Source organism: Novimethylophilus sp. (assembly GCF_036504375.1).
Taxonomy (GTDB): domain Bacteria; phylum Pseudomonadota; class Gammaproteobacteria; order Burkholderiales; family Methylophilaceae; genus Novimethylophilus.
The window spans coordinates 1-54,934 of sequence record NZ_DASXVH010000045.1 but is presented as its reverse complement, the minus strand read 5'-3'; the positions used below and the strand labels follow the sequence as shown (position 1 = coordinate 54,934).

62 protein-coding genes and 1 CRISPR repeat array (1 of these 63 cut by a window edge) are annotated in these 54,934 nt (G+C 60.0%); of the genes, 43 read left to right on the top strand and 19 right to left on the bottom strand.

Annotated features, from left to right (window positions below):
- From VGK14_RS06795 to VGK14_RS06780, 4 genes are all read right to left on the bottom strand, one after another.
- Positions 1 to 172 carry the 5' portion of a cysteine desulfurase family protein gene (locus VGK14_RS06795; RefSeq protein WP_331508206.1) on the bottom strand. The gene continues 962 nt to the left of window position 1, outside the view, so only the first 172 of its 1,134 coding nucleotides appear in the window; the start codon lies at positions 170 to 172; the stop codon falls past the left edge of the window.
- Positions 172 to 636 (bottom strand): Fe-S cluster assembly transcriptional regulator IscR, encoded by a 465-nt coding sequence (gene iscR / locus VGK14_RS06790; RefSeq protein WP_331508205.1) that lies wholly within the window; start codon positions 634 to 636, stop codon positions 172 to 174. Before iscR ends, VGK14_RS06795 begins: the two co-directional genes overlap by 1 nt.
- 61 nt (positions 637 to 697) lie before the next feature.
- Positions 698 to 1,450: a serine O-acetyltransferase gene (gene cysE / locus VGK14_RS06785; RefSeq protein WP_331508204.1), complete on the bottom strand. Its 753-nt coding sequence runs from the start codon at positions 1,448 to 1,450 to the stop codon at positions 698 to 700.
- A gap of 120 nt (positions 1,451 to 1,570) precedes the next feature.
- Complete coding sequence (locus VGK14_RS06780; RefSeq protein ID WP_331508203.1) at positions 1,571 to 2,284, bottom strand: RNA methyltransferase; 714 nt, start codon at positions 2,282 to 2,284, stop codon at positions 1,571 to 1,573.
- Between the two features lie 58 nt (positions 2,285 to 2,342).
- Here VGK14_RS06780 and VGK14_RS06775 point away from each other — a divergent pair, with 58 nt between their 5' ends.
- The 5 genes from VGK14_RS06775 (at position 2,343) to VGK14_RS06755 (ending at position 8,792) form a co-directional block, all read left to right on the top strand.
- Positions 2,343 to 3,164: an inositol monophosphatase family protein gene (locus tag VGK14_RS06775; RefSeq protein WP_331508202.1), complete on the top strand. Its 822-nt coding sequence runs from the start codon at positions 2,343 to 2,345 to the stop codon at positions 3,162 to 3,164.
- Entirely contained in the window at positions 3,161 to 3,283 is a 123-nt protein-coding gene (locus VGK14_RS06770; RefSeq protein WP_331508201.1) for a hypothetical protein, read from the top strand. The genes VGK14_RS06775 and VGK14_RS06770 overlap by 4 nt, the downstream gene beginning before the upstream one ends.
- An 11-nt stretch (positions 3,284 to 3,294) precedes the next feature.
- Complete coding sequence (locus VGK14_RS06765) at positions 3,295 to 5,832, top strand: cation-translocating P-type ATPase (protein ID WP_331508200.1); 2,538 nt, start codon at positions 3,295 to 3,297, stop codon at positions 5,830 to 5,832.
- A 138-nt stretch (positions 5,833 to 5,970) separates the two neighbouring features.
- Positions 5,971 to 8,487, top strand: coding sequence for a DNA mismatch repair protein MutS (gene mutS / locus VGK14_RS06760; protein ID WP_331508237.1), 2,517 nt, complete (start codon positions 5,971 to 5,973; stop codon positions 8,485 to 8,487).
- Positions 8,484 to 8,792, top strand: a complete 309-nt coding sequence (locus VGK14_RS06755) for a cupin domain-containing protein (RefSeq protein WP_331508199.1) — start codon at positions 8,484 to 8,486, stop codon at positions 8,790 to 8,792. Before mutS ends, VGK14_RS06755 begins: the two co-directional genes overlap by 4 nt.
- Before the next feature lie 38 nt (positions 8,793 to 8,830).
- Here VGK14_RS06755 and VGK14_RS06750 read toward each other — a convergent pair whose 3' ends face one another.
- Positions 8,831 to 9,313 (bottom strand): peptidylprolyl isomerase, encoded by a 483-nt coding sequence (locus VGK14_RS06750; RefSeq protein ID WP_331508198.1) that lies wholly within the window; start codon positions 9,311 to 9,313, stop codon positions 8,831 to 8,833.
- Positions 9,313 to 9,774 (bottom strand): peroxiredoxin, encoded by a 462-nt coding sequence (locus tag VGK14_RS06745; protein WP_331508197.1) that lies wholly within the window; start codon positions 9,772 to 9,774, stop codon positions 9,313 to 9,315. The genes VGK14_RS06750 and VGK14_RS06745 overlap by 1 nt, the downstream gene beginning before the upstream one ends.
- A gap of 77 nt (positions 9,775 to 9,851) precedes the next feature.
- Between VGK14_RS06745 and VGK14_RS06740 the strand changes: the two genes are divergently transcribed.
- From VGK14_RS06740 to VGK14_RS06730, 3 genes are all read left to right on the top strand, one after another.
- The gene (locus VGK14_RS06740) at positions 9,852 to 10,979 is read left to right on the top strand and encodes a cupin domain-containing protein (protein ID WP_331508196.1); all 1,128 of its coding nucleotides are present in this window, start codon (positions 9,852 to 9,854) and stop codon (positions 10,977 to 10,979) included.
- A 12-nt stretch (positions 10,980 to 10,991) separates the two neighbouring features.
- Positions 10,992 to 11,486 carry a hypothetical protein gene (locus VGK14_RS06735; protein WP_331508195.1) on the top strand — a complete coding sequence of 165 codons (495 nt, stop codon included), beginning with the start codon at positions 10,992 to 10,994 and terminating at the stop codon, positions 11,484 to 11,486.
- A 168-nt stretch (positions 11,487 to 11,654) separates the two neighbouring features.
- Entirely contained in the window at positions 11,655 to 11,888 is a 234-nt protein-coding gene (locus VGK14_RS06730; RefSeq protein ID WP_331508194.1) for a hypothetical protein, read from the top strand.
- 93 nt (positions 11,889 to 11,981) lie between these two features.
- Here VGK14_RS06730 and VGK14_RS06725 read toward each other — a convergent pair whose 3' ends face one another.
- The 3 genes from VGK14_RS06725 to dapA form a co-directional block, all read right to left on the bottom strand.
- Positions 11,982 to 12,749, bottom strand: a complete 768-nt coding sequence (locus tag VGK14_RS06725) for an MBL fold metallo-hydrolase (protein ID WP_331508193.1) — start codon at positions 12,747 to 12,749, stop codon at positions 11,982 to 11,984.
- A gap of 75 nt (positions 12,750 to 12,824) precedes the next feature.
- Entirely contained in the window at positions 12,825 to 14,093 is a 1,269-nt protein-coding gene (gene bamC / locus VGK14_RS06720; protein WP_331508191.1) for an outer membrane protein assembly factor BamC, read from the bottom strand.
- Between the two features lie 8 nt (positions 14,094 to 14,101).
- Positions 14,102 to 14,977: a 4-hydroxy-tetrahydrodipicolinate synthase gene (gene dapA / locus VGK14_RS06715; protein ID WP_331508190.1), complete on the bottom strand. Its 876-nt coding sequence runs from the start codon at positions 14,975 to 14,977 to the stop codon at positions 14,102 to 14,104.
- Between the two features lie 234 nt (positions 14,978 to 15,211).
- On the opposite strand from dapA, the gene rsxA reads away from it, so the two are divergent.
- The 10 genes from rsxA to fliD all read left to right on the top strand — a co-directional run bounded on the left by rsxA (position 15,212) and on the right by fliD (position 23,395).
- The gene (gene rsxA, locus VGK14_RS06710) at positions 15,212 to 15,787 is read left to right on the top strand and encodes an electron transport complex subunit RsxA (RefSeq protein WP_331508236.1); all 576 of its coding nucleotides are present in this window, start codon (positions 15,212 to 15,214) and stop codon (positions 15,785 to 15,787) included.
- Entirely contained in the window at positions 15,787 to 16,338 is a 552-nt protein-coding gene (gene rsxB, locus VGK14_RS06705; RefSeq protein ID WP_331508189.1) for an electron transport complex subunit RsxB, read from the top strand. The genes rsxA and rsxB overlap by 1 nt, the downstream gene beginning before the upstream one ends.
- Positions 16,335 to 17,972, top strand: coding sequence for an electron transport complex subunit RsxC (gene rsxC / locus VGK14_RS06700; protein WP_331508188.1), 1,638 nt, complete (start codon positions 16,335 to 16,337; stop codon positions 17,970 to 17,972). Before rsxB ends, rsxC begins: the two co-directional genes overlap by 4 nt.
- Positions 17,973 to 17,974: 2 nt before the next feature.
- Entirely contained in the window at positions 17,975 to 18,994 is a 1,020-nt protein-coding gene (gene rsxD, locus VGK14_RS06695) for an electron transport complex subunit RsxD (RefSeq protein WP_331508186.1), read from the top strand.
- Entirely contained in the window at positions 18,991 to 19,641 is a 651-nt protein-coding gene (rsxG, locus tag VGK14_RS06690; protein ID WP_331508185.1) for an electron transport complex subunit RsxG, read from the top strand. Before rsxD ends, rsxG begins: the two co-directional genes overlap by 4 nt.
- Positions 19,638 to 20,330 (top strand): electron transport complex subunit E, encoded by a 693-nt coding sequence (locus VGK14_RS06685; RefSeq protein WP_331508184.1) that lies wholly within the window; start codon positions 19,638 to 19,640, stop codon positions 20,328 to 20,330. The genes rsxG and VGK14_RS06685 overlap by 4 nt, the downstream gene beginning before the upstream one ends.
- 13 nt (positions 20,331 to 20,343) lie before the next feature.
- Positions 20,344 to 20,973, top strand: a complete 630-nt coding sequence (nth, locus tag VGK14_RS06680) for an endonuclease III (protein ID WP_331508182.1) — start codon at positions 20,344 to 20,346, stop codon at positions 20,971 to 20,973.
- Positions 20,970 to 22,043: an FIST C-terminal domain-containing protein gene (locus VGK14_RS06675; protein ID WP_331508181.1), complete on the top strand. Its 1,074-nt coding sequence runs from the start codon at positions 20,970 to 20,972 to the stop codon at positions 22,041 to 22,043. Before nth ends, VGK14_RS06675 begins: the two co-directional genes overlap by 4 nt.
- Complete coding sequence (locus tag VGK14_RS06670; protein WP_331508180.1) at positions 22,030 to 22,476, top strand: DUF1841 family protein; 447 nt, start codon at positions 22,030 to 22,032, stop codon at positions 22,474 to 22,476. Before VGK14_RS06675 ends, VGK14_RS06670 begins: the two co-directional genes overlap by 14 nt.
- Before the next feature lie 124 nt (positions 22,477 to 22,600).
- Positions 22,601 to 23,395 (top strand): flagellar filament capping protein FliD, encoded by a 795-nt coding sequence (gene fliD / locus VGK14_RS06665; RefSeq protein WP_331508179.1) that lies wholly within the window; start codon positions 22,601 to 22,603, stop codon positions 23,393 to 23,395.
- Between the two features lie 46 nt (positions 23,396 to 23,441).
- Here fliD and VGK14_RS06660 read toward each other — a convergent pair whose 3' ends face one another.
- Positions 23,442 to 23,624 carry an alkylphosphonate utilization protein gene (locus VGK14_RS06660; RefSeq protein ID WP_331508178.1) on the bottom strand — a complete coding sequence of 61 codons (183 nt, stop codon included), beginning with the start codon at positions 23,622 to 23,624 and terminating at the stop codon, positions 23,442 to 23,444.
- Positions 23,625 to 23,786: 162 nt separating this feature from the next.
- Here VGK14_RS06660 and VGK14_RS06655 point away from each other — a divergent pair, with 162 nt between their 5' ends.
- From VGK14_RS06655 to motD, 7 genes are all read left to right on the top strand, one after another.
- Entirely contained in the window at positions 23,787 to 24,368 is a 582-nt protein-coding gene (locus VGK14_RS06655; RefSeq protein WP_331508177.1) for a sigma-70 family RNA polymerase sigma factor, read from the top strand.
- Positions 24,361 to 24,609, top strand: coding sequence for a zf-HC2 domain-containing protein (locus VGK14_RS06650; protein WP_331508176.1), 249 nt, complete (start codon positions 24,361 to 24,363; stop codon positions 24,607 to 24,609). The genes VGK14_RS06655 and VGK14_RS06650 overlap by 8 nt, the downstream gene beginning before the upstream one ends.
- A gap of 379 nt (positions 24,610 to 24,988) precedes the next feature.
- Positions 24,989 to 26,470 carry a flagellar biosynthesis protein FlhF gene (gene flhF, locus VGK14_RS06645; protein ID WP_331508175.1) on the top strand — a complete coding sequence of 494 codons (1,482 nt, stop codon included), beginning with the start codon at positions 24,989 to 24,991 and terminating at the stop codon, positions 26,468 to 26,470.
- Entirely contained in the window at positions 26,463 to 27,269 is an 807-nt protein-coding gene (locus VGK14_RS06640) for a hypothetical protein (RefSeq protein ID WP_331508173.1), read from the top strand. Before flhF ends, VGK14_RS06640 begins: the two co-directional genes overlap by 8 nt.
- A 2-nt stretch (positions 27,270 to 27,271) precedes the next feature.
- Positions 27,272 to 27,976, top strand: coding sequence for an RNA polymerase sigma factor FliA (locus VGK14_RS06635; RefSeq protein ID WP_331508172.1), 705 nt, complete (start codon positions 27,272 to 27,274; stop codon positions 27,974 to 27,976).
- Positions 27,977 to 27,988: 12 nt separating this feature from the next.
- The gene (locus tag VGK14_RS06630; RefSeq protein ID WP_331508171.1) at positions 27,989 to 28,744 is read left to right on the top strand and encodes a flagellar motor protein; all 756 of its coding nucleotides are present in this window, start codon (positions 27,989 to 27,991) and stop codon (positions 28,742 to 28,744) included.
- Between the two features lie 16 nt (positions 28,745 to 28,760).
- Positions 28,761 to 29,609 (top strand): flagellar motor protein MotD, encoded by an 849-nt coding sequence (gene motD / locus VGK14_RS06625; RefSeq protein WP_331508170.1) that lies wholly within the window; start codon positions 28,761 to 28,763, stop codon positions 29,607 to 29,609.
- Between the two features lie 17 nt (positions 29,610 to 29,626).
- Here the strand turns inward: motD and VGK14_RS06620 are convergent, their stop codons facing one another.
- The 6 genes from VGK14_RS06620 to aceE form a co-directional block, all read right to left on the bottom strand.
- Positions 29,627 to 30,121: a flagellar protein FlgN gene (locus VGK14_RS06620; RefSeq protein ID WP_331508169.1), complete on the bottom strand. Its 495-nt coding sequence runs from the start codon at positions 30,119 to 30,121 to the stop codon at positions 29,627 to 29,629.
- A 27-nt stretch (positions 30,122 to 30,148) separates the two neighbouring features.
- Positions 30,149 to 30,448 (bottom strand): flagellar biosynthesis anti-sigma factor FlgM, encoded by a 300-nt coding sequence (gene flgM, locus VGK14_RS06615; RefSeq protein WP_331508167.1) that lies wholly within the window; start codon positions 30,446 to 30,448, stop codon positions 30,149 to 30,151.
- A gap of 62 nt (positions 30,449 to 30,510) precedes the next feature.
- On the bottom strand, positions 30,511 to 31,896 hold the full coding sequence (locus VGK14_RS06610) for an FAD-binding oxidoreductase (protein WP_331508166.1): 1,386 nt from the start codon (positions 31,894 to 31,896) through the stop codon (positions 30,511 to 30,513).
- 9 nt (positions 31,897 to 31,905) lie between these two features.
- A complete protein-coding gene (lpdA, locus tag VGK14_RS06605) occupies positions 31,906 to 33,648 on the bottom strand; it encodes a dihydrolipoyl dehydrogenase (RefSeq protein WP_331508165.1) in 1,743 nt (580 codons plus the stop codon).
- A 76-nt stretch (positions 33,649 to 33,724) separates the two neighbouring features.
- Positions 33,725 to 35,056 carry a dihydrolipoyllysine-residue acetyltransferase gene (gene aceF, locus VGK14_RS06600; RefSeq protein ID WP_331508164.1) on the bottom strand — a complete coding sequence of 444 codons (1,332 nt, stop codon included), beginning with the start codon at positions 35,054 to 35,056 and terminating at the stop codon, positions 33,725 to 33,727.
- Between the two features lie 14 nt (positions 35,057 to 35,070).
- Entirely contained in the window at positions 35,071 to 37,734 is a 2,664-nt protein-coding gene (gene aceE / locus VGK14_RS06595) for a pyruvate dehydrogenase (acetyl-transferring), homodimeric type (protein ID WP_331508163.1), read from the bottom strand.
- A gap of 155 nt (positions 37,735 to 37,889) precedes the next feature.
- On the opposite strand from aceE, the gene VGK14_RS06590 reads away from it, so the two are divergent.
- The 4 genes from VGK14_RS06590 to VGK14_RS06575 all read left to right on the top strand — a co-directional run bounded on the left by VGK14_RS06590 (position 37,890) and on the right by VGK14_RS06575 (position 41,229).
- Positions 37,890 to 39,335, top strand: a complete 1,446-nt coding sequence (locus tag VGK14_RS06590) for a leucyl aminopeptidase family protein (protein WP_331508161.1) — start codon at positions 37,890 to 37,892, stop codon at positions 39,333 to 39,335.
- 21 nt (positions 39,336 to 39,356) lie between these two features.
- Positions 39,357 to 39,881: a M48 family metallopeptidase gene (locus VGK14_RS06585; RefSeq protein WP_331508159.1), complete on the top strand. Its 525-nt coding sequence runs from the start codon at positions 39,357 to 39,359 to the stop codon at positions 39,879 to 39,881.
- Between the two features lie 93 nt (positions 39,882 to 39,974).
- Positions 39,975 to 40,664, top strand: coding sequence for an aquaporin Z (gene aqpZ, locus VGK14_RS06580; protein ID WP_331508158.1), 690 nt, complete (start codon positions 39,975 to 39,977; stop codon positions 40,662 to 40,664).
- 115 nt (positions 40,665 to 40,779) lie between these two features.
- On the top strand, positions 40,780 to 41,229 hold the full coding sequence (locus VGK14_RS06575; protein ID WP_331508157.1) for a YhcH/YjgK/YiaL family protein: 450 nt from the start codon (positions 40,780 to 40,782) through the stop codon (positions 41,227 to 41,229).
- 4 nt (positions 41,230 to 41,233) lie between these two features.
- Here the strand turns inward: VGK14_RS06575 and VGK14_RS06570 are convergent, their stop codons facing one another.
- Complete coding sequence (locus tag VGK14_RS06570; RefSeq protein WP_331508156.1) at positions 41,234 to 42,187, bottom strand: pentapeptide repeat-containing protein; 954 nt, start codon at positions 42,185 to 42,187, stop codon at positions 41,234 to 41,236.
- 193 nt (positions 42,188 to 42,380) lie between these two features.
- Between VGK14_RS06570 and VGK14_RS06565 the strand changes: the two genes are divergently transcribed.
- From VGK14_RS06565 to cas4, 12 genes are all read left to right on the top strand, one after another.
- The gene (locus VGK14_RS06565; RefSeq protein WP_331508155.1) at positions 42,381 to 42,989 is read left to right on the top strand and encodes a glycine zipper 2TM domain-containing protein; all 609 of its coding nucleotides are present in this window, start codon (positions 42,381 to 42,383) and stop codon (positions 42,987 to 42,989) included.
- Positions 42,990 to 43,189: 200 nt separating this feature from the next.
- Positions 43,190 to 44,071 carry a helix-turn-helix transcriptional regulator gene (locus tag VGK14_RS06560; protein WP_414691706.1) on the top strand — a complete coding sequence of 294 codons (882 nt, stop codon included), beginning with the start codon at positions 43,190 to 43,192 and terminating at the stop codon, positions 44,069 to 44,071.
- A 195-nt stretch (positions 44,072 to 44,266) separates the two neighbouring features.
- The gene (locus VGK14_RS06555; protein WP_331508153.1) at positions 44,267 to 44,629 is read left to right on the top strand and encodes an HIRAN domain-containing protein; all 363 of its coding nucleotides are present in this window, start codon (positions 44,267 to 44,269) and stop codon (positions 44,627 to 44,629) included.
- Positions 44,617 to 46,881 (top strand): CRISPR-associated helicase Cas3', encoded by a 2,265-nt coding sequence (gene cas3, locus VGK14_RS06550; protein WP_331508152.1) that lies wholly within the window; start codon positions 44,617 to 44,619, stop codon positions 46,879 to 46,881. The genes VGK14_RS06555 and cas3 overlap by 13 nt, the downstream gene beginning before the upstream one ends.
- Positions 46,882 to 46,926: 45 nt before the next feature.
- A complete protein-coding gene (locus tag VGK14_RS06545) occupies positions 46,927 to 47,169 on the top strand; it encodes a type II toxin-antitoxin system prevent-host-death family antitoxin (RefSeq protein WP_331508151.1) in 243 nt (80 codons plus the stop codon).
- Complete coding sequence (locus tag VGK14_RS06540) at positions 47,166 to 47,597, top strand: type II toxin-antitoxin system VapC family toxin (RefSeq protein WP_331508149.1); 432 nt, start codon at positions 47,166 to 47,168, stop codon at positions 47,595 to 47,597. The genes VGK14_RS06545 and VGK14_RS06540 overlap by 4 nt, the downstream gene beginning before the upstream one ends.
- Before the next feature lie 314 nt (positions 47,598 to 47,911).
- Positions 47,912 to 48,577 carry a type I-C CRISPR-associated protein Cas5c gene (cas5c, locus tag VGK14_RS06535; RefSeq protein ID WP_331508148.1) on the top strand — a complete coding sequence of 222 codons (666 nt, stop codon included), beginning with the start codon at positions 47,912 to 47,914 and terminating at the stop codon, positions 48,575 to 48,577.
- A complete protein-coding gene (cas8c, locus tag VGK14_RS06530; protein ID WP_331508147.1) occupies positions 48,574 to 50,310 on the top strand; it encodes a type I-C CRISPR-associated protein Cas8c/Csd1 in 1,737 nt (578 codons plus the stop codon). Before cas5c ends, cas8c begins: the two co-directional genes overlap by 4 nt.
- Before the next feature lie 4 nt (positions 50,311 to 50,314).
- Entirely contained in the window at positions 50,315 to 51,196 is an 882-nt protein-coding gene (gene cas7c / locus VGK14_RS06525) for a type I-C CRISPR-associated protein Cas7/Csd2 (RefSeq protein ID WP_414691705.1), read from the top strand.
- A gap of 1 nt (position 51,197) precedes the next feature.
- On the top strand, positions 51,198 to 51,404 hold the full coding sequence (locus VGK14_RS06520) for a hypothetical protein (protein ID WP_331508146.1): 207 nt from the start codon (positions 51,198 to 51,200) through the stop codon (positions 51,402 to 51,404).
- Positions 51,401 to 51,643 (top strand): type II toxin-antitoxin system HicA family toxin, encoded by a 243-nt coding sequence (locus tag VGK14_RS06515; protein WP_331508143.1) that lies wholly within the window; start codon positions 51,401 to 51,403, stop codon positions 51,641 to 51,643. Before VGK14_RS06520 ends, VGK14_RS06515 begins: the two co-directional genes overlap by 4 nt.
- Positions 51,644 to 51,678: 35 nt before the next feature.
- Entirely contained in the window at positions 51,679 to 52,278 is a 600-nt protein-coding gene (cas4, locus tag VGK14_RS06510) for a CRISPR-associated protein Cas4 (protein ID WP_331508141.1), read from the top strand.
- Between the two features lie 4 nt (positions 52,279 to 52,282).
- Here cas4 and VGK14_RS06505 read toward each other — a convergent pair whose 3' ends face one another.
- Positions 52,283 to 52,684, bottom strand: a complete 402-nt coding sequence (locus VGK14_RS06505) for a putative toxin-antitoxin system toxin component, PIN family (RefSeq protein ID WP_331508140.1) — start codon at positions 52,682 to 52,684, stop codon at positions 52,283 to 52,285.
- Positions 52,668 to 52,973, bottom strand: a complete 306-nt coding sequence (locus tag VGK14_RS06500; RefSeq protein ID WP_331508139.1) for a hypothetical protein — start codon at positions 52,971 to 52,973, stop codon at positions 52,668 to 52,670. Before VGK14_RS06500 ends, VGK14_RS06505 begins: the two co-directional genes overlap by 17 nt.
- A gap of 41 nt (positions 52,974 to 53,014) precedes the next feature.
- Between VGK14_RS06500 and cas1c the strand changes: the two genes are divergently transcribed.
- Both cas1c and cas2 read left to right on the top strand, forming a co-directional pair.
- A complete protein-coding gene (cas1c, locus tag VGK14_RS06495) occupies positions 53,015 to 54,049 on the top strand; it encodes a type I-C CRISPR-associated endonuclease Cas1c (RefSeq protein WP_331508138.1) in 1,035 nt (344 codons plus the stop codon).
- 8 nt (positions 54,050 to 54,057) lie between these two features.
- Complete coding sequence (gene cas2 / locus VGK14_RS06490; protein ID WP_331508137.1) at positions 54,058 to 54,348, top strand: CRISPR-associated endonuclease Cas2; 291 nt, start codon at positions 54,058 to 54,060, stop codon at positions 54,346 to 54,348.
- 178 nt (positions 54,349 to 54,526) lie between these two features.
- A CRISPR array of direct repeats spans positions 54,527 to 54,922; the repeat unit is 37 nt; unit sequence GTAGCGCCTGCCCTCCGGGGCAGGCGAGGATTGAAAC.
- Positions 54,923 to 54,934 lie beyond the last annotated feature (12 nt).

The following is a 54,934-nucleotide window of genomic DNA, read 5'->3' as shown; positions in this document are numbered from 1 at the left end:
CCGCGGCAGCGACCTGTTCTCTCGCCTGTTCCAATGCATGGCGGGCCGAGCGTCCGAATTGATGTCTGCTGGAAGCGTTGGCCGGAATTCCGAGCCACGGCAACATCGCCTCACGCACGACAGGATCTAACGGCGTGGTGGCGTTGTGGTCGAAATAAACGTTCCGGGTCATCAAGCTGCCTGGGCGGTATTCCTGATGCGTCTGGGTTCCGCAATCACCACTTTTTTCCCGCCCTTTTGCGAGGCAACCAGTTGCGCCAGGGTTACGCCTTCCAGATATTCCAGAATTTTGTGGTTCAGCGCGGCCCATAATTCGTGGGTCATGCAGCGGTGATCATCCAGGCAATTTTCATTGCCGCCGCATTGCGTGGCGTCGATTTGTTCATCCACTGCGCGGATGATGTCTGACACCGAGATGGATTTCGGGTCGAGCGCCATGCGGTAACCGCCGCCGGGGCCGCGCACGCTTTTAACCAGCCCGTTCCTGCGCAGGCGGCTGAATAATTGTTCAAGATAGGACAGGGAAATATCCTGCCGTTCGCTGATGGTGGTCAGCGTGACCGGGCGCCCGGTTTCGTTGAGTGCAATGTCGAGCATCGCGGTGACGGCGAAACGCCCTTTGGTGGTTAGTCGCATAATTTAGTTTGCTTTCACGTTAAGTTCAATAACAGTTGTTATTTTCTAATACCTTAGCGTTTTAGTCAACTATCTTGTTAAGGTAATTGACATCGAAAGCATCCCCGACCTTTTCGTCCACCTCAAGATCGGCACCCAGCTTGGCCAATTGCTCGGCCAATTCCTGCAGACGCTTGTCTTGTTGTGCGGCATGGTCGAGCAGGGCGTGCACCGCTTTAGTCATTGGATCGTTGCTGTCATCGCCAACAGCGTAGGCGGAGAAGCCCATTTTTTGCGCTGTGGCATCGCGCAGCTTGGCCTTTTCCTGGTCCAGGATGCGCGCAGGAATGCCGACGGCAGTGGCGCCGGCGGGAACATCCTTTACCACAACGGCATTTGATCCGATTTTGGCGCCTGCGCCGACCGTGATTGGCCCGAGCACTTTGGCGCCCGCTCCGATGACTACGCCTTCAAGCAAGGTGGGGTGGCGCTTGCCTTTGTTCCATGAGGTGCCTCCAAGAGTTACGCCATGATAAAGCGTGCAATCGTCATGGATGACCGCGGTTTCGCCGATTACCACGCCCATGCCGTGATCGATGAATACTCTGCGGCCTATGGTCGCGCCGGGATGAATTTCTATGCCGGTCAGCCAGCGGCCGAGATGGGAGATGAAGCGTGCCAGCCAGCGCAAGCCGATATTCCACAGCCAATGCGAAACGCGGTGGAAAATGAGCGCATGCACGCCGGGGTAGGTGGTCAGCACCTCCCATGTGTTGCGAGCGGCGGGGTCGCGCTCAAAAACGACGGCGATATCTTCGCGCAAATGGTTGAGCATGAGTGTAAATATTATGTCTGGATACGTAAGGTTTAATTTGGTATTTTGCCACAAACGATGGTAGGCCGCGACTGATCCCGGTTCAATCCCACATTAATGGCTTAACACCCGGTTCTGACATTATTTTTCTGCAATGGATTTCAAAATTCCACGCAAAATATTCACTTCTTCCTTTTGCAGTCCTGCCCGGGTGAATAGTCTGCGCAGCCGTAGCATCAGGCGCTTGGGCAGCGCGGGATCAAGAAAGCCGATAGCAATCAGCGTTTGTTCCAGATGGATATAAAATCCCTCAACCTCATCATGGGTTGCTGGTTGTAAACGTTTTCCGCCCGCCTGCGGCGCTTCTTCCGAGGCAACCCGCAACTCATAAGCCAGTACTTGCACCGCTGCCGCCAGATTGAGCGATGAATAATCGGGATTGGCGGGAATATGCGCCAGGCGCTGGCAGCGGATCAACTCCTCATTCGACAATCCGCTGGTTTCGCCGCCGAACACCAGCGCCACTTCAAGATCGGCGGCGATCGCCAGAGCTTCGGCCGCAGCGGCGCGCGGCGAGATTGCGGCATGCGACAATTCACGCTGGCGTGCGGTCAATCCGATCACTAGCGCGCAACCGGCAAGCGCGTCATCCAGCGTGTCAAAAATTTGCGCGTTTTCCAGCACGTCCGTCGCGCCGGAGGCCATCGCAACGGCTTCCGCATGGGGAAACTTGCGCGGCTTGATCAGGTGGAGGCGCGACAGGCCCATGGTTTTCATGGCGCGCGCGGCGGAACCGATGTTGCCGGGATGGCTGGTCTGGCAGAGTACGATGCGGATGTTGTTGAGTTTATTCACGGGGTGGTGGACGGTAGGTTAAAATGTCGCCTTATTTTAATTGCTCTTTAGCCAAACTATGCATCCCATGCTGAATACGGCGGTAAAAGCCGCCCGCCGCGCAGGTTCCATCATTACCCGCGCTTCGCAAAATCTCGACATTCTCCAGGTGCGCAACAAGACGCACAACGATTATGTCAGCGAGGTCGATCACGCTGCCGAGCAGGCCATTATCGAAACCCTGCATGAGGCTTATCCCAGCCATGCAGTCCTGGGCGAGGAATCGGGAGCGGTGGGAGAGCACGGCGACTTTCTGTGGATTATCGATCCGCTCGACGGCACCACCAATTTTCTGCATGGGTTTCCGCAATACTGCATTTCCATTGCCTTGCAGCATCGCGGCGTGCTGGAGCAGGCGGTGATCTACGACCCCAACCGCAACGATCTTTATACCGCTACCAAAGGCCGCGGCGCTTTCCTCAACGACCGCCGCATCCGCGTCAGCAAGCGTACCAGGCTGCAGGAGTCGCTGATCGGCACCGGTTTGCCGTTCCGCGATTTTGCCCATATCGATACCTATCTGGCGATGTTCAAGGACATGATGCTGAAGACTTCCGGACTGCGCCGTCCGGGTTCCGCTGCGCTCGATCTCGCCTATGTCGCTACCGGCTGGTATGACGGCTTCTGGGAGATCGGCCTGTCCAAATGGGATATCGCCGCCGGCGGGCTTTTGGTCGCCGAGGCCGGCGGGCTGGTGGGCGATTTCGAGGGTAACGAAAGCTGGCTCGCAACCGGCAACATCGTCGCCGGAACTCCCAAGGTGTTCGGCCAGATGCTGCAAGTGTTGGCGCCGCACCTGACCGTGGATCTCAAGACTGTGGAACTCAAAACCAAAGCTTGACGTCCATGCACGCGTTCGAGGCCATTGTCGAGCAACGGATCAGCGGGGCCGCCGCGCGCGGCGCCGGCCTGCAATTCGAGACCGGCTACCATGACAAGCTGGTGCGACGCCTGGCATAGGTTGCCAACTCGTGGCCATCGATATCCGGCACGGACTTTCGCATCAGGCGGCATCTGTGCGGCTGGCGCGGGAGGGCTACAACCAGCTTCCGTCGGCAGAGCCGCGCAGCCCGTTCGGCATCGCGCTGGATGTGCTGAAAGAGCCGATGTTCCTGCTGCTGATCGCCTGCGGTTCGCTGTACCTGATGTTGGGAGACAAGGGCGAGGCGATGATGCTGCTCGGATTTGTCTTCGTCATCATCGCCATCAGCTTCTTTCAGAAACGCAAGACCGAGCGGGCGCTGCAGGCCTTGTGCGATCTTTCCAGCCCGCGTGCGGTGGTGATTCGCGACGGCGCGCAACACCGCATTCCCGGTCGCGAGGTGGTGCGCGACGACCTGCTGGTGTTAAGCGAGGGCGACCGGGTTCCTGCCGATGCCGTGCTGCTGTCCGGCACTAACGTCTCCATCGACGAATCCTTATTGACCGGCGAATCGGCCCCGGTGCGCAAAACGGCGGCGGAAGCAAGGCCTGCGCAGATGAGCCGGCCGGGTGGCGACAATCTGTCTTATCTGTTTTCAGGTACGCTGCTTGTCCAGGGCCGGGGCATTGCGCAGGTTCTGGCGGTCGGCCAGCAGACCGCGCTTGGCGCCATCGGCAAGAGCCTGGCAGGCGTGGCGCCGGAGCCGACGCGCATCCAGCGCGAAACCAGGATGATAGTCACGCGCGCCGCCTGGGTCGGCATGATACTGGCCGTGGCGGCAGGGGCCCTCTACGGGGCGACGCGCAGCGATTGGCTCAATGGCTTTCTGGTCGGCATTACGCTGGCGATGGCGCTGCTGCCGGAAGAGCTGCCGGTCGTGCTGACGTTGTTCCTGGGGCTGGGCGCCTGGCGCATGGCGCAAAAGCAGGTGCTGACGCGGCATATCCCCGCGATCGAGATGCTGGGGGCGGCAACCGTGCTGTGCGTGGACAAGACCGGCACTTTGACGCAAAACCGCATGGCATTGGCCAAGTTGTATGCGCACGCCGAGCGCTTCGATTTTGCCCAGCATGGACAGCTGCCGGAAACGTTTCATGAAGTGCTGGAATTCGGCATGCTGGCCAGCCATCGCGATCCTTTCGATCCGATGGAGCGGGCGATCAACCGGGCCACGCGCGAGGCGCTGCAGGGCACCGAACACATCCATCAGGATTGGACCCTGGTCGAGGAGTATCCGCTATCCTCCGGGCTGCTGGCAATGTCGCGCGTATGGCAGTCCCCCGACCGCGAACACTACGTGATCGCCGCCAAAGGTTCGCCCGAGGCTATTATCGACCTGTGCCACCTGGACCATGACCGCGGCGCGGTGCTGGCCACAGAGGCGACGGCCATGGCGGAACAGGGACTGCGGGTGCTGGGCGTGGCCCGCGCGTCTTTTCGCAAGGCCGATCTGCCGGCGATTCAGCACGATTTCGAGTTCGAATTCCTCGGCCTGCTCGGGCTGGCCGACCCGATCCGTCCCGCGGTGCCGGCTGCGATCGAGGAAAGCCATGCAGCCGGCATGCGGGTCATCATGATCACCGGCGATTATCCTGCGACCGCGCTCAGCATCGCGCGTCAGGTTGGGCTCAGGGCCGAGGGCGGCATGATGTCCGGGGACGAACTGGACAGCCTGAATGATGCCGAACTGCAAGCACGGGTGAAGCACGTGCATGTATTCTGCCGCACCATGCCGGAACAGAAACTCAGGCTGGTCAATGCGCTCAAGGCGGGCGGCGAGATCGTGGCGATGACGGGCGATGGCGTGAACGATGCGCCGGCGCTGAAAGCTGCGCATATCGGCATCGCCATGGGGGCGCACGGCACCGATGTGGCGCGGGAATCGGCCGACCTGGTGCTGCTGGACGATGATTTTTCCTCGATTGTCGCTGCCGTCAGGATGGGGCGGCGCATTTTCGATAATCTGCGCAAAGCGATTACCTTCCTGGTCGGTGCCCATGTGCCCATTGTCGGCATATCGGTACTGCCGGTTGCGCTTGGGTGGCCTCTGTTATTGCTGCCGGTGCATATTTTGTTTCTGCAGCTGATCATCGATCCGGCCTGCTCCATCGTGTTCGAGGCGGAACCGGATGAGGCCGACATCATGAGGCGTCCGCCGCGTTCACCCGCGGCATCGCTATTCGACCGCCATATCATGCTGTTGGGTCTGCTGCAGGGGATGGCCCTGCTGGCGACATTGCTGGCTGTTTACATCGGCGCCCGGCATTTCGGCCGCAGTGCAGACGCGGCGCGCGCACTCACTTTCAGCACCATGGTGATCGCCAACCTCGGGCTGATTTTCGCCAGCCGTTCGCGTTCCCGCAGTATTCTGGCAACGCTGGGCACGCGCAATCGTGCGTTGTGGTGGGTCATCGGTGGTGCGGTATTATTCATGACCTTGGTGCTGGTCGTTCCCGGCTTGCGCGCATTGTTTTATTTCGGTGCATTGCAGCCGGCCGATCTGGCCATTATGGGGATTGCCGGCGCTGTCTGCATTGCCGCGTTTGAAACTGCCCGGCGTTTCGGCGGTTTCGGGAGCGATGCATAACCGGCGTTATCCGATGGCACGCCGAAAGTCTCCGGGCTACACTTCCGGCGCGAGTTAAACCTTTAAAAGCAGGATCAAAAGTTGAACCAGATCAATACTCAAATCACGGCTGCTCAGGGGTTGCAAAAACATACGCCGATGATGCAGCAGTATTTGAGCATCAAGGCGGAGCACCCCGACATGCTGCTGTTCTACCGCATGGGGGATTTCTACGAGCTGTTTTTCGAGGATGCGGAAAAAGCCGCGCGCTTGCTGGATATCACGCTGACCCGGCGCGGCGCCAGCAACGGCGAGCCGATCAAGATGGCCGGGGTGCCTTATCACGCGGTGGAGCAGTATCTGGCGAAGCTGGTGAAGCTGGGCGAGGCGGTGGCCATCTGCGAACAGGTGGGCGACCCCGCCCTGAGTAAAGGCCCGGTGGAGCGCAAGGTGGCGCGCATCATCACGCCCGGCACGCTCACCGACAGTGCCTTGCTGGACGACGCGCGCGACAACGTGCTGCTGGCCTTGTGCGTGCATGAAGGGCAGCTGGGGCTGGCGCGCATCAATCTGGCTTCCGGCGCTTTCGTGCTGTGCGAAGCGGCGGAGCATGCGCTGGCGCACGAGCTGGAGCGCATCGCCCCGGCGGAATTGCTGCTGCCGGACGATCTGCGCCATCCGCTGCTGGAAACCCTGAAATGCGCGCGCAAGCGCCTGGCGCCCTGGCAGTTCGACCTCGACAGTGCGCTGCAGACCCTGACCCGCCAGTTCGGCACCCATGATCTCTCCGGTTTCGGCGTCGACGGCATGCACGCCGCGATCGCCGCCGCCGGGGCGCTGCTGGACTATGTGCACAACACCCAGCGCGGCGCGCTGCCGCACATCCTCGGGCTTTCTGCCGAGCAGCAGAGCGCATTCATCCAGCTTGACGCCGCGACAAGGCGCAACCTGGAAATCGACCAGACCCTGCGCGGCGAGCCGGCGCCCACCCTGCATTCACTGCTCGATACCAGCTGCACCGCGATGGGCACGCGGCTGCTGCGCTACTGGCTGCACCATCCGCTGCGCGATCGGGTCGCGATTGCCGCACGCCATGCCGCGATCGAGGAATTGCGCGGCAGCGGCCTGCATGAGCGCTTGCGGCCCGTATTGAGACAGATCGGCGATGTCGAGCGCATCACCGCCCGCGTGGCGTTGCGCACGGCCCGGCCGCGCGACCTTTCCGCGTTGCGCGAAAGCCTGAAACTGCTGCCTGCGCTGGCAGCTCCGCTAGCCGGAAGCCAGGGACGGCTGCTGCAATTGGCCGGGTACTTAACCGCGCCGCCCGACGCCAGCCAAGTGCTGGAGCGTGCGATTCGCCCGGAACCCGCCGCGGTATTGCGCGAGGGCGGCGTGATCGCCGACGGTTTCGACGCCGAACTGGACGAGCTGCGCGCGCTGCAAGCCAATTGCGGGGATTACCTGCTGCAATACGAGGCGCAGGAGCGCGAGCGCACCGGCATCGCCGCGCTCAAGGTCGAGTACAACAGCGTGCACGGCTTCTACATCGAACTCTCCCGCGCGCAGGCGGAGAATGCCCCGCCGGAATACCGCCGGCGCCAGACGCTGAAGAACGCCGAGCGCTATATCACGCCGGAACTCAAGGCATTCGAGGACAAGGTGCTGTCGGCCAACGAGCGCGCGCTGGCGCGGGAAAAGGCCTTGTACGAGGAGGTGCTGGATAGTCTCGCGCCGCATATCGCCCGGTTGCAGCAAAATGCCGCCGCGGTGGCCGAACTGGACGTGCTGGCCTGTTTCACCGAACGCGCCGAGGCGCTCAATTACGTTTGCCCGCAGTTCAGCGGCGAGCCCGGCATCAACATCCGCGGCGGGCGCCATCCGGTGGTGGAGCAACTGGCGCAGCCTTTCATCGCCAACGACACGACGCTATCGCCATTCCGCCAGCTACTCTTGATCACCGGCCCCAACATGGGCGGCAAGTCCACTTACATGCGCCAGACCGCGCTGATCGTGCTGCTGGCGCATTGCGGCTGTTTCGTGCCGGCGCAATCGGCCCAAATAGGCCCGGTGGACCGCATCTTCACCCGCATCGGCGCCTCCGACGATCTGGCCGGGGGGCGATCCACCTTTATGGTGGAAATGACCGAAACCGCCAATATTCTGCATAACGCCGGCGAGCATAGCCTGGTGCTGTTAGACGAGATCGGCCGCGGCACGTCCACTTTCGACGGGCTGGCGCTGGCGTGGGCCTGCGCCAGGCATTTATTGGAACGCAACCGCAGTTATACCTTGTTTGCGACCCACTATTTCGAATTGACGCGCCTCACCGAAGACTACAAGCAGGTCGCCAACGTGCATCTGGATGCGGTCGAACACGGCGACGGCATCGTGTTCCTGCACAGCGTCGAGGAAGGCCCGGCGAGCCAGAGCTACGGCTTGCAGGTGGCGCAGCTGGCGGGCATCCCCAAATCCGTCATCGCGGCGGCCAGACGCCGGCTGGTGCAACTGGAACAGCAAAGCATCCAGGCCGGGCCGCAACCCGATCTGTTCGCTGCTCCCGCAGCCGCCGAGCCCGCACCCGCGCCGGCGTTGGAGGCGCTGCTGGATATCGACCCGGACGACCTCAGTCCGAAAGAAGCCTTGGAGGCCTTGTATCGCTTGAAAGGATTGCTATGAAGCCGATGCACTGGGATGCAAGCCGAGACGGCCCGCTGACCGAGGCGGCAATGCGCAGCAAGCTGGAAGCCATGGGGTATGGCGTCAGCCGCTATGTCTATCCGCCGGGCACGTATTTTCCGCCACATACGCATGGCGTCGACAAAATCGACGGCGTGCTCGCCGGGCGTTTCCGCATGGGCATGGAAGGCGCGACGGTAATGCTGGAAGCGGGCGATTTGCTGGAAGTGCCGCGCGGCGTTGTGCACAGCGCGGAAGTGGTGAGCAACGAGGCGGTAATCAGCCTCGATGCGGTGCGCAGGTAGGAGCGCCGTTGACCCAGGCGCTCCCGTGCTAGCGCAACTTAGTGATGGTGCCCGCCTTCGCCATGCGTGTGGCCGTGGTTGATTTCCTCTTTGGTGGCGGGGCGCACGCCGGTCACCGTGCACTTGAACTGCAGGCGCTCGCCGGCCCATGGATGATTGCCGTCGACCACCACTTTGCCGTCGGCGATGTCGGTGACGGTATAGAGAATGACGTCGCCATGCTGGTCTTCGCCTTCGAACTGCATGCCGACTTCCAGTTGTTCGGAGGGAAAAGCCGAAGCCGGTTCGATCTGTACCAGTTCCTCGTCATAATCGCCGAAAGCATCCGTCGGTTCCAGTGTCAGTTCCAGCGTATCCCCTATGCTTTTTTCGTGCAGTTCTTCTTCCACCTTGGGGAAAATGCCGTCATAGCCGCCATGCAGGTAGCTGACCGGATGGTCGGCGGAGGAGTCCAGCAGTGCGCCATCGCCGTCGCGCAGCTCGTAGGAAATGGAAACAACGGTGTTCATTGCGATCTTCATTACAATTCCTTGATGAGATTTAATATTTCCGCCGCGTGCCCTTTGGCGGTGACGCCATAAAATGCGTGGCGCAGCATGCCCTGTTTGTCGATGATGAAAGTGGAACGGACGATGCCCATCTTGCGCACGCCATCTTTTTCCTTTTCCCGCCATACGCCATATTTTTCGCACACCTTGCCGTCCACGTCGGCGAGCAATTGCACCGCCAGGCCGTGCTTGTCGCGAAAATCCGCATGGCTGATGCAGTCGTCGCGCGAAATGCCGAGGATCACGGTGTCATACCCGGCGAACTCTTCTTCCATGTCGCTGAACTCGATAGCTTCCATGGTGCAGCCCGGAGTGTCGTCTTTGGGATAGAAATAAAGAACGACATTTTTGCCTTTGTAGCGGGAGAGTTTCACCAGTCCCATGTCGGCATCGGGCAACGTGAAATCTGGAGCGTGGGAACCGGGATGCGGCATAGTTTCTCGTGAGGGAGGCGTCGAGAACCATTTTAAACCATTTCCAGCGATGAGACGCAAGCGCTATCATGCGTCTCATGAAACTTGCGCATCTGGGCGGTCTTACCGCACAACAATTTTTAACGGAATATTGGCAGAAAAAGCCGTTGCTGATCCGTCAGGCATTCCCCGGCTTCGGCGACTGGCTGACCCCGGATGAACTGGCCGGGCTGGCGTGCGAGGAGGAGGCGCAATCGCGGCTGGTATTGCAGAACCGGGGCGGCTGGCGGCTGGAGCATGGCCCGTTCGCGGAAGAGCGTTTTGCCGGGTTGCCAAAAAAGAACTGGAGCCTGCTGGTGCAGGGGGTCAACCATTTCCTGAGGGAGGGGGAGGAACTGCTGCAGTGTTTCGATTTCATCCCCACTGCGCGGCTGGACGACCTGATGGTAAGCTTTGCACCGGATGGTGGGGGAGTCGGCCCGCATTTCGATTCCTACGATGTGTTCCTGCTGCAAGGGCAGGGACAGCGCTTGTGGCGCATCAGCCAGCAGCAGGATATGGAACTGGTGGAGGGCGCGCCGCTGCGCATACTTAAAAATTTCCATACCGAGCAGGAATGGCTGCTGGAACAGGGCGATATGCTTTACCTGCCGCCGCGCTGCGCGCACTGGGGCATTGCGGTGGGGGATTGCATGACCTGGTCGGTCGGCTTCCGTGCGCCGTCCGCGCAGGAACTGGGCGCCCAGTTCCTGGCTCATCTGCAGGAACACATCCGGCTCGAAGGCATGTATGCCGATCCCGACCTCGACTTGCAGGCGCATCCTGCCGAAATTTCCGGGCGGATGATCGACAAAGTCGAAAGACTGTTGCAGTCCATCCGCTGGAACAAGAGCGACGTTTCGGGCTTTCTGGGCGAGTATCTGACCGAACCCAAGCCGCATATCGTTTTCGCTCCGCCGCGGCGCATGGCTGCGCCGAGGTTTCTGCAGCGGCTCGCCGACAAAGGCATTCGGCTGGATCTGAAAAGCCTGATGTTGACGCACGGCTGTAAGGTGTTCATCAATGGGGAAGCGCTCGAGGTCGAGAAACAAGTGGTGCCGATGCTGCGACAATTGGCCGATCGGCGCGTATTGCCGCCTTTGCCGCCGGCTTATCTGCAAATGCCGCAGTTGACGGATTTGTTGTGCCAGTGGTATCACGCCGGATATTTGCAATTTTCCAGCTAGGAGGCGCGCATCATGGTTGCAGAAACGGAAAAACAGCACCGTATGCTCAATGGCGAGGCCGAGTATTCGGAAGCCATTGATGCGGTGATTGAAAAGGCCGAGCATACGCTGCATGTTTTTGACGTCGATCTTGCTTCCGGGAGTTACGACACGGTGTCGCGTTTTGAAGCCTTGCGGCATTTTCTGGCGAAGGATCGCATTAATCGGCTGGTGATTATTTTGCATGAAACGGAACGCCTGGTTCGGCGCTGCCCGCGTTTGATGAATTTGCTGAAGCCCTACGGCCATGCCATATCCATTCTCAAAACCCACGAGCATGGACGCATGGCCAATGATCCTTTCGTAATCGCGGATGAGGCGCATTATGTACACCGTTTTCATGCGGACAGTGCCCGTGCCTTGCTGGCGTTTTACGATCATGCCGGCGCGCGGTTGCTCGAGGAAAAGTTCGGACAATTGCAAGAAGCGTCTACGCCGGCAGTTGCTGCTACGACGCTCGGTTTATGATGCATGGCGGATTCGGTATATTTTTATGGCTGACTTGAAAAACCTTTAAAAATAAAAAGCACTGGTATTTTTATAAGCGCGTGTATAAAATATCGCGCTTCGGAAGACTCCTTTGAGAATAAGGAGGCCGACAATGTTTTCTGTGACTACTTTCATAAGGGAAATAAAATGATCCGTTCCGCTCTGCTCGCTACCTTGCTGGCCCTGGCTCTGACCGCTTGCGGCAAAAAAGAAGAAGCTCCTGCTCCTGAAGCTGCTCCTGCTGCTGCTCCGGCCGCTCCTGCTGCTGCTCCGGCCGAAGCTGCCAAGCCGGCTGAAGCTGCTCCGGCCGCTCCTGCTGCTGAAGCTGCCAAGCCGGCTGAAGCTGCTCCGGCCGCTCCTGCTGCTCCGGAAAAGAAGTAAATCCAATTACTTCGGCTTCACAAAAAAGCCGGCTTCGTGCCGGCTTTTTTATTGCTTCGTATTGGCTAGTCGGATTGTATCGAGCCATCTCGTTTAGTTAATATCCAGCCAGTCTACGCCCTCTGTTTGACTGGCTATCTTAATCCATTTCTCTTCGCAATCGAGTGCGCTACGCAACGCGGCGCGCGCCAGTTCCGGACGATTATTCTTTTTACTTAAATGGGCTGCGATAATATGCTGCAATGAGCGTGTGTCGAGCTTCGCCAGCAATTCTGCCGCCGTAGCATTATCCAGATGGCCATAAGCGCCGCTGATGCGTTGCTTGAGCGAGTGCGGATAGCGCCGGTTGTTCATTAGCAAGTCCAGATCGTGATTGCATTCCAGTACCAGCGCATGACAGCCGGAAAGCATGGACTCGATATGCGGGGTGCTGGTGCCGGTGTCTGTGAGTACGCCCAGGCGCCGCATGCCGTCGCTGAGCACATACTGGACCGGCTCGCGTGCATCGTGGGGTACGGGGTAGGGGTGGATTTCCATATCGTCGATAGCGAATGCATCATGGCTGTTGATGATGCGGATATCGATATCGGTTGGCGTATCGCCTAGCATCATGAAGGTGCCATGCGTCAGGAACAGGGGCAACCTGAAGTCGGCCGCAAGGCGGAATGCGCCGCGGGCATGGTCCTCATGTTCATGGGTCAGAAGTATTCCGGCCAGATGATGCGGCTCGAGATTCAGGCGGGCCAGGCGAAAGGTTGTTTCGCGCAGGCTGAAGCCGCAATCGAGCAATACCTTGGTATTGCCGGCTTGCGCTACCAGGCCATTGCCGGCACTACCGCTGCCAAGTAAGGCAAAGCGCATGAAGCTTACCCCAAGGCTGGGGAATCGGGACAAAACGGGATGTTTCCTTTTTGCCCCGATTCCCGGCTGAACCAATTACTTCAACTGTTCATAAAGCATGCCGAGAATGCGGCCTGCAGTGGAGGACTTGTCGCGTTTGCCGTCCTTGTCCACCACGGTGACTTCGGTGCCTTCTCCGGCACGGTCCAGCTTGACGCGATACTGCAGCTCGGCGGCGGCCTTGTCCTTGTCGTTTTCCCAGAACTTGAGCTTGTCCACCACGCCCTTTTCTTCTTTCTTGGGTTCGGGCTTGGGTTCTGCTTTTTTGTCGTCATCGCCCCAGAACTTGAGTTTGTCGAGCAGGCCCTTCTTTTTCTCGTCCGAAGGCGCATCTATTTCCAGATCGGAGTAGCGCACATAGAACAGTCCTTGCGAGCGGTTGCGATCTTCCACCAGGAAGCCTACGCGATCCAGAGCCAGACCAACCCGGCGCCAGGCCCGGTCGAACTGGTCGTTCAGCGCCAGAGTAACCGAGCCGTCAGTCGCTTTGTTGATGGCGGCGCGTTTTTCCTGAGACGGATTGGCGATGATGGCGCGCGATTGTTTTTCGGCAACTCCCAGTTTGACCATCAGACGGCGCAACAACTCGGCGTCGATGTCTTCGGAGGCGGCGCGGGCATCTTTGCTTTTGTTCTTGGCGAAATCTTCATTCTTGTAGCCAGTGTCAATATCGCCATAGACGGTGCGCACGCGCACCCGGCCGTCGTCCGGCGCATTGCTGATGGAGCGGTGGCTCATGTAGATTTCGGTGATGCCTTCTTCTTCGCCGCGGTCGAGGCGGGTGCGGAATTTTTGCCGGTTGTTCAGGCCCTCCAGTTTGTCCAGCCAGCCCTGAAACTTGTCGAGATAGTTGCCTTTCTCATCCTTGGCGAGATCGGCAGGATCGATCCATTCGGTTTCCATGACGCCGGTTTTCGAATCCTCGACCCGCACAGCGAAGCCGAGATCGGTCCAGAATTCACGCACCACCGGCCACACCTTCTCGGGCGGGGCTTTTACTACCAGCCAGCGTTGCGAGCCGGCACGTTCGAATTTGACGCTGTCCGCCTCCGGAAGCAATACCTCCGCCTGCTCCTGCTTGCCGCCCTGATCCTGGTTATAGGCGGAATAGGTAGTGCTGCCCGGCACCGCATAGGCATCGTCGGTGGAAAGTGCGGTCAGGTCCGGCGGCACCTCGAGCGGTTTGCCGCGGCTGGCGCCTTTGTAATCGGACGAGTTGTCTATGAACGGGATGGAGTCGCAACCGGCAAGCGCAGCCAAGGCCAGCGCGAGCAGGACGGCTTTGAAATAATTGCTTTTAAACATGTAAGTCCTTACAGAATATTTGCAGCCCGCATAGCAGCTCGCAATGTCTCATGGTGTACGGCCGACAGCGGAGTCAGCGGCAGGCGGATGCCTTGGCCGATGCGCCCCATTTCCTGCAGTACCCACTTGACGGGAATCGGATTGGCTTCGATAAAAAGTTTTTTATGCAATGGGAACAGCGTCTGATTGATGGCGCGGGCGCGAACAAGTTCCCCGGCAAACGCGGCCGCGCACATCTCATGCATGGCCTGCGGTGCGACGTTGGCCGTGACCGAGATCACGCCGTGGCCGCCTTGCAGCATGCAGGCCAGGGCAGTGGCATCGTCGCCGGTGTAAACGGCGAAGCCGGCCGGCGCGCGCAGAATCAGGTCGGTATTGCGCTCCAGGCTGCCGGTCGCATCCTTGATGCCGGCGATATTGGGGATTTCCGCCAGGCGCAATGTCGTGTCGTTGGTCAAATCACAGCCGGTGCGGCCGGGCACGTTGTAAAGTATTTGCGGAATGTCTACTGCCTCTGCAATCGACTTGAAGTGCTGGTACAGCCCCTCCTGTGTGGGCTTGTTGTAATAAGGGGTGACCAGCAGGCAGGCATCGGCGCCCAGTTCCTTGGCGCGCGCCGTCAGTTCGATGGCTTCCCGGGTGCTGTTGGCGCCGGTGCCGGCAATGACGGGAGCGCGGCCGCCTATCTGCTGCACCGCGACGCGGATCAATTCGCAGTGTTCGTCGAAATCGACCGTAGGCGATTCGCCGGTGGTGCCGACAATGACGATACCATCCGAGCCTTGCTCAATATGCCAATCAATCAATGAACGCAGCGCCGCAAAATCCAGCGTGCCATCGCTGTGCATGGGAGTGACGATGGCAACGAGACTACCTTTGAGCATGAAAGCACCCAAGCTGTTGAAATCCGGTCATTTTACCTGAAAGCGCAACGCGGCGCGCATGCGTGTGACATTCATATAATGGAAGGGCATAAATCATAACGATTTATTCTTTTTTAAAACAATCTTATCCTGATATATTGCGTCGCGTTCCTTCCAGTCGAAGCGTTAAAGTTGCGCAGCGGACCGGGGAAGGGGGATAATTTCATCTTCATTTGACGTCGCTTAAGCGTAATGCTGGAAAACTACCTGTTGATACTTTTCGGTACGGTGTTCGTCAACAACATCGTGCTGGTCAAAATTCTTGGCCTGTGCCCGTTCATGGGCGTTTCCAAGAAGCTTGAGGCATCCATCGCGATGGGCGCCGCGACTGCGTTCGTGCTGACGATAGGTTCGGGCACCAGTTACCTGATCAATGAGTATTTGCTCGGCGCCGATCTGTTCTACCTGCGCACCTTGTCGTTCATCGTCGTCATCGCCGGCGTGGTGCAGTTTACCGAGATGGTGATGGAAAAAACCAGCCCGGTGCTGCATCAGGTGCTGGGCATCTATCTGCCGCTGATTACCACCAACTGCGCGGTGCTGGGCATCCCTCTGCTCAACGTGCAGGCCAAGCATGGCTTTGCGGAATCGCTGCTGTTCGGTTTCGGCGGCGCGGTCGGATTTTCGCTGGTGCTGGTGCTGTTCGCTTCGATGCGCGAGCGTATGGAGGCTGCCGATATTCCCGCGCCGTTCCAGGGGGCGGCGATTGCTTTTGTTACGGCGGGGTTGATGAGCCTGGCATTCATGGGTTTTGCCGGGCTGGTGCGCTGATGCTGGCCGCTCTTCTGGTGATGGCAGGGCTGGCGTTCGCCTTGGGCGCGGTGCTGGGCTACTCCGCGCTCAAGTTCAAGGTCGAGGGCGACCCGCTGGTCGACAGGATCGACGCCATCCTGCCGCAAACGCAATGCGGACAATGCGGCTATCCCGGCTGCAAGCCCTATGCCCAGGCCATTGCCAGCGGCGAGGCCGATATCAACCAGTGCCCGCCGGGAGGCGAGCCCGGAGTCAAGGCTTTGGCTGATCTGCTGGGCGTTGAGCCCAAGCCGCTGAATGCCGAGCACGGTGCGCCCAAGCCGAAATCGGTCGCGGTCATAGATGAGAACGTTTGTATCGGCTGCACGCTGTGCATCCAGGCCTGCCCGGTGGACGCTATCCTGGGTTCGGCCAAGCACATGCATACCGTGATCGCTTCCGAATGCACCGGCTGTGAATTGTGCGTGGCGCCTTGTCCGGTGGACTGCATCAGCATGCAGCCGATCGGCGAGCACGTCGATAACTGGAAATGGCGTTACCCCGTCTTCGAAATCAAACAAGCGGCATGATCTCTAAAATTTTTAAATTCAACGGCGGCGTGCATCCGCCGGAAAACAAGCTGGAATCCACCGGCCGCCCGATCCAGCGTTTGGGGATCCCCGGCGAATTGGTGCTGCCGCTGCGGCAGCACATCGGCAATTTGCCGAAAATCCGCGTGCAGCCGGGTGACCAGGTGTTGAAGGGACAGTTGCTGGCCGAGGCCGAAGGCTCGATTTCGGCGGCGGTGCATGCGCCGACCTCGGGCATGATCGTTTCCATCGAGGACAAGCTGATTCCGCACCCCTCCGGCTTGCCGGATATGTGCATCACGCTGAAGACCGACGGCGAAGACCGCTGGATTCCGCACGAGCCCGTAGACTGGCGCCAGCGCAATCCTGCCGAACTCGCGGCCAGCCTGCGGGATTCCGGCATCGTTGGCTTGGGCGGAGCGGCTTTTCCGACCCAGATCAAGCTGCGCCCGAGCGGCGGCTCCGGCGTCAAGACGTTGATCATCAACGGCGCCGAGTGCGAGCCCTACATCACCTGCGACGATATGCTGATGCGCGAGCGCGCCGATGAAATCGTCAAGGGCATCGAAATTGCGCAGCATTTGCTGAAGGCCGACAACTGCATCGTCGGTATCGAAGACAACAAGCCGGAGGCCGAAAAAGCGATGCGTGTGGCTTGTGCCGGGAGTGCGTCGAAAATCGGGGTGGCCGTCGTTCCCACGCTCTACCCGAGCGGCGATGCGCGACGCCTTACCGCGTTGTTGACCGGCATCGAAGTGCCCAGCAGCAAGCGCTCGACCGATGTCGGCATCCAGGTGTTCAACGTGGCGACCATGCTGGCAGTGTATCGTTACCTGGAACACGGCGAGACCGTGACTTCGCGCATCGTGACCGTCACCGGCAATGTCGGGGCTCCGGGAAATTTCGAAGTGTTGCTGGGCTCTTCGATAGAGTTTTTGCTGGCAGCCGCAGGCGGCGCATTGCCCGATACCAACGGCTTGATCATGGGCGGCCCGATGATGGGGTTCAGCCTGCCATCCTCAAAAACGCCGATCATCAAAGCGACTAACTGCATCATCGCCGGCGCGCCCAAGCTGTTCCCGGAACCGCCGCCCGCGATGCCGTGCATCCGCTGTGCGCGCTGCGCCGATGCCTGCCCGGTTAACCTGCAGCCGCAGGAGCTTTACTGGTATGCCCGCGGCAGGAACCTGGAAAAAGCGCGCGAATACCAGCTGTTCGATTGCATCGAGTGCGGCTGCTGCAGTTATGTGTGCCCCAGCGATATTCCGCTGGTGCAGTATTATCGCTTCGCCAAGAGCGAAATCATCGCGCAGGACAAGGCCAAGGAAGCGGCCAGCCTGGCGCGCGAGCGCAACGATTTCCGCCTGGCGCGCATCGAGCGTGAGAAGCAGGAGCGCGCGCAAAAGCATGCGCAGAAAGCCGCAGGCGCCAAGGCTGAGGCTGGTGCCGACGATGCCAAGAAAGCCGCGATAGAGGCCGCGATGGCGCGCGCCCAGGCACAAAAAGCTGAAGTGACGCCGCAGAATACCGAGAATCTCGATCTTGCCGTGCAGGCAAAAATAGCCGATATCGATGCCCGCCGCGCGCAAACCGAAGCCAAAGCGGAAAACAAAGAAGAACAACAGGAAAACTGACCGTGAACCATTCGCCCTATCTCACTGCGAGTCCCAGTGTGAGCGTCATCATGCTCAAGGTGCTACTGGCGCTGGTGCCCGGCATCGTTGCCTACGTCTGGATGTTCGGTTCGGGCATCCTGATCAGCCTGGCGCTGGCAAGTGTTACCGCGCTGGTTTCCGAAGCCATCATGCTCAAGCTGCGCAGCCGGCCGGTATTGCCTTTCCTGTTCGATGGCAGCGCACTGGTCACCGCCTGGCTGCTGGCCCTTGCGATACCGCCGCTGGCGCCATGGTGGCTCATCGTGGTCGGCACGCTGTTCGCGATTGTCGTCGCCAAACAGCTCTATGGCGGGCTGGGCTACAACCCCTTCAATCCGGCGATGGTGGGCTATGCGGTGTTGCTGATTTCGTTCCCGGTGCTGATGACGCAGTGGCCGGCGCCGTTAGCCATAGCGGGCGCCAAGCTGTCGTTCATCGACCAATGGCATTACATCTTCGGCCGCATGCTACCCGCTGGCATCAACCTGGATGCGATCAGCAGCGCGACGCCTCTGGACACGCTGAAAACGCAGTTGCGCTTGCAGCACGGCATGGCCGAGATTACTGCCGCGCCGGTATTCGGCGCGCTGGGCGGCAAAGGCGGCGAGATCGTGACGGGCGCCTATCTGTTGGGCGGGCTTTATCTGCTGCAACAGCGCATTATCAGCTGGCATATTCCGGCGGCGTTCCTGGGCGCATTGGCGCTGGTTGCCGGCGTGTTTTACCTGATTGACGGCACCCATTACGCCGGCCCGCTGTTCCACCTGTTCAGCGGCGCCTCGATGCTGTGTGCGTTCTTTATCGCCACCGACCCGATCAGCGGGCCGACCACGCCCAACGGCAAGCTGATTTTCGCTGCCGGCATAGCCGTGCTGACCTGGCTGATCCGCGTCTATGGCGGCTATCCGGACGGCGTGGCGTTCGCGGTGCTGCTGCTGAACATTTGCGTGCCGCTGATCGATGCGAACACGCAGCCCAGGGTATTCGGACACAAAAAATGAGCGCGTCTATTTTCAAGCATACCTTCAGCACCGCAGGCGTGATGATAGGTTTTACCATTATCGGTACCGCGCTGCTGGCCTACACCTATGCCACGACGCGCGAACCAATCGCCAAAAGCGAAGCCGAAGCGCGCATGGCGCTGTTCCGCCAGATCCTGCCGGAAGCGCTGCACGACAACGACCTGCTGAAGGATGTGAAGAAAATCCCGGCGGGTGGCGACCTCGGCAATCGCGACGAGACCGAAGCCCATCGCGCAAGGCTGGGTGGACAGCCGTCGGCGGTGATTCTGGAGGCGACTGCGCCGGACGGCTACAGCGGCGACATCAAGCTGCTGATCGCGGTGCGCGCCGACGGCGAAATCGTCGGTGTGCGCGTGCTGGCGCACAAGGAGACGCCAGGGCTGGGCGATTATATCGATATCGGCCATAGCGACTGGATAAAAAAGAACTTTGATGGCCAATCGCTTGCCAAAACCCCTGACGACGGCTGGAAGGTGAAGAAAGACAACGGCCGCTTCGACTACATGGTGGGCGCGACCGTTACGCCGCGTGCCGTGGTCAAGGCCGTGCATAAAACGCTGCAATATTTTGCCGCCCACCGCGATGAGTTGTTCGCGGCGGCAGCAAGCAAAGGAAATGCAAAATGAGCCAGAGCTATAAGGAAATCGTTGAAAACGGCCTGTGGAAACAGAACCCCGGGCTGGTGCAGCTGCTGGGTTTGTGCCCGACGCTGGCGGTGACCACCAGCGTGGTCAACGGCTTCAGCCTCGGCCTGCTCACGGCATTGGTGATGGCGGCCAGCAACGGCGCCGTGTCGCCGATCCGCCGCTGGGTCCCGACGGAAATCCGTATTCCGGTATTCATTCTTGTTATCGCCGCACTGGTCACGGTAGGCGACTTGGCGATGCACGCCTATCTGCATGCGCTGCATATCGTGCTCGGCATTTTCATCCCGCTGATCGTCACCAATTGCATCGTGCTGGCACGGGTCGAAGCGTTTGCCGCCAAGAACGATACCGCGCCATCCGCGTTCGACGGCCTGATGATGGGCCTGGGGTTGGCGCTGGTGCTGGCGGTGCTGGGCGGCATCCGCGAGATGGTCGGCAAGGGCACCTTGTTCTCCGGCATCGAGCTGGCATTGGGGCCGGCAGCCAAGCAGTTCGTGGTGACGGTCGTTCCCGATTATCACGGATTCCTGCTGGCCGTGCTGCCGCCGGGCGCATTCCTCGGCCTGGCGTTGCTGATTGCGAGCAAGAACTGGCTGGAGCAGCGCCGCCAGGCAAAAGCCGGCCAGCCCGACGTGCCAGCCGCGCCGGCAATGGCGCATGGGCATTGATCCGTAATTCCGGATGAATGCCAAAACCTGTCGCGAGATTTTCCGCCGGCTAGCCATCGCCATTCCCAACCCCACCACCGAACTGGTACACAATAGTACGTTCGAGCTGCTGGTGGCGGTGATCCTCTCCGCCCAGGCCACCGATAAAGGAGTCAATCTCGCCACCGCCAGGCTGTTTCCCGTCGCCAACACGCCGGAGGCTATCCTGGCGCTGGGCGTGGAAGGCCTGGAGCCATACATCCGCACCATAGGCCTCTACCGCAGCAAAGCCAAAAACGTCATCGAAACCTGCCGCCTGCTGGTCGAGCGCCACGGCGGCCAGGTGCCGGACACGCGCGAGGCACTGGAAGCCCTGCCCGGTGTCGGCCGCAAGACTGCCAACGTCATGCTCAACACCGCTTTCGGCCATCCCACCATCGCGGTCGATACGCATATCTTCCGCCTCGGCAACCGCATCGGTCTGGCGCCCGGCAAAACCCCGCTGGAAGTCGAGCAGAAGCTGCTCAAAGCCGTGCCCAAGGAGTACCTGCACGACGCCCACCATTTGCTGATCCTGCATGGACGCTATACCTGCATCGCGCGGCTGCCGAAATGCCCGGAATGCGTCATTAATGACTTGTGCGAATACAAGGCCAAAACATGAGCGTGGCGACCGGGCTGGCGATGGGCCGGCAGCCGCTGCCGGAACTGGCGCAGAATGCCGTGGCCGAGGCGATGGACAAGGCCGGGTTGCGGGTGGCAAACAGCGTATTGCTGTTCCTGACCTCCGAGTTCGCGCGCGATCCGCAGCCCGCCCTCAAGGCTGCCAGCGTCGCTGCCAGTTGCGTGCAGGTCGTCGGATGCTCCGCCCCCGGCATTTTTACCGACCAGGATTGGGTGCTGGATGCCCCGGCCGCAGCGGCGATGGTATTCGGCGATGGCATCGGCCTGGCACCCGAGCATGCGCCGCACCCGCAGCAACTGCTGATGACGCTGGCTGCGCCCAACGCCATCAACATCACCTGGCTCTCGACCACGGGGCTGAAATTCGGCGGCGTTTCCGGCGATGCCACGGGGCAGGGGCCGTTTTCCGTCTGGCATAACGGCAAGGGAGTCGCCGCAGGGCATTGCGAAGTAGCCTTGCATGGCGCTGCCGGAGCGGTAGGCGCAACGCACGGCGTGCGCGTATTGAGCGCACCGAAGCCGGTAAGCGCGGGGCAGGGGCATGACGTAATTTTCCTCGGCGGCAAGCCGGCGCTGGAAACCTTGCAGCGCGCCTATCCAGGCAACGATGCGCTGCCGCTGCACCGGCTGATGGCGGGCATCACCGATTCGGGGGAATTGTTCAAGCATGGCGATTACCGGCTGTCGCCGCTGGTCTGCGCCAACGAGGCGGATCGGTCAGTCACCTTGGCGCGCCGGGTCGAAGCCGGGCAGCTGGTGTTCTGGGCATTGCGCGAGGCCGACGCGGCCGAGGCCGACCTCGATGCGACGGTCACGGCATTGGTCGATAAGCTGGATGCCGTCCCCGAGTTCGGCCTGCTGTTCTCCTGCCTGGGACGCGGCCCGTATTTCTACAGCGGCGTCGACCGCGATCTGGAACTGCTGAAGCGCAGATTCCCCGGCATGCCGCTGATTGGTTTTTACGGCAACGGCGAAATCGCGCCCATCAACGGCGTCAATGAATTGCTGCAGTATTCGGCAGTGTTGGGGCTATTCCATGGCGCTGTTTAACCCCAGCCGCGACGAAGTCAGGCATTTCTTTTTCGACGCCCGGCGCAAATACCGGGCAGGTGAACCGCTCACCGCACTGGAAGGCATCGCGGTCGAAGTGATCTCGCTGCATCCCGAATACCACGCCGTGCTGGATGCGCCCGAGCGCTACCTGGAGCAGGAGTATTTCCCCGAAATGGGCGAAACCAACCCTTTCCTGCACATGAGTCTGCATCTTTCCATCCTCGAACAGCTCTCCATCGACCAGCCTCCCGGCATCGCCGCCGCGTTTCAGGCGCTGCAGCAGCGCCTGAACGACCCTCACGAAGCGCAGCACGGGCTGATGGAATGCCTTGCCGAAACCGTATGGCGCGCCCAGCGCGACCGTACGCCGCCGGATGCGCAAGCCTACCTGGAGTGCATGCGGAAAAAAACCTCCGGTTTTGCGCGCTAGTCCGGCCTGCCCTGCGAAAAGACCGGCAAGCGCGGCAGCAGAACTTAAGCGAATCGGCGAAGCTCTAAACTGTTGAATATTTCTGGCGCGGTTCGGCTTGCGCCGCATGCGGACGATTCAGGCCATGACGGTCTCTCCCATTTCTCCAATCGGTGTTTTCGGCATCGGGAGCATCTCTCCGGTTACCTCGTTGTTCCCTGTTTCAGCGTCCCGGGAACTGGCCGCTTTCGACAGCAGTTCGACTGTCGTCAGCCTTTCCGGAATCGGGCAATTACTGTCCGCGGTTTCCGCGTTCCAGAGCAATCTCGCGGTGTTGCGGCCGGGTTTGAGCAACAGCGGCAGCGGCCGGAATTTCGGCAACGATTTCGGCAGTCTGGCCGCCGAAGCGCAAAACTTCGTCGATACCTTCAACAGCCTGCAAAACAACCTCAACAATTTGCGGGGACAATTCGGGATATTGCCCGGCGAGCCATTAGCCGGGCAGTTCGTGCAAGCGCTGGATAAGCAGGCGACGGCCGCATTCGACAACGGCAGTTCTGCTTTGACTGCATTGGCCCAGGTCGGGATCGATTTTCAGGCGCCGCCAATACCGGGCAATGGCGGCGCGCTGGGCATAGACCTCAAGGCGCTGCAATCCGCATTCACTGCCGACCGGGCCGGGACGTTTTCGCTGCTGGGGCGCGCGGCCCAGGCATTGGGCGGTCTGGCGTCCGGATTTGAGAGCCAGGCCAGCGGCACAGCTGCAAGCCTGACGCAGCAATCGGTGAGCTTGTTCACTGCCGGATTGACGGGGTCGGGGTTGCAGGGGACGGCTGATCTTCTCGCGCTGGAATTGCTTAACCAGGGCGGAATTGCCAATCTGGGGCCGCGATTGGCCGCATTGAACCAGTTCCTGCTTGTTTCGACCCTGCTGGGTTGACGTGCCGATGATCGGCGGTGGGGGAGGGGAGCCGGCGTGATTCCTGTCAAGCCTTTCTCAGGAAGCAGGCTTTCAGCATAAAGTTGCCGGCGTCCATCTTGCAGTCCACTTCATGGTCGCCGCCGACCAGGCGGATGCTTTTGACCTTGGCGCCCATTTTAAGGGTGATGGACGAGCCCTTGACCTTCGGGTCCTTGATCAGCACCACCGAGTCGCCATCGTTACACACCGATATCCTGCCCGCTTTATCAGCGGATGGTAACATCGTGGAATTTGCAGCAGCACCTGGAGGAAGCTACGCCATATCACGCGAAAGAAATGCCGGAAGCCAAGGCGATGTTAGCCGTGCCTGTATTTATCCTTCTCTCACTATTAAAGAGTGCCACTTCAATTGAATGACCTGAACCCCAGCGATTTATTGACCGATCACTGCGATTACCTCTACCGCTACGCCCTGGTGCGCCTGCGCGACGAATACCTGGCCGAAGACGCGGTGCAGGAAACCCTGCTCGCGGCGCTGTCCGCACAGGACGGCAAGGGTTTTGCCGCGAAATCCGCCGTGCGCACCTGGCTCACCGGCATCCTCAAGCACAAGATCATCGACCATTTTCGGCGTAGCCAGCGCGAACAGCCGTTGCCGGACAACGGGGCTGCCGACGAACCGATGGAGCCGGGGATGGACGAATTCTTTCTCGACGACGGCCACTGGGCCGAGCCGCCGTCATCGCTGGGCAACCCGGCTGCATTGCTGGAACAGCACCAGTTCTGGCAGGTGATGCAGGACTGTCTCGAGCGTTTGCCCAAGGCGCTGGCGCGGATTTTCCTGCTGCGCGAGATTGAGGAAAAAGAAAATGCAGAAATTTGTAAGGAACTGGAAATCTCCCCGACCAATGCCTGGGTGATGCTGTATCGCGCCCGGATGGGGTTGAGAAAGTGCCTGGAGATCAACTGGCTGGAGGGCAACGATGCTTAGCTGCAAACAAGCCAGCCGGCTGGTGTCGCAGTCGCTGGATCGACGTCTGACTTGGCGGGAGCGCTTGAGCTTGAGGCTGCATCTCGCGATCTGCGATGCCTGCCGGCAGTTTTCGCGGCAGCTGGCCGGATTGCGGAGGGCGCTGAGGCATTTTGCGCAACAAGCCGAGAACGACGAGACAGTGCGCTTGTCGGCTGAAGCCCGTGAGCGTATCCGCAATGCCCTGCGCGAGCATGAATGATGCGGAGTCAACGAAGGTACGAAAGGGAGTTGGCAGTAGCACTGGATGGCGCGTTTGCCCCCTGGCTGCGCCCTGGTAGTGCATGCGACCGGAACCAGTTCGCGATGAAGCGCTTGTCGAACGGTGATCTTGGCTGGGTATCTTTTAGCGGCTGCCCCAAGCGGAGCCGCGTCTTGCATCGCAATGGATGCGGTATTTGAAGCCGGCGGCAGAGGGGAGGTTTGATCGAAAAAACAATCGCCGATTTCACTTTTTGCGCCACTTTTCCCGTGTTAAACTTGTGGCCAAATATGGCGGCGCTAAATCCAAATACGTGTAGATTCTCCCGCGAGCGTTCCTTCGTAACGCGCAGGGCCTTGCCCCCTCAAAAAAGCCCTTTATGAACGTCCGTAAATTTTTCGGTTCAAGCACACGCGATGCCCTGAGGCAAGTGCGTGACGCACTGGGCGCGGATGCGTTGATCCTGTCCAACCGCAAGGTAGACGGCGGGGTGGAAATCATGGCCGTGGCCGATGGCGAGATGGACGCGCTGACCTACGGAAACCCAGCTCATCACATGTTGGCACAACATCGGCCGCAACCGGCATCCGGCGAGCGTCCTCCACAGCCGGTAATCGGCGCGGAAACGATAGCCGCGATCCTGCACCGACGCCAAACCGGCAGCGTCGGGCCTACCCAGAGCGTGCGTGCGCCGACGTTCGAAACCATCCGTACCGCCGCCGAGGCGGCAACACCCCAGCCGTTGCCGCCGGAAGAAGCCGTCCCCACCTATACCCGGCCCGCGATCTCGCGCGAGATTCCGCCGGTCGCGGAGTCCGTGCCGCACTTTCAGCCTCAGCCGGAAGATTCTTATCGACTGCCGCAGCATGAGCCGATGCGCGAGACCAGCTTTACGCCACCGCCCGCCGCGCCCGATCCGGTCGTCGCGGAAATGGCGCGCGAACTCAAGCGCATGCGCAATCTACTCGAAGGCCAGCTTTCCGGTTTTGCCTGGGGCGAACTGGTGCGCAACGAGCCGCTCAAGGCCGAGTTGTTGCGCGCGATGTTTGCCGCAGGCTTCAGTCCGGTGTTATCGCGCAAACTGATCGATGCGATGCCGCATGGGCTGGATTTCGAAAAGGGCATGAAATGGCTGCGGGCGGCCATCACCCATAATCTGCGCGCGGTGGAACCGGGCGCGGATGTGATCGAGCGCGGCGGCATCGTGGCGCTGGTCGGGCCCACCGGCGTCGGCAAGACCACTACCGTAGCCAAGCTGGCCGCGCGCGCGGTGCTTAAGTTCGGCGCAAAAAACGTGGCGCTGCTGACGACTGACAGCTACCGGATCGGCGCCCATGAACAGCTGCGTATTTACGGCCGCATCCTCAACGTGCCGGTGCATGCGGTGAAGGATGAAACGGAGCTGGAACTCACGCTGGCCGATTTGCAGCGCAGCCATCTGGTGCTGATCGATACCGTCGGGATGAGCCAGCGCGACCGCCGCATCGCCGAACAGATCGAATTCCTGTGCGGGCGGGGTAACCGCGTGCAACGTCAGTTGCTGTTGCCGGCCACGGCCCAGGGCGTGACGCTGGACGACATCGTGCGCGCTTATCGCGGGGCCGGGATGGACGGCTGTATCCTGACCAAAATCGACGAAGCCGTATCGCTGGCGCCGGCGATGGACTGCCTGATACGCTACGGCATCGACCTGCACTATGTCACCAACGGCCAGCGCGTTCCCGAAGACCTGCATCTGGCCAATGCCACCTATCTGGTGGACCGTGCGTTCAAAGGCCAGGCGGGGCCGGCAACACAGTTGAGCCGGGATGAAATGGCGTTGCAGGATGCCTGGTCCGGTAATGGAGCGGTCCTTGGTTAGGACCGCCGTTGATCAGGCCGAAGGGCTGCGGCGCATGTTTGCGGCCGATGCCGCGTATATGGTTGCGCTGCTCGGCGACGACGAGAACGACATCAGCGCCGCCCTGGCCCTGGCCCTGGCAGGGCAGGAAAAAAAAGTCCTGCTGCTGGACGAGCAATTGCGCGCCGGCGATCCTCACGTCCTGCTGGCCGCTGCGGTGCGCTACGACATCGGCCACGCCTTGCGGGGCGAAAAAAGTTTGCAGGAGATCGCGCTGCCGGCGGCGGGCATCACTTTGCTGCCGGCCGGCAGCGTTCGTCCCGCACACAAGGATGGCGCCCGAGTGCGGTTATTGGCGGCTTTCCACGCATTGGTCGGCAGGTTCGACATCGTCCTGATCCGCGCTGCGGCCGCCGCTCACCGACCCAGTTTCGGCTTCGCCCTGGCCGCGCCCGAGGTGATCGTGCTGTGCACAGGCAGCTCTTCCGGTATTACCGCTGCCTATAGCCAGATCAAGATTGCTGCGCATACTCCGGGAAATCGTCATTTCCGCCTGCTGTTCCGCGGCGTCGAGGAATCTCTGGCCAGCGTCCTGTTCCGCAATCTGGCCGGCGTCTGCCACCAGCACTTGAACCTGATGCCGGATTTTGCCGGTGTTCTGCCCGTGGAACGCAGCGCTGCCGCCGATGCATTGGAGATTTTGGCAGCCGGCATCGCCGGGTGGCCGCAGCCGGAACGGGACGACAGCCGTTTCGAAGCCTTCATGCGCCGTTTGCTCAGCGTGACTGGCACTTTCAAGCCGATCACCACGGATCATTAATCATGCCACTCCATTGCGTGGCGCAACGTCCCGCCTCTGATTTCGCGCCGCTGGTCAAACGCATTGCCTATCAATTGGCGGCCAGACTGCCGGCCAGCGTGCAGGTGGACGATCTGATGCAGGCCGGAATGATAGGGTTGCTGGATGCCATCGGCCATTTCGACCAAACTCAGGGCGCGCAGTTCGAAACCTATGCATCGCAGCGTATTCGCGGCGCGATGCTGGACGAGCTGCGCGAGATCGACTGGGTGCCGCGTTCGGTGCGCAAGAATGCGCGCGGCATCGAAAACACCATCACGCAACTCCAGCAGCAGCTTGGCCATGCGCCCACCGAGCAGGAAATCGCCGATGCCATGGGGCTGGATCTGGCAGAGTATCAAACCATGCTGGCGGATGCGCGCGGCCACCAGCTGGTCTATTACGAAGACTTCCATAATGATGACGGCGATCCGATAGAGTTTAATCTGGCGGACGGGCGTCCAAACCCGTTCGAAACCATCCAGGATCAAGGCATGCGCCGTGCGCTGGTGGAAGCGATAGCGGACTTGCCGGAACGAGAGAAAATGATGATGGCGATGTATTATCAGGAAGATCTCAACCTGAAGGAAATCGGCACCGTCATGGGGGTAAGCGAATCACGCGTCTGCCAGATTCATTCGCAGGCGGTCATGCGCTTGCGCAGCAGGCTCAAGGGCTGGATCGGTTAAGACTGCCGCCCGATGAAAAACCTACCAATCGACATCACTACTTTTGTCGGCATTATCATTGCACTGGGCGCCATCATCGGCGGGCAGGTACTCGAAGGCGGCCATGTTAGCACGCTGATGCAGCTCACCGCCTTCATCATCGTCATTGGCGGTACCATGGGCGCGGTACTGATCCAGTATTCGCTGCCGGTTTTCCTGCTGGGGCTGAAGCTGGTTTCATGGGCATTCGTGCCGCCGCGGGTGGTGCTGGAGGAGGTTATCGAGCAGATCACCGGCTGGGGCAATACCGCCCGCCGCGGCGGGTTGTTGTCGCTGGAGCCCATCCTGGTGGAAATGCAGGATCCGTTCATGAAAAAAGGCCTGCAGATGCTGGTGGATGGTGCCGAGCCGGAAAAGCTGCGCGAGGCGCTGGAAGTCGAGATGGATGCCTACGACGAGCATTATCGACTATCGGCGAAAGTATGGGAATCTGCCGGCGGCTATTCGCCGACGATAGGCATTATCGGCGCGGTGATGGGTCTGATCCACGTGATGGAAAATCTTTCCGATCCGTCCAAACTGGGCGCCGGTATCGCGGTTGCGTTTGTCGCCACGATCTACGGCGTGGGCTCGGCCAATCTGTTTTTCTTGCCGTTGTCGAGCAAAATCAAGTCGGTGATCGGCCGCGAAATGGTCAAGCGCCAGATGGTGGTGGATGGCCTGGTGTCCATCGCCAATGGCGAGAATCCGCGGCTGATCGATACCAAGCTGCGCGGCTTCATCACCTGAGCCCAGCCCATTCTAGATGGCACGCAGAAAAAAACCCGAGGAGCACGAGAACCACGAGCGCTGGCTGGTCTCCTACGCCGACTTCATCACCCTGCTGTTCGCGTTCTTCGTGGTAATGTACGCGATTTCCTCGATCAACGAGGGAAAATACAAGGTGCTCTCGGATTCCATCGTGGAAGCTTTCAAAAGTGCTCCCACCAGCGAAAAAGTGATTTATGTCCAAGCACCCATGCCGCAGGGAACGGTTGAGCACGGCAAACCCATTCCGCAAATTGTGCCGATGCAAATGGATGCTGCTTCCCGGATTGTCGAGGTGGAGAAGGAGAAGCGGCGCGAGAACATGAAATCGGTCGCGACCGATATCCTCAAAGTCATGGAGCCGCTGGTGAAGGGCGGTCAGGTCAAGGTCACCGAGAGCAATCGCGGCATTTCCATAGAAATCAATGCCAGTCTCCTGTTCGAAATTGCCAAGGCGGATCTGAACAAGGATTCGATTTCGGTGCTGACTGCGGTGGCCAAGGTGCTGGCGATAGATACCCATCAGATTCAGGTGGAAGGCCATACCGATAATCTGCCTATCAATTCCCCGGTTTTCCCCTCGAACTGGGAGTTGTCTACGGCGCGTGCCAGCAGCGTGATTCGGTTGTTTGCCGAAAGCGGCGTCGGCGGCGACCGCATGGTGGCGATCGGCTACGCCGACAATCGGCCGGTGGAAGATAACAGTACACCCGAAGGCCGTGCCCGCAATCGGCGTGTAACGGTAATGATATTGGCGGAAAATCAGGGCGGAGTGCAGGACGTCAAACTGGACCCGGACGTAAAACCGCCTCCGAGTCCAGTCTCGGCCACTTCAGCCCGGCCGTAAACCCTCGTTTAACCGCATCAGGCCTTGCCGATAATGCCGCGTGAACTGCCGCCGCCCGGTGGCGTATTTTTCGGCTGACCGTCGGGTCCATACAGATTGGCTTGGTTGGATGCTGCGAGCAAAGCAGACATCGCTTGCTGATTGTGTTGCAGATGATTTTGAATCAGCGTGCCATTGATCTGGTTGGCTTGATGGGCTTCGCTGGCTGTGGCGAGCATGGAGCGCCATGCTTCGGTTGCGGCAGTCCCCGCCTGCGCCGCCCATTTCTCCATGCCGTTGCGGTCGGCTGTCAGCCCCAGCGTGACGATGCGCTCGAGCCGCTGTGCAGCAAGGCGGTTCAGATGTTCAACCTGCTTCAGTTTTGACGTCGAAATCGCCGTGAGCGCGGTAATATCGCCAGCGATCAAGGCCTTCTGCTCGGCCTGCAGTGCGGTCTTGAAGTCGCGGAAAGCCTGCTCTTCAGCCTGCAGGCCTGCGAGCAGCAGCGTATCGATGGAACCGGGTTGAGCCAATGACGAGCTATTTCAGGAGCGCAGGCGTCAGGCCTTGTGTTGCGCGACGAGTTCGCGGGTGGAAGCGATCAGGCCATCGGCGATCTGTTCCGGGTTGATCTTGAAACGGCCTTCGCTGATCGCCTGCTTGATAGCTTCAACCTTGGCGGCATCGAATCCGGAAGCCTGGTTGACGCTGGTTTCCAGCGCCTGCAATTGCGAAGACGTATCGGAAAGGCTGACGCTGTCCTGTTTGGGAGAACTTGCCGCAGAACCCTTGCCGCGTGCGGGTGCCTGGCTGGTGGCGCCTGTGAGCGCGGTCCCTCGTAAAGACCCGTCAATTTTCATGATGTACCTCTTGACTCAACGTTTTCTAGCATACCATCTTAACGACAAAAATGAGGATAACTTTAGAGACTTTTTCCCACCGCAGGGAATAATTTTCCCGGATTCAGGATATCGGCAGGATCGAAGGTTTTCTTGATGCTGCGCATGAAATCCAGCGTGACGGCATCGATTTCCCTGCCGACGAAAGGCCGCTTGGCCATGCCCACGCCATGCTCGCCGGAAAGGGTGCCGTCCAGCCCCAGCACCAATGAGAACACTGCGTCCAGGCATTGTTCCGCACGCTGCATTTCATTTCCGTCGTCCGGGTTTACCAGCAGGTTGACGTGGATGTTGCCGTTGCCCGCATGACCGAAGTTGACGTTGGCAATCTGGTAGCGCGCGGCCAGCCGTTCGATGCCCCCAAGCAGTTCCGGCAGCCGTGACACCGGTACGGCGACATCCTCGTTGATTTTTTTCGGCGCGATGTCGCGTAACAACGGCGACAAGGCCTTGCGCGCCGCCCACAGCGATTGCGTATCGTTGGCCTGCTTGGCCTCGATCAAGCCATCCAGCTGGCAGGCATTGATGATAGCCATCGTTGCTTCGGCGATCTCCTGCTCGGAGCCGTCCACTTCTATCATCAGCAGCGCGCGCATGTCGTCCGGCAGCATGCCGGGATGGCGGTTGCGGATCAGGTTGAGCGCATTGTTGTCGAGGAATTCCAATGCCGAGGGCACGAAAGGCTGTGCCATGATCGCGGCGATGGCATGAGCGCAGCTGGTAGTGTCGCGATACTGCGCGGTAAGCCCGCCGACCGCGCGCGGCAAGGGGGTCAGCTTGAGCGTGGCTTCGACGATGACGGCCAGCGTGCCTTCGGAGCCAACTATCAGCCGCGTCAGGTCGTAGCCTACCACGCCCTTGGTGGTATAACACCCGGTCTTGATCAGTTCGCCGCTGCCGGTGACGGCTTTCAGCCCCAGCACATGGTCGCGCGCGACGCCGTATTTCACCGCATGCGGACCGGCGGCGCAGGTGGCGAGATTGCCGCCTACCGTGCAATACGGCGCGCTGGAAGGGTCGGGCGGCCAAAAGAAGCCCTGGGGACGAATGGCATCCTGCAGATCCTGATTCAATACGCCGGGTTCTATGATTGCCATGCGATTGTCCGGGTCTACCTTAAGGATGCGGTTCATCCGTTCCAGCGACAACGCCACCCCGCCTTGCTCCGGCACGCTGCCGCCAGCGGTGCCGGTTCCGCGGCCGCGCGGCACGACAGGGACGCGATACTGGTTGCAAAGCAGTACCACCGCTTGCACTTCCTCTGCGTTCAGCGGGAAAACCACGGCCTGCGGCGGCCGGAAATTGCGCGAATTGTCGTAGGCATAGGCGTAGCAATCTACCGGATCGGTGAACAGGCGATCCGGTGAGAATGACGATTGCAATGCGGCGAGAAAGCCTGGCGGCAGCATGGCCGTTGGTTATTTTTTCCGGATATAGAGATCGGTAATCGTGCCTTCCGCCATTTCGGAGGCAAAAGCCACGGTTTCCGACAGCGTCGGGTGGGCATGTATGGTTAGCCCGATATCTTCGGCATCGGCGCCCATTTCCAGTGCCAGCACGGCTTCGGCCAGCAGTTCGCCGGCATTGGTGCCGACGATGCCGACGCCGATCAGGCGTTTGCTGCCCTTGTCGAAAATCAGCTTGGTGGCGCCTTCGGTACGGCCGATGGATAAAGCACGTCCGCTGGCAGCCCACGGGAAAGAGGTTTTTTCGATTTCCAAGCCTTTCTGCCTGGCCTCGGTCTCGGTGACGCCGGCCCAGGCCACTTCCGGATCGGTATAAGCAACAGAAGGGATCGCCAGCGCCTGGAATTCGACCTTGTGGCCGGCGATTACTTCTGCCGCCACTTTGCCTTCGTGCGTGGCCTTGTGCGCCAGCATCGGATGGCCGGCGATGTCGCCGATCGCGAAAATATGCGGCACGTTGGTGCGCATCTGCTTGTCCACCGGGATGAAGCCGCGTTCGTCGACGAACAGCCCGGCGTTTTCGGCGCCGATATTCTTGCCGTTGGGGCGGCGGCCGATGGCGACCAGCACACGGTCATAGAGCTGCGGTTCCGGCGCATTGTCGCCTTCGAACGTGACGTGAATGCCGTCTTTCCTGGGGTCGATCTTGACGACCCTGGTCTTGAGCAGGATTTTTTCGAAGCGTTTTTCCATGCGCTTGTGCAGGGGCTTCACCAGGTCTCGGTCGCAGCCGGGGATCAGGCCGTCGCCTAATTCCACGATGGTGACTTTGGAACCGAAGGCGTCGTACACCGTGCCCATTTCCAGGCCGATGATGCCGCCGCCGACGACCAGCAGGCGTTTGGGAATGTCGTCCAGCGCCAGCGCGCCGGTGGAATCCATGATGCGGGGGTCGGTAGCTATGTCCGGAATCTTGGTCGCTTGGGAGCCGGCGGCGACGATCGCGTTATCGAAGGAGATAGAGCTTGCCTTGCCGTCCGCAGCCCGGACTTCGAGGCGATTGGCGGAAGTGAAACGGCCCAGGCCGTATACCACAGTCACGTTGCGCTGTTTTGCCAACTGGGTCAGGCCGTCGGTGAGCTTGTCGACGACGTCGTTTTCTTTCCACGACCTCAATTTGGCGAGGTCGATTTGCGGCTTGCCGAAGCTGATGCCGTGTTCGGCCATTTCTTCCGCTTCGGTGATGACCTTCGCGGCGTGCAACAATGCCTTGGACGGAATGCAGCCGACGTTGAGGCAGACGCCGCCCAGATTGGGATAGCGCTCCACCAGCACCACTTTCTTGCCGAGATCGGCGGCGCGGAAGGCGGCAGTGTAACCGCCGGGCCCGGCGCCCAGCACCAGCACCTCGGCGTGGAGGTCGGCATTGCCGGCGGGGGCGGCTGTAGGAGCGAGGGCCGGCGCAGGCTTGTTTTCAGTCGCCGCAGCAGGTTTCGACGCCAGCACTGTGGCTGCGGCCGTTTCCAGCATCAGGATCAGCGATCCCTTGGCGACCTTGTCGCCGACCTTGACCTTGACTTCCTTCACCGTGCCGGCTTGCGGACTGGGAATATCCATCGAAGCCTTGTCCGACTCCAGCGTGATCAGCGAGTCGTCCTTGGCAATGCCGTCACCGGCCTTGACCAATACTTCGATGACATCGACGCTGTCGAAATTGCCGATGTCAGGAACCTGCACTTCGATAATCTGGCTCATAAAAACCTCTTGAGCCACGGGGAGCACGGGGTAACCCAGAAGGTTTTGCTTTCCCCATGTTGCCGGTGGCTGAAATTTACAGTAACAATCTCCGCACGTCGGACAGCATCACGCGCAGATGGCTGGTGAAGCGCGCGCCGTCGGCGCCGTCGATCACGCGATGGTCGTAGGACAGCGACAGTGGCAGCATCAGGCGCGGCTCGAAGGCCTTGGTCTGGGCATTCCATACCGGTTCGATGCTGGAACGCGACACGCCGAGGATGGCGACTTCCGGGCAATTGATAATCGGCGTGAAAGCGGTGCCGCCGATACCGCCCAGGCTGGAGATGGTGAAGCAGCCACCCTGCATTTCCTCCAGCTTCAGCTTTCTTTCGCGCGCCTTGGCCGACAGTTCGCCCAAGTCGCGCGCGATGTCCAGTACGTCCTTCTGGTTGACGTCGCGGATCACCGGCACTACCAGGCCGTCAGGCGTATCGCAGGCAAAGCCGATGTGATGGTACTTCTTCATGATCAGGCTGTCGCCGTCCGGCGCCAGCGAGGCATTGAAGTTGGGGTAGGTGCGCAGCGCATTGACCACCGCCTTCATCAGGAAAGCCAGCATCGTCAGCTTGACGCCGCGCTTGTTGGCTTCGTCCTGCATCGATTTGCGGAAAGCCTCGAGGTCGGTGATATCGGCGTTGTCGAACTGGGTGACATGCGGGGCGGTGACCCAGTTGCGGTGCAGATTCGCGCCGGAAAGCTTTTTGATGCGCGATAGCGGCTGGGATTCGGTTTCGCCGTACTGGCTGAAATCGATTACCGGCATCTGTGGCACAACCAGACCGCCGCCGCTGGAAAGCGCTTCGCTGCGCGGCTTGGCGAGTTCGCCCTTGACGTAGGCTTGCACGTCTTCCTTGAGTATCCTGCCCTTGGGGCCTGAGCCATTGACCAGGACCAGGTTGGCGCCCAGTTCGCGTGCGAATTTGCGCACCGAAGGGCTGGCGTGCGGCGCTTTGCCGGGAGCGAATTCGGCGCGGGCTGCAACCGGGTCGGGCGTATGCTGCGGCGCGATGGGCTTGGGCACTTCCGGCACCGGACGGCTGGGCGGGGGTACCTCTGCAATAATTGGTGCGGCTTGCGGTGCCGGTGTGACGGTCGGTTCCGGCTTGACGGCAGGTGCTGCGCCAGCCGCGGTTTCCAGGGTCAGGATCAATGTGCCCTGGGCCACTTTGTCACCGACCTTGATTTTCACTTCCCTTACCGTGCCCGCCTGCGGCGATGGAATGTCCATCGACGCCTTGTCGGATTCCAGCGTAATCAGCGAGTCGTCTTTACCGATCGCGTCGCCGGACTTCACCAGTACCTCGATAACATCGACGCTATCGAAATTGCCGATGTCCGGGACTTTGACTTCTATCGTTTGGCTCATTTATCCAACCTTTATTAAACCGTTACCGGATTCGGCTTGTTCGGATCGATGCCGTACTTCTTGATGGCTTCCGCAGCTTTGGTCACGGGCAGCTTGCCGTCGTCCGCCAGGGCTTTCAGCGCAGCCAGCGTGACATAATAGCGGTCCACCTCGAAATGGCGGCGCAAGGCTTCGCGCGAATCGGAGCGACCGAAGCCGTCGGTGCCCAGTGTGACGAAGCGTTGCGGCACAAAAGCGCGGATCTGGTCGGCGAAGGCTTTCATGTAGTCGGTGGAGGCGATGACCGGGCCTTCTGCTTTCTTCAGGCACTTCCCGACCCAGCTTTCCTTCGCCGGTTTTTCCGGGTGCAGCATGTTCCAGCGCTCCGCGTCCAGACCGTCGCGGCGCAGTTCATTGAAGCTGGTCGCGCTCCAGATATCGGCGGAAACGCCCCAATCCTTCTCCAGCAGCTCGGCGGCGGCGATGACTTCGCGCAGGATGACGCCGCTGCCCATGAGTTGGACTTTCGGGCCCTTGGCTTTTGATTTCTTGAACGAATACAGGCCCTTGATGATGCCTTCCTCGGCGCCCTTGGGCATTTCCGGATGGCTGTAGTTCTCGTTCATCACCGTGAGGTAATAGAACACGTCTTCCTGTGCCTCGACCATGCGGCGCAGGCCATCCTGAACGATGACGGCGACCTCAAAGGCGAAGGTTGGGTCGTACGAGACGCAGTTGGGGATGGTCGACGCCAGGATGTGACTGTGGCCGTCTTCGTGCTGCAGACCTTCGCCGTTCAGGGTGGTGCGGCCGGCGGTGGCGCCCAGCAGGAAGCCGCGTGCGCGGGAGTCGCCAGCCGCCCAGGCAAGGTCGCCGATGCGCTGGAAGCCGAACATCGAATAGAAGATGTAGAACGGGATCATCTGCACGCCGTGCGTGCTGTAGGAGGTGGCCGCTGCGATCCAGGACGAGAACGCGCCGGCTTCGTTGATGCCCTCCTCCAGAATCTGGCCGTCCTTCGACTCCTTGTAATACATCACCTGGTCGGAATCTACCGGGTCGTACAGCTGGCCGGTCGAGGAATAGATGCCGAGCTGGCGGAACATGCCTTCCATGCCGAAGGTGCGGGCCTCGTCCGGCACGATGGGCACCACCGATTTGCCGAGTTGCTTGTCGCGCACCAGCGTGGAGAGGATGCGCACGAAAGCCATCGTTGTGGAAATCTCGCGATCGCCGGTGGCGCCCAGCATATTGTCGAACGCCGACAGCGGCGGCGCTTGCAACGGTGCCGCCTGCCGGCGGCGTGCTGGCACATAGCCGCCCAGTTCGGCACGGCGTTCGTGCAGGTACTGCATTTCCGGGCTGTTTTCAGCCGGGCGGTAGAACGGTACATGTTCCAGATCGGCGTCGGATACCGGGATATCGAAGCGGTCTCTGAACGCCCGCAGCGATTCCAGGTCCATCGACTTCTGCTGGTGGGTCGGGTTCAGCGCTTCGCCTGCTGCGCCCATGCCGTAACCCTTGACAGTCTTGGCGAGGATCACGGTGGGTTGGCCGGTATGCTTCACGGCAGCGTCGTAGGCTGCATATACCTTGTGCGGGTCGTGGCCGCCGCGGTTGAGGCGCCAGATGTCGTTGTCGGACATCGAGGCAACCATTTCCTTCAGCTCGGGGTATTTGCCGAAGAAATGCTCGCGTGTGTAGGCGCCGCCCTTGGCCTTGAAGTTCTGGTATTCGCCGTCGACGGCTTCTTCCATGCGCTGCTTGAGCAGGCCCTTGGTGTCCATCGCCAAGAGCGGGTCCCAGTAGGAACCCCAGATCACCTTGAGCACGTTCCAGCCGGCGCCGCGGAAATCGGCCTCCAGTTCCTGGATGATCTTGCCGTTGCCGCGCACCGGGCCGTCCAGGCGCTGCAGGTTGCAGTTAATGACGAAGATCAGGTTGTCGAGTTTTTCGCGCGAGGCCAGCGAAATCGCGCCCAGCGATTCCGGCTCGTCCATTTCGCCGTCGCCGCAGAACACCCAGACCTTGCGGTCGGAGGTGTCGGCGATGCCGCGGTCGTGCAGGTATTTGAGGAAGCGTGCCTGGTAAATCCCCTGCAAGGGGCCTAAGCCCATCGACACCGTGGGGAACTGCCAGAAATCCGGCATCAGCCACGGGTGCGGATAGGACGACAGGCCATGCCCGCCGGTTTCCATGCGGAAATTGGCCATCTGTTCTTCGCTGATGCGGCCTTCGAGAAAGGCGCGGGCATAGATGCCGGGCGAGGAGTGGCCCTGGAAATACACCAGGTCGCCACCGAATTTGTCATTGGCCGCGCGGAAGAAATGGTTGAAGCCGATGTCGTACAGCGTGGCCGCAGACTGGAAGCTGGCGATGTGGCCGCCTACGCCCGGCGATTTGTCGTTGGCGCGCAGCACGCAGGCCACCGCATTCCAGCGGATCAGTGCGCGGATGCGGCGCTCCATCGCCGGGTCGCCCGGCAGCTTGGCCTGCTGGTGCAGCGGGATGGAATTCAGATAGGCCGTGGTCGGGTTGAACGGCAGATAGGCGCCGGAGCGGCGCGATTTGTCGATCAGGCTTTCCAGCAGGAAATGCGCGCGCTCTATTCCTTCCTGTTCAAGTACCGCATCGATGGCATCCAGCCATTCATGCGTTTCCTGCGGGTCGATGTCAGGGCTATCGGGCACATATGCCATGGGCTTGCTCTCCTGGAATACTTTTGGGCTGGCCGCTAACGGTATAATCTCCGTTTCACGGCGTGACAATGCAGCGCCGGGCTGCTGGCGAAAGGCGCTATCTTCGCTATTTTGACCCCGGCGGTCAAGTTTAAACTACTCTGCGAGAAGTAATAATGACGGCCAAACTCATTCAAAATCAAAGCGATATTACGGATCATGTGGCTGCAGGTGCTGGCCATTTGCTGCTTATATTGCCTCCGCAGCAGCCCCATGCGCCATTGAACGAAGTGCTCGACGCCAGGCTGAAACGGCACAAGAGCAAATATGCGGAGCTGGCGAAATCCCCGCTGGTGGCCGATCTGCCGCAAGGCGGCAAGGCGGCGTGGGTGATCGTCGATCCGAAACTATCCGCTTTCGAGCGCCACACCGCATTGCGCAAAGCCATCCAGCCGTTGCTGGAGGAAGGGCCGTCCGTCTTGACCATCGCCGTATTCGGCAATGACGAGGTGCGCCGCCTGGCGGCGGAAAGCGCGCTGTACGTGGCCTGGCTCAATTCCGCCGAGTTGCCCAGCCGCAAGAAAAAGCAGGACCGCAAGCCGCTGAAGAAGATCGAACTGTATGGATGTCGGCAGGCGGGCGGTTTTGCCGCGACCCAGGCGCTGGCCGAAGGCAATACGCTGGCGCGCAGCCTGACCATGCTGCCGCCCAACGAACTCACGCCCGGCATCTACCGCGACAAAGTGCAGGCGCTGGCGCAAGAGCACGGCTGGAAGTACGAGGAATACGACCTGAAAAAGCTGCGCAAGCTGGGTGCCGGCGCCTTTGTCGCGGTGGCGCAGGGCTCCGACCCGGACGATGCCGCGATCGTGCATCTGAGCTACCGCCCGGACCAGGCGCGCAAGCACGTCGCGCTGGTGGGCAAGGGCATCTGCTTCGATACCGGCGGGCACAACCTGAAGCCGGCGCGCTACATGCAGGGCATGCACGAAGACATGAGCGGCTCGGCGGTTAGCTTAGGCATCCTGCTGGCGGCGACGCGCGCGAAATTGCCGATAAACATCGACTGCTGGCTGGCGCTGGCGCAGAACCATATCAGCTCCAAGGCCTACAAGCAGAACGACGTGGTGAGAGCGCTCAACGGCACCACCATCGAAATCGTCCATACCGACGCCGAAGGCCGCATGGTGCTGGCCGATACCCTGACACTGGCGTCCAGGGCCAAGCCCGAGCTGATGATCGACTTCGCCACGCTCACCGGCAGCATGGCGACGGCGCTCGGAGACCGCTATAGCGGCATCCTCGGCAATCGGCCCGAACTGTTGTGCAAGGCGGTGAGCATAGGCCAGGCGGCCGGCGAGCGGGTATGTGCTTTCCCGTTTGACAGTGATTACGACGTCGACCTCGACTCGAAAATCGCCGATATCAAGCAATGCACGCTGGAGGGCGATGCCGACCATATTCTCGCGGCACGCTTCCTGTCGAAATTTATCGAGAACGATCCATCCTGGCTGCATGTCGATCTGTCTTCCAGCAACCGCAAGGGCGGGCTGGGCGCGGTGGCGAGCGATGTGAACGGCTTCGGGGTGGGGTTGGGATTGCGTTTGCTGCAAGATATTTGAGCATCGCCGACACCAATCCGGATGTTAACGAGGCACCTGAAATATCTACAGCACTACCCGGCTGCGCTGCAAGACCGGGTGCGGCAGCTGGCAGAGCGGAACCGGCTGGGTGAATACATCGCCCAGCGCTACCCGCAACAGCACCTGGTGCAAACCGACAGGGCGCTGTACCAGTACGCCGCCGAACTCAAGCAAACCTATCTGCGCAACGCCCCGCCACTGGATAAAGTGCATTACGACAGCAAGCTGGACGTGCTGCACCACGCGCTGGGGCTGAACACGGCGATTTCGCGCGTGCAGGGCAACAAGCTCAAGGCCAAGAAGGAAATTCGCATCGCTTCATTGTTCAAGGCCACGCCTCCCGAGTTTTTGCGCATGGTCGTCGTGCACGAACTGGCCCACCTCAAGGAGCGCAACCACGACAAAGCCTTCTACCAACTGTGCGAGCACATGCAGCCGGGCTATCACCAGCTGGAATTTGATCTGCGGGTGTACCTGGTGTGGCGGAGCATGGGTGCCGATGGCAAGGTAACGGTCGAGAGGTAAGTGAGTTTCTTATGCGATATCGGGGCGATTCATCCTTATAATAGCTGTAGGGCGTCACACGTTCATAATCCTTCTTAACAAGAGGAGATACAAATGAAACAATATGGTGCGGAATTCCTTGGGACGTTTTGGCTTGTTCTTGGCGGGTGCGGAAGTGCGGTGCTTGCTGCCGCGTTTCCGAATGTTGGCATCGGTTTGCACGGCGTTGCGCTTGCATTCGGCCTCACGGTGTTGACTATGGCCTATGCCATCGGCCACATCTCTGGCTGTCACCTCAACCCAGCAGTCTCGGTTGGACTTTGGGCTGGCGGCCGCTTTCCTGCAAGCAAGCTCTTTCCCTACATCGTGGCGCAAGTCCTTGGCGCTATCGTCGCCGGCGGCGTGCTCTACGTCATCGCCAGTGGCGCTGAAGGTTTCGATGTTTCCAAGGGGTTTGCATCGAACGGCTATGGCGCACATTCGCCCGGCGGCTACTCTCTTCTGGCAGCGCTGGTCAGCGAGGTGGTCATGACTATGTTCTTCCTGTTGGTCATACTTGGCGCAACCGACAAGCGTGCACCGGCGGGCTTTGCCCCTATCGCGATTGGCTTTGCGCTGACGCTGATTCACCTCATCAGCATCCCTGTGACAAATACTTCAGTCAATCCCGCGCGAAGCACGGGTGTTGCCTTGTTCGTCGGTGATTGGGCTGTCGGTCAGCTCTGGCTCTTCTGGGTTGCTCCCATTGCGGGCGCATTGCTCGGTGCGGTGACCTATCGTTTTATTGCCAGCGAGGAAAGCTGAAAACGCAACTTTAGTTTCAGCGGGCTGCCTTCGGTAGCTCGCTGAACTCAAGCATTCATGTATCTGTTGGGGGTGATCGCAGGCATTATTATGGACCCTCTAGAACCCAACCATCATGATCCTCGACCATCTAGCCAACGCCAACCGCTACACCACCCTACATGCGCTGTTTCCGTGCGCCTTTGAATTCCTGACCAGTACTGATCTTCGCGCCTTGGCGCCGGGCCGCTACCCCATCGAAGGCGATCGCCTGTTCGCCATTGTGGAAGCGGTTGCCGGGCGCAGCCGCGAGGCGGCGAAACTGGAGTGCCATCGCAAATACATCGATATCCAACTGGTGCTGGACGGGGTGGACGAGATGGGGTGGAAGCCGGTGCGCGATTGTCGCCAACCGGTGGCCGATTACAGTGCCGAGCGGGACATCCGGTTTTTCCGCGATGCCCCGACAAGCTGGATCGCGACGCCGCCCGGCGCTTTCTGCATTTTCTTCCCCGAGGATGCGCACGCGCCGCTGGTCGGCGCGGGCAGCATCCGCAAGGTGGTGCTCAAGATCGCGGCGGAGTGAGCGTTTATTTACAGCCCTCGCATTTGCCCTGCGTCGTCGCCATGCCCTTCACTTTATCCAGCCCTTTCACGTCCTTCAGGACGGTGCCGTCGAGCACGGCTTCGCCGATGTCCGCACCGGTGAGGTCGGCGCCGGTCAAGTCGGCCTTGCTGAAATCCACGCGGAACAGGTTGGTATTGCGCAGGTTGGCGCCGCGCAGGTCGGCGAAACTGAGGTTGGCGCGGTTGATGTCCGAACCTTCGAAATTGGTGCCCATGAACTTGCCGCCGACACTATCGAACTTCATCTGCCCCATCGGCTGATTGCCGAGATCGAGGCCGAAGCGGCCGTTGCGCACGTCGGCCTCGCTCATGTCCACCGCACCCAGGGTGCCGATGACCCGTGCGTTGACGAGCTTGGCGCCCTTGAAACTATTTTTTTCATAGATCGGCTGGAACAGCGTGGCGTTGGTCAGGTTGGCGTTGGTGAAATTGGTCTTTTCGATGCGCGCGAGGTTGAGATAGGCGTTGGTCATGTCCACCCCGGTGAAGTCGGAGCCGCGCAGATCGGCGCCAAACAGGTTGGCGTCGACGAATCTGGCGTTGCGCAGATCAAGGCCGCTCAAATCCTGGTAGCTCAAATCCTTGCCGGAGAAATCTGCGGGTTTTTCCAGAGTCGCCTGTTTGATCAGGCTGCGAACCTGCTCGGAACTGACCTTTTCTTTGGTTGTGGCACCGATCTTTTTCTCGAACTCGCGCGCTTTGCGCATGTTCTCGGCGGTGTTCATCAGGAACATGTCCTTGGATTGCCGGCTGGAAAAGCAGTAAACCTTGCCTTCGTTTTCCCATTTCACGGAACAGTCGGTGGCGACTTCCCTTCCCATGGCCATGCTCATGGAACAGTTCTTGTTGAATTCCTCGGCCCCGGCGGCGGTGGCGACAAGCAAAAACGCCAGCAGCGAAACGGCGGTTGTCTTCATGATGAACCTCCTCCTGATGTATGTCCCTGAATTTTAGACCCATCCGCAGGTATTAGTTCGCCATATGGTACGAAATGTAAAATTTTGTAACTGACCGGCCGGACAGTCAACCAGAGCAATTGCACCTGCGTTATTCACTCAACTGCCGGCAAATGTGCCGACGGGATTTCCAACAACAGAAGGAGGTTGCAACGTGAAAGCCTTGAAAATCAGTACAGCCTTGATGCTGGTCGGTGCGATAGCATCGCCGGCCATGGCTGACGACGCTTATTACGATACCGCGCGGGTGCTTTCCGTCGTCCCGCAGACCGAACGCATCAATGCTCCGCGTCAGGAATGCCGCACCGAATACATCCGCGAATCCGCCAGCTCAGGCGACCGCGACATCGGCGGTTCCATCATCGGCGGTATCGCCGGCGGTCTCATCGGCAGCCAGATCGGCAAGGGCAAGGGCCGCATCGCAGGCGCCGCGGTAGGTGCCGCTACTGGTGCCATCGTCGGCGACCGTATCGACAACCGCGACCGCCGCGATAATGTCTACACCACCCATCCGGTGGACCGCTGCGTCACGGTGGACAATTGGCAGACCGTCACCCGCGACTACCTGGTGACCTACCGCTTCAATGGCCGCGACTACACCGCGACGATGCCCAACGACCCGGGTAACACTATCAGGGTAAGAGTGGCGGTCTCGCCGGATTACGACAGCCGCGTGAGCTATCTCGAGCCTGGCGATCGCCACGACAATGGATGGCATCGCGGCTGGGACAAGCGCCATCGCGACCATGATTGGGATGAATGAAACTGACTGACAGGACTCAAAAGGTCCGTGCATGACAAAACCGCCGGCGATCCCGGCGGTTTTTTTATATGCGGGGAAAGCCCTCTTGGTATAAGGTATTAGAAAAACTGAAATTTCCACCAATGGACCGTCTTCACAAAATCTATCAGCTCCATGGACTATTGCGCGGGCGCCGGACGGTTGTACCATTGGTACTCATCATGGAACATCTCGAATGTTCCCGCGCCACGGCCAACCGCGTCATCCGGGAGATGCGCGATTATCTGCAAGCACCCATCGATTACGACCGCACATATCAAGGATACCGCTACGGTGACGACCGCTACGAACTCCCCGGTTTGTGGTTCTCCGCCGAGGAAATCCTGGCCCTGCTTTCCATGCAGAGGCTGCTGGCCGAAGTTGGCTCCGGTTTGCTCGATGCGCAACTGGCCCCATTGCGGCAGCGTATCGAAAAACTGCTTGAATCCGAACACCTGGGCGGCGGCGAAATCCATCGTATTCGTCTTCTGCCGATGGCGGCGCGTGCTCCCGATGGCGCGTTATTTCAGACAGTTGCCGGCGCCTTATTGCGCCGTCGCCGCATGGAAATTGTCTACCATGCCCGCGGCAACGACGACGAAGCCGCGCGCACTGTTTCACCACAACGCCTTGCGCACTACCGCGACAACTGGTATCTCGATGCCTGGTGCCACAGCCGCCAGGCACTGCGCAGCTTTGCCGTCGACCGCATCCGCAGCATCCATGTGCTCGACACCCCCGCCGACAATATCTCCGACGCCCGACTGGACGCCCATTTCGCCGACGGCTACGGCATCTTCGCCGGAGCCGCCCGACATACCGCCATCCTGCGCTTTACTCCTGAACGCGCCCGCTGGATTGCCGAAGAGCGCTGGCATCCGCAACAGCAGGGGCGATTCCTCGACGATGGCGCATACGAACTGCAAATCCCCTATGCCGACCCGCGCGAACTGGTCATGGACATTCTGCGCCATGTACCCGAAGTGGAAGTTGTCGCGCCCGAGGAACTCCGGCAGGAAGTTCGCTCGCGCCTCAAGGCTGCATTGGGTCGCTTCGGGGCGTAGCAACAATGCCGTCATTCCGGGCCTTACCTCGAATCCAGATTTTTGTTTTGCAGGCTCATGTTTTGAGACTGTGAGTGTGGAAAATGAGCAAAGCGAATTTCAGTAGGGGCTAATCTTCAAGTTATGCCGAAACTAAAATGGCGATAGTCGGAAACCAAAGGGGAAGCCATGTTGCGGCGAGCATTTTTGAAATCATTGACGGCATTGGCCGGCGGAATCGCCCTGCCCGGAGCCGCCCACGCCAGCCGCGAGACATGGAAAACCTTGCAGACCTCCCCCGTGGCCGGGTTTCAATACCATCACGGCGACGCATTATGGCCGCAACTCGCCGTCGGCCAGCCAATCACGCTGACGCGCGAAGCCGATAATCCGTATGACGAACGCGCCGTGCGCGTGGAATGGCAAAGTTTTAAATTAGGCTATATTCCTCGGCTGGACAATGCAGCCATTTCGCAATTGCTGGACCGCGGAGAAACGCTGGATGCGTTGATTGTTGGGCTGGAGAACAGCAGTAATTCTTGGGACAGGGTTAAGGTGGAAGTGAGATGGCGGATGTAAACGACAAACGGGACCAGCAGCCTCTGGCGCATGTCCGGCAGTTGCCGGATGGCACATGGGTGGAGCATTGGCTGATTGAACATTCTCATGCTGTGGCACGTCTGGCGGGGATATTTGCCTCCGACTTCAACAGCGTCGGCTGGGCGAGCCTTTCCGGCTTGTGGCACGATTTTGGCAAGTACCGTGAGAAGTTCCAGTCTTACATCAAGACCAAAAGCGGATATGACCCGGAGGCCCATATCGAAGGTACGTCGGGCCGGGTGGACCATTCCACGGCGGGCGCGATTCACGCGGTGGAAACGCTGGGCTTGCATGGGCGCATTCTCGCTTATTTGATTGCCGGGCATCATGCCGGATTGCCCGACTGGAACAGCCAGGAAGAAGGGCCGTCCGCGCTATTCAACCGGCTGGAAGCCGGGAAGAACGCAGGCTACCTGCAAGAGGCGCTGGCGGGTGGGCCACCGCAAGACATGCTGGCCCGGCCGCGCCCCATCGACCTCCCGCCGCAAGGCACATCCATGGCGCTGTGGGTGCGAATGCTGTTTTCCTGCCTGGTGGATGCCGATTTTCTCGATACCGAAAAGTTCATGGACGAGGGCCGATCGGCGTTGCGGGCGGATTATCCCGATCTCAGGGAATTGCTGGCACGCTTCGACGCCCACATGGAAGATGTAACGAGCAAGGTTGCTCCATCAAAAGACACCCCTGTGAATCGCATTCGCGCCGACGTGTTGCACCAATGCCGCAAAAAAGTGGCGCTGCCGTCCGGCCTGTTTTCGCTTACCGTGCCGACGGGCGGCGGCAAGACACTTTCCAGCATGGCTTTCGCGCTCAATCATGCGGTACATCACGCCAAGCGGCGCGTGATCTATGTCATTCCCTACACCAGCATCCTCGAACAGACGGCGGAAATTTTCCGCGGCATTTTCGGTGACGAGAATGTTATCGAACACCACAGCAATCTCGACCCCGACAAGGAAGACTCGCGTTCCAGGCTAGCGACGGAGAATTGGGATGCGCCCATCATCGTCACCACCAACGTGCAATTTTTCGAGTCGCTGTTCGCCGCCAAAACCAGCCGCTGTCGCAAGTTGCACAATATCGTCAACAGCGTCGTCGTGCTGGACGAGGCGCAGTTGCTGCCGCCGGAATTCCTGACGCCCATATTGCATACGATGCGAGATCTGACGCACGGCTACGGGGTTAGCCTGGTGCTGTCCACCGCCACGCAACCCGCGTTCTCGCCGCGCTCGAAGTTTGCCGGGTTGGCTGACGTGCGCGAATTGATGGACGACCCGGATGCGCTTTATGTCGGCCTCGAACGGGTGCAAACGCAATTGCCTGAGGCTGACCGTGCCCGACAAAGCTGGGAGCAAATCGCCGACAAACTCCTTCAACACGACTCGGTGCTGTGCATCGTCAATTCCCGTAACGATTGCCGTGAGCTGCACAAACTGATGCCAGAAGGCACGATCCACCTCTCGGCCCTGATGTGCGGCGAGCATCGCAGCCGGATCATCGCCGACATCAAGCAGCGCCTCAAGGATGGCATCCCGACGCGCGTCGTCAGCACGCAGTTGGTGGAAGCCGGGGTGGACATGGATTTTTCCGTGGTCTATCGCGCCATGGCCGGGTTGGATGCCGTCGCCCAGGCCGCCGGGCGCTGCAATCGCGAAGGCATGCTGCCCGAAAAAGGCTTGGTCGTGGTGTTCGAGCCGCCCAAGGATGCCGCACCAGGATTGCTGTCGAAGGCGCAGCAAAGCGGGCGTGAAATTATGCGGCTAACCGAAGGCGATCCGCTCACGCGCGAGCGCTTCGAGGCGTATTTCCGGCATTACTACGCCAGCCTCAACAACCTGGACAAGGCTGAAATAGTCGGCCTGCTGGATATGCACAATCGGGGGGGCGCCTTGCACGGTGAATTCAACTTCCGCACTGCCGCCAACCGTTTTCGCCTGATCGACGAGGAAGGCCAGACCGCCGTCGTCGTGCGCTACGGCGACAGCCCCGCGTTGATTGCCGCGCTGCAAGCCGGCGGCAATATGGAGCCGCATCAGCGGCGCGGGATATTGCGCCGCCTACAGCGCTATACCGTCAACATCCGCGAGCGTGAATGCAAAAAGCTGATGGCAAGCGGAGACGTGCGGGAAATTTCCCCGGACGTTTTCGTGCAGGCATCGGATGGGCTGTATCACCCCGATATTGGCTTGGTCGTGGATGGAGTGTTGGATGCCGCAGGCCTGGTTTCATGAAATGGCGTATGATATGACCATGATTATATGACCATGGAGAATAAAATGGAAATACCCGCCGGAGAATTCAAGGCCAAATGCCTCAAGTTGATGGATGAAGTGGCGAGCACCCACGAGTCGGTGGTTATCACCAAACGTGGCAAGCCTGTCGCGATGATGGTGCCGGTGGAACCGGAACAGGCCGCGCCGCTGTTCGGCTATATGTCGGGCACCGCGACCGTGCGCGGCGACATCATCGCGCCCATTGATGTGGAGTGGGAGGCGGAAAGCGTGGAGGGTGTGGCATGACCTCGGCGCATCCCCTCCTGTTGCTGGATACCCACGTCTGGTTGTGGTTTGCCCTGGGCAATGCCGAACGCCTTGCTGCTTCGGTGCGCGAGGAAATCGAGAATGCCGTGCACGAAGGCAGGCTGGCCGTCTCGGCCATTTCGGTATGGGAAATCGGCATGCTGGAAGCCAAGGGACGAATCGCTCTGGGCCTGCCGTGCGAAAAATGGGTGGCCGCCGCGCTGGCCTTGCCCGGACTGCGCCTGATTGGACTGGAGCCGGAAATCGCCGTCGCCAGCTCTCGCCTGCCGGGAGAATTGCATGGCGATCCGGCAGACCGCATTCTGGCGGCCACGGTCAGGGCGCGTGACGCCGTGCTGGCGACAGCGGACGAGCGTTTGGGGGAATATGGCAGGGCGGGATTTATGCGGGTGTTGGAAGTGAGGTAAGCGAGGGGAAAGTTTCCCCTCGCTTTTATTACAACCTTAACCTCATCTAGGTTTCAACCCTCGTCTTGAGACGACGCAAGAGGATTATCCGGTGTGTGAGTGAAATAAGCAATACCTTTACCCATTCTAGGAATAATGTGATATTCTGCCGCCATCGTAAGTATGCAATGGTGGCGACTATGGATTGGCCCAAAATTATTCGCGAACTGCGTTTGTTGACGACGCAGCTTCAGACGGATCGGTTTTATGCCTTGTATCTGTTGCTTGGGCTGATGGTATTTGCCTATTTGACTCGCTAACAACATGGGGAAGCGATGAAAACCTATTGTCTTGAAGTCACTGGCGATTTCGCCTGTTTCACCCGGCCGGAAATGAAGGTCGAGCGGGTGAGCTACGACGTGATGACGCCATCCGCTGCCCGCGCGGTGTTCGAGGCCATCCTGTGGAAGCCGGCGATTCGCTGGCAGGTGAGCAAAATCGAGGTGTTGAAGCCGATCAAGTGGATCACGTTGCGGCGCAACGAGGTCGGCGCTGTGGTTTCCGTGCGCAATGCGCAGGAGGCGATGAATAAGGGTTCCGGCAACATCGGCCTCAACATCGAGGACGAGCGCCAGCAGCGCGCCGGGCTGTTTTTGCGTGATGTGGCCTACCGCATCCACGCCCATTTCGAGTTGCTGCCCGATGCCGGGGAAAACAACACGCCGGGCAAATTCCTGGGTATGTTCGAGCGCCGCGCCGAGAAGGGCCAGTGCGTGAACCAGCCTTATCTGGGATGCCGCGAATTCGCTTGCGATTTCCGGCTGGTGGATACGGCCCAGCTGCTACCGGCCCCGATCAGCGAAACCCGCGACCTGGGCTGGATGTTGTACGACCTGGATTACGCCAAGCCTGCCGACCCGCAACCGCGCTTTTTCCGCGCAAGGCTGGAAAACAGCGTGCTGCAAGTGCCGGGCTGGGATAGCGAGGAGGTGCGGGGATGATATTGCAAGCGCTCAACGACTATTACCAGCGCAAGACCCGACTGCCGGAGAGCGATCTGGCGCCGCCCGGTTTCGAGCAGAAGCCGATTCCCTATCTCGTGGTGCTGACAGCGGCTGGCGAATTCGCCGCATTGGAACCTACCAGCGAGGGCGAAGGGAGAAATCGGGTCGCCAAATCCTTTCTGGTGCCGCAGACGGTCAAGCGTTCGTCCGGCGTTGCCGCCAACCTGCTGTGGGATAACCCCGGCTATGTATTCGGCGTGGATGGCAAGGGCAAACCGGAGCGGGCGCGTGAGCAGCATCTGGCCTTTGTCGCGGCCATCCACGATAGGTTCGCGGAATCCGACGATGCCGGGATACGCGCGGTGCTGGCCTTTCTCGAACGCGGCGATTTTGACGCGGTGTTTGCCAACCCGCGCTGGGCGGAAATTTTGGAAAGCGGGGCCAACCTGACCTTCCGACTTGAAGGCGACCCTTACCCGGTTTGCGAACGCGAGGCGGTGACGGCGGCGCTGTCGTCCGGCGGGCGGGAGGATGGCGCGGAAAGCGCGCTGTGCCTGGTGTCCGGCGAGGACGACGTGATTGAGCGCCTGCATCCCTCGGTCAAGGGTGTGTGGGGCGCGCAGAGTTCCGGGGCGAATATCGTTTCGTTCAACCTCGATGCGTTCCGTTCCTACGGCAAGGAGCAAGGCGCAAATGCGCCTGTGGGCAAACGCGCGGCCTTTGCCTACACCACAGCGCTCAACCATCTGCTGGCAAAAGGCTCGCGGCAGCGCATCCAGGTGGGCGATGCCTCCACCGTGTTCTGGGCGGAACAGCCGGGGCACGCAATGGAAACGCTGTTTTCCAGCGTGTTCGGCGAGCCGGACAAGGACAATCCCGATACCGGAACGCAAGCCGTCGCGGCCTTGCTTGCCGGGCCGCAAAGCGGCGTGAGCAATTTCGAGGATGACGGCACGCGCTTTTACGTGCTGGGGCTGGCGCCCAACGCCGCGCGCATCGCGGTACGCTTCTGGCATTGCAAAACCGTGGGCGAACTGGCGGTCAACATCCGCCGTCATTTCGACGACATCCGCATTGCCCATGCCCCGCACGAGCCGCAAACGCTTTCGCTGTTCCGCCTGCTGGTTGCCACGGCGACACAGGGCAAGGCGGAAAACATCCCCCCCAATCTTGGCGGCGAGTTGATGCGCGGTATCATCGAAAACTTGCCGTACCCACAAACCCTGCTCTCCGGCACGATTCGCCGTATCCGCGCTGAACAAGAAGTTACCTACCCGCGCGCCGCGATCATCAAGGCATGCATCAACCGTCACTCAGGCAAGGAGGAACTCAAGGTGTCACTGGACGAAAGCAATACTAATCCCGCCTATCGGCTGGGCAGGCTGTTCGCGGTGCTGGAAAAAATTCAAGAAGTAGCCCAACCCAATATCAATGCCACGATTCGAGATCGCTTTTATGGTGCGGCATCGAGTACACCCGTTACGGTGTTTCCAACCTTGCTTAAGCTCAAGAATCATCATGTAGCTAAACTGGACGAGCGAGGAAGGAAGATTCTTTATCGTGCTTTTGAAGACAACAAGCCCGATGATTACATAGCAAAAATTTTTATCGGCATCGACGATTTCCCTCCTCAGCTTAGATTGCAAGACCAAGGCAGTTTCGCCGTCGGCTATTACCACCAGCGGCAGGCATTCTTCACCAAATCCGAACCCACCACTCAGGGAGAATAACATCATGGCACTGAATAACCGATACGACTTTGTCCTGCTGTTCGACGTGAAGGACGGCAACCCTAACGGTGACCCGGACGCAGGCAACCTGCCGCGCGTGGATGCGGAAACCGGGCGTGGCTTGGTGACGGATGTTTCCCTCAAGCGCAAAGTGCGCAACTTCGTCGGCATCGTCAAGGGCGAACAGCCGCCATTCGAGATTTACGTCAAGGAAAAAGCCATCCTCAACAAGCAACACGAGCGCGCTTACCAAGGCATCGGGGCTGCCGACCTGCTGGGTGGCGAGGACAAGAAGCGCAAGGGCGGCGACAAGGTGAATGAGGCACGCGACTGGATGTGCAAGAACTTTTACGACGTGCGTACCTTCGGCGCGGTCATGTCCACCGGCGTCAACTGCGGCCAGGTGCGCGGCCCGGTGCAGCTGACTTTTGCCCGCTCCGTCGATCCGGTCGTGGCGCAGGAGCATTCCATCACCCGCATGGCCGTTGCCACCGAGGCCGAAGCCGAAAAGCAGGATGGCGACAACCGTACCATGGGCCGTAAATTCACCGTGCCATATGGCTTGTATATCGCCCACGGTTTCGTCTCCGCCCATCTCGCCAACCAGACCGGCTTCTCGGAAGAAGACCTCGAATTGCTCTGGAAGTCGCTGGAGCAAATGTTCGAGCATGACCGTTCCGCCGCCCGTGGTGAGATGGCGACACGCGGGCTGTATGTATTCAGGCACGACAGCCAGCTTGGCAACGCCCCTGCTCACAGCCTGTTCTCCCGCATCCAGCCCAAACTCAACGATGGCGTTGCCGTGCCGCGCGATTTCTCGGACTATACTGTTTCCGTGAATGAGGAGGGGATGCCGCCCGGCGTCACGCTTGAAAGGAAGGCCTGAAATGAACGAAATCCTGTTTCTTGTCGAAGACGCGCCGGAGGGCGGATATACGGCGCGGGCACTCGGAACGTCCATCTTCACCGAGGCGGACGATCTGGAAACCCTGCACCAGCAAGTGCGCGACGCGGTGCATTGCCATTTTGACGAAGGCCATGCCCCGCAGATGATCCGCCTGCATTTCACCCGCGAGGAAGTGATCGCGGTATGAAGTTGCCGCGTGACCTGTCCGGTGCGCGACTTATCAAGGCGCTGGAGCGGCTGGGGTATCAGGCCACCCGGCAATCAGGCAGCCATGTCCGCCTGACTTGTGCTTCTCCCGAGGAGCATCATCTGACCATCCCATTGCACGATCCATTGCGGGTGGGCACATTGGCGGCGATTCTGGCGGATGTCGCCGCGCATCACCGGCTGACGCGGGATGCGCTGATTGCCAGACTATTCGGCTGAATTCGATGGAAACCGGCGAGCCCGATGACCCGCTCATGCTTTCTGCCCTCCAGCACTGGAGTTATTGCCCGCGCCAGTGCGCCTTGATCCATCTGGAGCAGGCTTTCGACGAAAATGTCCACACTATGCGCGGCAACGCGGCGCATGAGCGGGTGGATGAGCCGGGCTGGGAAACCGCTCCCGGCGCGCGTATCGAACGCGCGTTGCCGGTGTTTTCCGATACTCTGGGGTTGGTAGGCAAATGCGACGTGGTGGAATTCCGCACCGATGGGACGATCTACCCGGTGGAATACAAGCACGGCAAAAAGCGCGAAAAACTGCACGACGATTTGCAGTTGGCCGCGCAAGCGGTTTGCCTGGAAGAAATGACCGGCAAGCCCGTACCCAAGGGTGCGATTTATCATCATGGCTCGCGTCGCCGTCGCGAGGTGGTGATTGGCCCCGAACTGCGGCGGCAGATGATGGATACCATTGCCGCCATCCGCGCCATGCTGGCTTCCGGACAGCTTCCCCCGCCCGTTAACGACAAGCGCTGCAATGAGTGCTCACTCAAGGAAATCTGCCAGCCGGAGGCACTGGCGGAAAAAGGCAAACAGCAGGGGTTTGTCGCTACATTGTTCGAGGTGCAGGAATGAGCTTTTACGCAGCTTTCAGGCGCATTAGTGCTTCGGCGGGCGAGAGAATTTCCACGCCGGTTTCCGGTGGAAAATGCTTGCTGTTGCCGGTAATGATGGCGCAACCAGCGGCGAGTGCAGCCGCGATAAAAGGCGCATCGTCGGGGTCTGGTAAATCCTGGAGTGGGATAGGCCGCGGGTTCATCACCAGCGCCAGCCCTTTCATATCTTCCAGCAAGCTGGTAATCCGGTCGTGGGAGAAGCCGAATTTGGGGCGGTTCAAAATTTCGGCATATTCCGCAAGAATGCTCTGGCTGACGACTGGGATCATGGTCTGGCTGCGTATGGCCGCAATCAATTGCGCAGATACCCCGCCGGGGGTGAGCAGTGCCGATACCAGAATGTTGGTATCAATGACCGCCCGCACTGCGTTCCTTTCGCTCTTTACGCATCAGCGCAATCTCGGCATCAATTTCTTCCATGGTCATTTTATCCAGCCCTTGCTCGACGGAGCGCTGTTGCATTTTGCGCACGTTCTCGGCGAAGCGTTCCGCCCGGATGGCGCGCAAGTCTTCTTCCAGCCGTGTTGGCTCGGTATGCACCATCAGCGCAAAAGGCTTGCCGTTACGCATGATGACAATATCTTCGCCCGCTTCCAGTTTGGCCCACACCTTGCCGGATTCGGCGCGAAGTTCTTTGGTGGTGACAAAATCCATGACACTCTCCAGTACGCAATAAGGTACACAGCTTAGCACCCATGCGCCAGATACTCAACACGCTTTACGTCATGACACCTCGCAGTTATCTCCATCTGGAGAACGACACCCTGCGCGTGGACGTGGAACATGAAAAACGGCTTCAGGTGCCGCTGCATCACTTGGGCAGCGTGGTGTGTCTGGGCAATATCATGGTTTCGCCCGCCCTCATGCACCGCTGTGCGGATGACGGTATCAGCATGGTGTTGCTGGATGGCAACGGGCGTTTCAAGGCGCGGCTGGAGGGCGCCGTCTCCGGCAACATCCTGCTGCGGCAGGCGCAACATCGGCAAGCCCCGGAGCCTTCTTTTTCCCTGCAAATGGCACAGGCAGTTATTGCCGGAAAACTGCGCAATTCCCGCCAGGTATTGCTGCGCGGCGCGCGCGAATCTGCCGACGATGAAGACAGCCGTACTCTCGGTGCCGCCGCCACGGCTTTGGCGCGCTCGGTGCGCAATCTGCCGTATGCTCCCGACCTGGACGCCGTGCGCGGTATCGAAGGCGATGCCGCCAAAATCTACTTCTCCGCTTTGCCCGCGCTGGTGCGCCGCGATGTCCGCGATGATTTTTCCATGGATGGCCGCACCCGTCGCCCGCCGCGCGACCGGTTCAATGCCTTGTTGTCGTTTCTTTACTCCATGCTGATGAACGATTGCCGCTCCGCGCTGGAAGCTGTCGGCCTTGATCCGCAGCTCGGCTTCCTGCATGCCGTCCGTCCCGGGCGTGCCGCGCTTGCCCTGGATTTGATGGAGGAATTCCGCTCGGTGCTGGCTGACCGCTTGGCGCTGACCCTTATCAATCGCGGGCAAATCACCCCGGATGACTTTGACCTGCGCGAAGGCGGCGCGGTCAATTTGCACGGCGATGCGCGCAAAACCGTCGTCGTTGCCTATCAGGAGCGCAAACAGGAGGAGCTCACCCATCCCTTGCTCGAAACCAAAACCCCGCTGGGCCTGTTGCCCATGCTGCAAGCGCGATTCATGGCAAGAACAATCCGCGGCGAAATGGAAGGCTACATGCCTTTCCTTGTGCGATAAGGGACAAAGTGCTGATTATCGTCACTTACGATGTCTCGACGGAAACGCGGGAAGGTCGCCGCCGATTGCGGCGTGTGGCAAAAATCTGCGAAGGAGTCGGGCAGCGCGTGCAGAAATCCGTGTTTGAATGTAGCGTCAATCAGATGCAATACGAAGATTTGGAGCGGCGCTTGTTGGCCGAAATTAACGACAAGGAAGATAATCTTCGTTTGTACCGACTGACAGAACCGGTGGACCTGCACGTCAAGGAATACGGCAATTTTCGTGCGGTTGATTTCGACGCTCCACTGGTGGTCTGATGCGCGAACGTCAAGCAACGACAAATGTGCGGCGGGTTCGCGCGAAATGTAGTGCATTGATAATCAATGAGAATGTTAAATTCTGTTTTCTGTTCCCACCTTTGCCAACCCCTGCATATCAAGGGTTCGCGTCCCCAAGTAGAATTATCCCGATGTATCATGCAATTGTAGTTGTACTGTAGCGCCTGCCCTCCGGGGCAGGCGAGGATTGAAACAAATCGATTCGCCAGTTTTGATCACTTCGGCCAGCGTAGCGCCTGCCCTCCGGGGCAGGCGAGGATTGAAACTTTTTTGGTGGCCGCACCCTCGAAAAGATCACGCCGTAGCGCCTGCCCTCCGGGGCAGGCGAGGATTGAAACGCTTTAAAGTACCCAGCCGACCGCGAAGCCCTGGCGTAGCGCCTGCCCTCCGGGGCAGGCGAGGATTGAAACACTGGCGCCGGTGCTGGCAACATCGCCAACATGTGTAGCGCCTGCCCTCCGGGGCAGGCGAGGATTGAAACGATCGTGCGAAATCCCAATTTTCTGCGCCCTTCGCGTAGCGCCTGCCCTCCGGGGCAGGCGAGGATTGAAACCACTTGCTGCCG

Excerpts from the sequence above, each read along its gene's own strand:
- VGK14_RS06540 (WP_331508149.1), top strand. The coding sequence starts at position 47,166 with ATGACCTCGGCGCATCCCCTCCTGTTGCTGGATACCCACGTCTGGTTG.
- cas5c (WP_331508148.1), top strand. The coding sequence starts at position 47,912 with ATGAAAACCTATTGTCTTGAAGTCACTGGCGATTTCGCCTGTTTCACC.
- rsxC (WP_331508188.1), top strand. The coding sequence starts at position 16,335 with ATGATCTCTAAAATTTTTAAATTCAACGGCGGCGTGCATCCGCCGGAA.
- VGK14_RS06610 (WP_331508166.1), bottom strand. The coding sequence starts at position 31,896 with ATGCTGCCGCCAGGCTTTCTCGCCGCATTGCAATCGTCATTCTCACCG.
- dapA (WP_331508190.1), bottom strand. The coding sequence starts at position 14,977 with ATGCTCAAAGGTAGTCTCGTTGCCATCGTCACTCCCATGCACAGCGAT.
- VGK14_RS06740 (WP_331508196.1), top strand. The coding sequence starts at position 9,852 with ATGAAACTTGCGCATCTGGGCGGTCTTACCGCACAACAATTTTTAACG.
- VGK14_RS06545 (WP_331508151.1), top strand. The coding sequence starts at position 46,927 with ATGGAAATACCCGCCGGAGAATTCAAGGCCAAATGCCTCAAGTTGATG.
- cas3 (WP_331508152.1), top strand. The coding sequence starts at position 44,617 with ATGGCGGATGTAAACGACAAACGGGACCAGCAGCCTCTGGCGCATGTC.
- cas7c (WP_414691705.1), top strand. The coding sequence starts at position 50,315 with ATGGCACTGAATAACCGATACGACTTTGTCCTGCTGTTCGACGTGAAG.
- VGK14_RS06520 (WP_331508146.1), top strand. The coding sequence starts at position 51,198 with ATGAACGAAATCCTGTTTCTTGTCGAAGACGCGCCGGAGGGCGGATAT.
- aceF (WP_331508164.1), bottom strand. The coding sequence starts at position 35,056 with ATGAGCCAAACGATAGAAGTCAAAGTCCCGGACATCGGCAATTTCGAT.
- VGK14_RS06775 (WP_331508202.1), top strand. The coding sequence starts at position 2,343 with ATGCATCCCATGCTGAATACGGCGGTAAAAGCCGCCCGCCGCGCAGGT.
- iscR (WP_331508205.1), bottom strand. The coding sequence starts at position 636 with ATGCGACTAACCACCAAAGGGCGTTTCGCCGTCACCGCGATGCTCGAC.
- rsxG (WP_331508185.1), top strand. The coding sequence starts at position 18,991 with ATGAGCGCGTCTATTTTCAAGCATACCTTCAGCACCGCAGGCGTGATG.
- lpdA (WP_331508165.1), bottom strand. The coding sequence starts at position 33,648 with ATGAGCCAGATTATCGAAGTGCAGGTTCCTGACATCGGCAATTTCGAC.
- VGK14_RS06500 (WP_331508139.1), bottom strand. The coding sequence starts at position 52,973 with ATGGATTTTGTCACCACCAAAGAACTTCGCGCCGAATCCGGCAAGGTG.
- cysE (WP_331508204.1), bottom strand. The coding sequence starts at position 1,450 with ATGCTCAACCATTTGCGCGAAGATATCGCCGTCGTTTTTGAGCGCGAC.
- VGK14_RS06670 (WP_331508180.1), top strand. The coding sequence starts at position 22,030 with ATGGCGCTGTTTAACCCCAGCCGCGACGAAGTCAGGCATTTCTTTTTC.
- VGK14_RS06590 (WP_331508161.1), top strand. The coding sequence starts at position 37,890 with ATGACGGCCAAACTCATTCAAAATCAAAGCGATATTACGGATCATGTG.
- VGK14_RS06730 (WP_331508194.1), top strand. The coding sequence starts at position 11,655 with ATGATCCGTTCCGCTCTGCTCGCTACCTTGCTGGCCCTGGCTCTGACC.
- mutS (WP_331508237.1), top strand. The coding sequence starts at position 5,971 with ATGATGCAGCAGTATTTGAGCATCAAGGCGGAGCACCCCGACATGCTG.
- cas8c (WP_331508147.1), top strand. The coding sequence starts at position 48,574 with ATGATATTGCAAGCGCTCAACGACTATTACCAGCGCAAGACCCGACTG.
- VGK14_RS06735 (WP_331508195.1), top strand. The coding sequence starts at position 10,992 with ATGGTTGCAGAAACGGAAAAACAGCACCGTATGCTCAATGGCGAGGCC.
- VGK14_RS06750 (WP_331508198.1), bottom strand. The coding sequence starts at position 9,313 with ATGAAGATCGCAATGAACACCGTTGTTTCCATTTCCTACGAGCTGCGC.
- VGK14_RS06630 (WP_331508171.1), top strand. The coding sequence starts at position 27,989 with ATGAAAAACCTACCAATCGACATCACTACTTTTGTCGGCATTATCATT.
- VGK14_RS06575 (WP_331508157.1), top strand. The coding sequence starts at position 40,780 with ATGATCCTCGACCATCTAGCCAACGCCAACCGCTACACCACCCTACAT.
- VGK14_RS06570 (WP_331508156.1), bottom strand. The coding sequence starts at position 42,187 with ATGAAGACAACCGCCGTTTCGCTGCTGGCGTTTTTGCTTGTCGCCACC.
- cas1c (WP_331508138.1), top strand. The coding sequence starts at position 53,015 with ATGCGCCAGATACTCAACACGCTTTACGTCATGACACCTCGCAGTTAT.
- aqpZ (WP_331508158.1), top strand. The coding sequence starts at position 39,975 with ATGAAACAATATGGTGCGGAATTCCTTGGGACGTTTTGGCTTGTTCTT.
- aceE (WP_331508163.1), bottom strand. The coding sequence starts at position 37,734 with ATGGCATATGTGCCCGATAGCCCTGACATCGACCCGCAGGAAACGCAT.
- VGK14_RS06745 (WP_331508197.1), bottom strand. The coding sequence starts at position 9,774 with ATGCCGCATCCCGGTTCCCACGCTCCAGATTTCACGTTGCCCGATGCC.
- VGK14_RS06585 (WP_331508159.1), top strand. The coding sequence starts at position 39,357 with ATGTTAACGAGGCACCTGAAATATCTACAGCACTACCCGGCTGCGCTG.
- VGK14_RS06515 (WP_331508143.1), top strand. The coding sequence starts at position 51,401 with ATGAAGTTGCCGCGTGACCTGTCCGGTGCGCGACTTATCAAGGCGCTG.
- VGK14_RS06685 (WP_331508184.1), top strand. The coding sequence starts at position 19,638 with ATGAGCCAGAGCTATAAGGAAATCGTTGAAAACGGCCTGTGGAAACAG.
- flhF (WP_331508175.1), top strand. The coding sequence starts at position 24,989 with ATGAACGTCCGTAAATTTTTCGGTTCAAGCACACGCGATGCCCTGAGG.
- VGK14_RS06635 (WP_331508172.1), top strand. The coding sequence starts at position 27,272 with ATGCCACTCCATTGCGTGGCGCAACGTCCCGCCTCTGATTTCGCGCCG.
- fliD (WP_331508179.1), top strand. The coding sequence starts at position 22,601 with ATGACGGTCTCTCCCATTTCTCCAATCGGTGTTTTCGGCATCGGGAGC.
- VGK14_RS06650 (WP_331508176.1), top strand. The coding sequence starts at position 24,361 with ATGCTTAGCTGCAAACAAGCCAGCCGGCTGGTGTCGCAGTCGCTGGAT.
- flgM (WP_331508167.1), bottom strand. The coding sequence starts at position 30,448 with ATGAAAATTGACGGGTCTTTACGAGGGACCGCGCTCACAGGCGCCACC.
- VGK14_RS06675 (WP_331508181.1), top strand. The coding sequence starts at position 20,970 with ATGAGCGTGGCGACCGGGCTGGCGATGGGCCGGCAGCCGCTGCCGGAA.
- VGK14_RS06755 (WP_331508199.1), top strand. The coding sequence starts at position 8,484 with ATGAAGCCGATGCACTGGGATGCAAGCCGAGACGGCCCGCTGACCGAG.
- cas4 (WP_331508141.1), top strand. The coding sequence starts at position 51,679 with ATGCTTTCTGCCCTCCAGCACTGGAGTTATTGCCCGCGCCAGTGCGCC.
- VGK14_RS06725 (WP_331508193.1), bottom strand. The coding sequence starts at position 12,749 with ATGCGCTTTGCCTTACTTGGCAGCGGTAGTGCCGGCAATGGCCTGGTA.
- rsxB (WP_331508189.1), top strand. The coding sequence starts at position 15,787 with ATGCTGGCCGCTCTTCTGGTGATGGCAGGGCTGGCGTTCGCCTTGGGC.
- nth (WP_331508182.1), top strand. The coding sequence starts at position 20,344 with ATGAATGCCAAAACCTGTCGCGAGATTTTCCGCCGGCTAGCCATCGCC.
- VGK14_RS06560 (WP_414691706.1), top strand. The coding sequence starts at position 43,190 with ATGGAACATCTCGAATGTTCCCGCGCCACGGCCAACCGCGTCATCCGG.
- bamC (WP_331508191.1), bottom strand. The coding sequence starts at position 14,093 with ATGTTTAAAAGCAATTATTTCAAAGCCGTCCTGCTCGCGCTGGCCTTG.
- motD (WP_331508170.1), top strand. The coding sequence starts at position 28,761 with ATGGCACGCAGAAAAAAACCCGAGGAGCACGAGAACCACGAGCGCTGG.